Origin of the sequence: Rossellomorea arthrocnemi (assembly GCF_904424705.1) — a bacterium.
Taxonomy (GTDB): Bacteria; Bacillota; Bacilli; order Bacillales; family Bacillaceae_B; genus Rossellomorea; species Rossellomorea arthrocnemi.
In genome coordinates this window covers 1-57,671 of sequence record NZ_CAJGBF010000020.1, presented here as the reverse complement: position 1 = coordinate 57,671, position 57,671 = coordinate 1, and the positions used below count along the sequence as shown (strand labels likewise).

48 protein-coding genes (1 of these 48 running past the window's edge) are annotated in these 57,671 nt (G+C 41.8%); 40 read left to right on the top strand and 8 right to left on the bottom strand.

Annotated features, from left to right (window positions below; all coding sequences use genetic code 11):
- Positions 1–621: the 5' portion of a LysR family transcriptional regulator gene (locus BAA9072_RS19680; protein WP_230980952.1), read on the bottom strand. 273 nt of this gene lie to the left of the window's left edge; the window shows 621 of its 894 coding nt (coding positions 1–621); its start codon is at positions 619–621; its stop codon lies beyond the left edge, outside the window.
- Positions 622–778: 157 nt separating this feature from the next.
- Between BAA9072_RS19680 and BAA9072_RS19675 the strand changes: the two genes are divergently transcribed.
- From BAA9072_RS19675 to BAA9072_RS19625, 11 genes are all read left to right on the top strand, one after another.
- Entirely contained in the window at positions 779–1,933 is a 1,155-nt protein-coding gene (locus BAA9072_RS19675) for a 2-methylaconitate cis-trans isomerase PrpF family protein (protein WP_201716386.1), read from the top strand.
- A gap of 45 nt (positions 1,934–1,978) precedes the next feature.
- A complete protein-coding gene (locus tag BAA9072_RS19670) occupies positions 1,979–2,965 on the top strand; it encodes a Bug family tripartite tricarboxylate transporter substrate binding protein (RefSeq protein WP_201716385.1) in 987 nt (328 codons plus the stop codon).
- Between the two features lie 46 nt (positions 2,966–3,011).
- Positions 3,012–3,479 (top strand): tripartite tricarboxylate transporter TctB family protein, encoded by a 468-nt coding sequence (locus BAA9072_RS19665; RefSeq protein WP_201716384.1) that lies wholly within the window; start codon positions 3,012–3,014, stop codon positions 3,477–3,479.
- Positions 3,480–3,494: 15 nt separating this feature from the next.
- Positions 3,495–4,973 carry a tripartite tricarboxylate transporter permease gene (locus BAA9072_RS19660; protein WP_201716383.1) on the top strand — a complete coding sequence of 493 codons (1,479 nt, stop codon included), beginning with the start codon at positions 3,495–3,497 and terminating at the stop codon, positions 4,971–4,973.
- A 354-nt stretch (positions 4,974–5,327) separates the two neighbouring features.
- Positions 5,328–5,801, top strand: coding sequence for an Lrp/AsnC family transcriptional regulator (locus BAA9072_RS19655; protein WP_201716382.1), 474 nt, complete (start codon positions 5,328–5,330; stop codon positions 5,799–5,801).
- A 58-nt stretch (positions 5,802–5,859) separates the two neighbouring features.
- Positions 5,860–6,540 carry a hypothetical protein gene (locus tag BAA9072_RS19650; RefSeq protein WP_201716381.1) on the top strand — a complete coding sequence of 227 codons (681 nt, stop codon included), beginning with the start codon at positions 5,860–5,862 and terminating at the stop codon, positions 6,538–6,540.
- A gap of 113 nt (positions 6,541–6,653) precedes the next feature.
- Positions 6,654–8,072, top strand: a complete 1,419-nt coding sequence (locus tag BAA9072_RS19645; RefSeq protein ID WP_201716380.1) for a sodium:solute symporter family protein — start codon at positions 6,654–6,656, stop codon at positions 8,070–8,072.
- A 61-nt stretch (positions 8,073–8,133) separates the two neighbouring features.
- Entirely contained in the window at positions 8,134–8,952 is an 819-nt protein-coding gene (locus tag BAA9072_RS19640) for an SDR family NAD(P)-dependent oxidoreductase (protein WP_201716379.1), read from the top strand.
- 2 nt (positions 8,953–8,954) lie between these two features.
- Positions 8,955–10,100 carry a M20 family metallopeptidase gene (locus tag BAA9072_RS19635; protein ID WP_230980951.1) on the top strand — a complete coding sequence of 382 codons (1,146 nt, stop codon included), beginning with the start codon at positions 8,955–8,957 and terminating at the stop codon, positions 10,098–10,100.
- A 12-nt stretch (positions 10,101–10,112) separates the two neighbouring features.
- A complete protein-coding gene (locus BAA9072_RS19630) occupies positions 10,113–11,858 on the top strand; it encodes a M28 family peptidase (RefSeq protein ID WP_201716378.1) in 1,746 nt (581 codons plus the stop codon).
- A 66-nt stretch (positions 11,859–11,924) separates the two neighbouring features.
- A complete protein-coding gene (locus BAA9072_RS19625; protein WP_201716377.1) occupies positions 11,925–12,956 on the top strand; it encodes a ketopantoate reductase family protein in 1,032 nt (343 codons plus the stop codon).
- A gap of 287 nt (positions 12,957–13,243) precedes the next feature.
- Here the strand turns inward: BAA9072_RS19625 and BAA9072_RS19620 are convergent, their stop codons facing one another.
- The 5 genes from BAA9072_RS19620 to BAA9072_RS19600 form a co-directional block, all read right to left on the bottom strand.
- Entirely contained in the window at positions 13,244–14,809 is a 1,566-nt protein-coding gene (locus BAA9072_RS19620; protein WP_269139974.1) for an elicitor-associated permease-like protein, read from the bottom strand.
- 5 nt (positions 14,810–14,814) lie between these two features.
- Positions 14,815–15,543: an ABC transporter ATP-binding protein gene (locus BAA9072_RS19615; RefSeq protein WP_201716375.1), complete on the bottom strand. Its 729-nt coding sequence runs from the start codon at positions 15,541–15,543 to the stop codon at positions 14,815–14,817.
- Positions 15,544–15,696: 153 nt separating this feature from the next.
- Entirely contained in the window at positions 15,697–15,927 is a 231-nt protein-coding gene (locus BAA9072_RS19610) for an AMEP412 family response elicitor (RefSeq protein ID WP_201716374.1), read from the bottom strand.
- Positions 15,928–16,079: 152 nt separating this feature from the next.
- Positions 16,080–17,810, bottom strand: a complete 1,731-nt coding sequence (locus BAA9072_RS19605; protein WP_201716373.1) for a sensor histidine kinase — start codon at positions 17,808–17,810, stop codon at positions 16,080–16,082.
- Positions 17,807–18,517, bottom strand: a complete 711-nt coding sequence (locus BAA9072_RS19600; RefSeq protein ID WP_201716372.1) for a response regulator transcription factor — start codon at positions 18,515–18,517, stop codon at positions 17,807–17,809. The genes BAA9072_RS19605 and BAA9072_RS19600 overlap by 4 nt, the downstream gene beginning before the upstream one ends.
- A 93-nt stretch (positions 18,518–18,610) precedes the next feature.
- Between BAA9072_RS19600 and BAA9072_RS19595 the strand changes: the two genes are divergently transcribed.
- Positions 18,611–19,294 carry an ABC transporter permease subunit gene (locus BAA9072_RS19595; protein WP_201716371.1) on the top strand — a complete coding sequence of 228 codons (684 nt, stop codon included), beginning with the start codon at positions 18,611–18,613 and terminating at the stop codon, positions 19,292–19,294.
- Entirely contained in the window at positions 19,294–20,223 is a 930-nt protein-coding gene (locus BAA9072_RS19590; RefSeq protein WP_201716370.1) for an ABC transporter ATP-binding protein, read from the top strand. Before BAA9072_RS19595 ends, BAA9072_RS19590 begins: the two co-directional genes overlap by 1 nt.
- Positions 20,224–20,554: 331 nt before the next feature.
- Here BAA9072_RS19590 and BAA9072_RS19585 read toward each other — a convergent pair whose 3' ends face one another.
- A complete protein-coding gene (locus BAA9072_RS19585) occupies positions 20,555–20,767 on the bottom strand; it encodes a response regulator transcription factor (protein ID WP_230980950.1) in 213 nt (70 codons plus the stop codon).
- A 217-nt stretch (positions 20,768–20,984) separates the two neighbouring features.
- On the opposite strand from BAA9072_RS19585, the gene BAA9072_RS19580 reads away from it, so the two are divergent.
- From BAA9072_RS19580 to manA, 5 genes are all read left to right on the top strand, one after another.
- A complete protein-coding gene (locus BAA9072_RS19580; protein ID WP_201716369.1) occupies positions 20,985–22,301 on the top strand; it encodes a sensor histidine kinase in 1,317 nt (438 codons plus the stop codon).
- Complete coding sequence (locus tag BAA9072_RS19575; RefSeq protein ID WP_201716368.1) at positions 22,282–22,890, top strand: accessory gene regulator ArgB-like protein; 609 nt, start codon at positions 22,282–22,284, stop codon at positions 22,888–22,890. The genes BAA9072_RS19580 and BAA9072_RS19575 overlap by 20 nt, the downstream gene beginning before the upstream one ends.
- Positions 22,891–22,911: 21 nt before the next feature.
- A complete protein-coding gene (locus BAA9072_RS19570) occupies positions 22,912–23,034 on the top strand; it encodes a cyclic lactone autoinducer peptide (protein ID WP_201716367.1) in 123 nt (40 codons plus the stop codon).
- Positions 23,035–23,058: 24 nt separating this feature from the next.
- Positions 23,059–23,757 carry a LytR/AlgR family response regulator transcription factor gene (locus BAA9072_RS19565; protein ID WP_269139972.1) on the top strand — a complete coding sequence of 233 codons (699 nt, stop codon included), beginning with the start codon at positions 23,059–23,061 and terminating at the stop codon, positions 23,755–23,757.
- A 389-nt stretch (positions 23,758–24,146) separates the two neighbouring features.
- A complete protein-coding gene (manA, locus tag BAA9072_RS19560) occupies positions 24,147–25,094 on the top strand; it encodes a mannose-6-phosphate isomerase, class I (RefSeq protein WP_201716365.1) in 948 nt (315 codons plus the stop codon).
- Between the two features lie 137 nt (positions 25,095–25,231).
- Here the strand turns inward: manA and BAA9072_RS19555 are convergent, their stop codons facing one another.
- Complete coding sequence (locus BAA9072_RS19555; RefSeq protein ID WP_201716364.1) at positions 25,232–25,975, bottom strand: MurR/RpiR family transcriptional regulator; 744 nt, start codon at positions 25,973–25,975, stop codon at positions 25,232–25,234.
- Positions 25,976–26,184: 209 nt separating this feature from the next.
- On the opposite strand from BAA9072_RS19555, the gene BAA9072_RS19550 reads away from it, so the two are divergent.
- From BAA9072_RS19550 to BAA9072_RS19445, 22 genes are all read left to right on the top strand, one after another.
- Positions 26,185–28,137 (top strand): fructose-specific PTS transporter subunit EIIC, encoded by a 1,953-nt coding sequence (locus BAA9072_RS19550; protein ID WP_230980949.1) that lies wholly within the window; start codon positions 26,185–26,187, stop codon positions 28,135–28,137.
- Positions 28,138–28,203: 66 nt separating this feature from the next.
- A complete protein-coding gene (locus BAA9072_RS19545; protein WP_201716363.1) occupies positions 28,204–30,843 on the top strand; it encodes a glycoside hydrolase family 38 N-terminal domain-containing protein in 2,640 nt (879 codons plus the stop codon).
- Between the two features lie 12 nt (positions 30,844–30,855).
- Positions 30,856–32,547, top strand: a complete 1,692-nt coding sequence (locus BAA9072_RS19540; RefSeq protein WP_201716362.1) for a sugar phosphorylase — start codon at positions 30,856–30,858, stop codon at positions 32,545–32,547.
- Between the two features lie 64 nt (positions 32,548–32,611).
- The gene (locus BAA9072_RS19535; RefSeq protein ID WP_201716361.1) at positions 32,612–33,739 is read left to right on the top strand and encodes a glycerate kinase family protein; all 1,128 of its coding nucleotides are present in this window, start codon (positions 32,612–32,614) and stop codon (positions 33,737–33,739) included.
- Between the two features lie 438 nt (positions 33,740–34,177).
- Complete coding sequence (locus BAA9072_RS19530; protein WP_201716360.1) at positions 34,178–36,124, top strand: BglG family transcription antiterminator; 1,947 nt, start codon at positions 34,178–34,180, stop codon at positions 36,122–36,124.
- Positions 36,125–36,253: 129 nt separating this feature from the next.
- On the top strand, positions 36,254–38,176 hold the full coding sequence (locus BAA9072_RS19525; RefSeq protein WP_201716359.1) for a fructose-specific PTS transporter subunit EIIC: 1,923 nt from the start codon (positions 36,254–36,256) through the stop codon (positions 38,174–38,176).
- Positions 38,177–38,615: 439 nt separating this feature from the next.
- The gene (locus BAA9072_RS19520) at positions 38,616–39,488 is read left to right on the top strand and encodes an ROK family protein (protein ID WP_201716358.1); all 873 of its coding nucleotides are present in this window, start codon (positions 38,616–38,618) and stop codon (positions 39,486–39,488) included.
- Between the two features lie 313 nt (positions 39,489–39,801).
- Positions 39,802–40,848, top strand: a complete 1,047-nt coding sequence (locus tag BAA9072_RS19515; RefSeq protein ID WP_201716357.1) for a LacI family DNA-binding transcriptional regulator — start codon at positions 39,802–39,804, stop codon at positions 40,846–40,848.
- Between the two features lie 86 nt (positions 40,849–40,934).
- Entirely contained in the window at positions 40,935–42,251 is a 1,317-nt protein-coding gene (locus BAA9072_RS19510; protein WP_201716356.1) for an extracellular solute-binding protein, read from the top strand.
- A 74-nt stretch (positions 42,252–42,325) separates the two neighbouring features.
- The gene (locus tag BAA9072_RS19505; protein WP_201716355.1) at positions 42,326–43,252 is read left to right on the top strand and encodes a carbohydrate ABC transporter permease; all 927 of its coding nucleotides are present in this window, start codon (positions 42,326–42,328) and stop codon (positions 43,250–43,252) included.
- Positions 43,249–44,106, top strand: coding sequence for a carbohydrate ABC transporter permease (locus BAA9072_RS19500; protein ID WP_201716354.1), 858 nt, complete (start codon positions 43,249–43,251; stop codon positions 44,104–44,106). Before BAA9072_RS19505 ends, BAA9072_RS19500 begins: the two co-directional genes overlap by 4 nt.
- 2 nt (positions 44,107–44,108) lie before the next feature.
- Positions 44,109–45,356, top strand: coding sequence for a CehA/McbA family metallohydrolase (locus BAA9072_RS19495; protein ID WP_230980954.1), 1,248 nt, complete (start codon positions 44,109–44,111; stop codon positions 45,354–45,356).
- Positions 45,357–45,462: 106 nt separating this feature from the next.
- Positions 45,463–46,368, top strand: a complete 906-nt coding sequence (locus tag BAA9072_RS19490; protein ID WP_201716391.1) for an aldo/keto reductase — start codon at positions 45,463–45,465, stop codon at positions 46,366–46,368.
- Between the two features lie 33 nt (positions 46,369–46,401).
- Positions 46,402–47,169: a sugar phosphate isomerase/epimerase family protein gene (locus BAA9072_RS19485; RefSeq protein ID WP_201716352.1), complete on the top strand. Its 768-nt coding sequence runs from the start codon at positions 46,402–46,404 to the stop codon at positions 47,167–47,169.
- A 23-nt stretch (positions 47,170–47,192) separates the two neighbouring features.
- Positions 47,193–49,295, top strand: a complete 2,103-nt coding sequence (locus tag BAA9072_RS19480) for a DUF5054 domain-containing protein (protein WP_201716351.1) — start codon at positions 47,193–47,195, stop codon at positions 49,293–49,295.
- A gap of 48 nt (positions 49,296–49,343) precedes the next feature.
- On the top strand, positions 49,344–50,387 hold the full coding sequence (iolG, locus tag BAA9072_RS19475) for an inositol 2-dehydrogenase (protein WP_201716350.1): 1,044 nt from the start codon (positions 49,344–49,346) through the stop codon (positions 50,385–50,387).
- Between the two features lie 59 nt (positions 50,388–50,446).
- Entirely contained in the window at positions 50,447–52,312 is a 1,866-nt protein-coding gene (gene iolD / locus BAA9072_RS19470) for a 3D-(3,5/4)-trihydroxycyclohexane-1,2-dione acylhydrolase (decyclizing) (RefSeq protein WP_201716349.1), read from the top strand.
- A 37-nt stretch (positions 52,313–52,349) separates the two neighbouring features.
- The gene (gene iolE, locus BAA9072_RS19465; protein ID WP_330999316.1) at positions 52,350–53,258 is read left to right on the top strand and encodes a myo-inosose-2 dehydratase; all 909 of its coding nucleotides are present in this window, start codon (positions 52,350–52,352) and stop codon (positions 53,256–53,258) included.
- A gap of 29 nt (positions 53,259–53,287) precedes the next feature.
- The gene (iolB, locus tag BAA9072_RS19460) at positions 53,288–54,097 is read left to right on the top strand and encodes a 5-deoxy-glucuronate isomerase (protein ID WP_201716348.1); all 810 of its coding nucleotides are present in this window, start codon (positions 53,288–53,290) and stop codon (positions 54,095–54,097) included.
- A 52-nt stretch (positions 54,098–54,149) separates the two neighbouring features.
- A complete protein-coding gene (iolC, locus tag BAA9072_RS19455) occupies positions 54,150–55,175 on the top strand; it encodes a 5-dehydro-2-deoxygluconokinase (protein WP_201716347.1) in 1,026 nt (341 codons plus the stop codon).
- The gene (locus BAA9072_RS19450) at positions 55,175–56,632 is read left to right on the top strand and encodes a CoA-acylating methylmalonate-semialdehyde dehydrogenase (RefSeq protein ID WP_201716346.1); all 1,458 of its coding nucleotides are present in this window, start codon (positions 55,175–55,177) and stop codon (positions 56,630–56,632) included. The genes iolC and BAA9072_RS19450 overlap by 1 nt, the downstream gene beginning before the upstream one ends.
- Before the next feature lie 278 nt (positions 56,633–56,910).
- Complete coding sequence (locus tag BAA9072_RS19445; protein ID WP_201716345.1) at positions 56,911–57,486, top strand: TetR/AcrR family transcriptional regulator; 576 nt, start codon at positions 56,911–56,913, stop codon at positions 57,484–57,486.
- The last annotated feature ends 185 nt before the right edge of the window (positions 57,487–57,671 follow it).

Genomic DNA, 57,671 nt, shown 5'->3' with positions numbered 1-57,671 from the left:
GGGAGAGACATAATTTTCCGTCCACCAGTTGTCGATCAATGTTTTTAATGAAGTGTCCGTATTGTAATAAATCCTTGGAAGGTTCGCTAAATTGTGTAGATCAATTGGATTTTTTGACACGATGAGTAAGTTTTCCTCCATGAGTAATTGTTTTTCTTGGGAAAGATTATAGTTTCCCCGGAGGATGCCTAACTGTGATTGTTCCTTGAAGATAGAGTTGATGACCTCTTCGCTCCATCCGGTATTGACGTGAAATTCCACTAAGGGATAGAGCTTGGTGAATTCACCAAGGATAGGTGGTAGTTTGTATCTGGAAAAGATGCTAGAAGCACTGATTCTTAATATTCCCTGAATCTTATTTTCAAAGTTTAATACTTGTTCCTTTACTTTTTGGAACTCTTTTTGCATGTTCATGGCGTAGTGGACTAAGTATTCGCCTTGGGGTGTGAAGGCGACGCCTCTATGACCACGGTAGACAATTTTTACGCCAAACTCTTCTTCTAGTTTTTTTAGTCGATAGGTTACCGCAGGTTGGGAGCTTCTTAATGCTTCACCCGCTTTGGTAATATTTTTATGTTCGAATAATGAAGTTAATAAATCCCAATCAAAGTTATCCATCATAACCTCCCGAAGATAGTGATATGAATAGTTTCAGATGTGGTATAAAATTTTTTTATCTTATATTATAAAAAATAAATATTTTATTTATTTCAATACCTTGAATATACTCTTCTTATACCATGGTATCAATTAATTTTTTAAGAAGGTGCATGACAGAGTGAACATTCATGGTCAACTATATAAACTGCCAAGCGTTTTGATGAGGGGTGGTACGAGTAAAGGATTAATTTTCAAAGATAATGATCTGCCTAAGGATACAAGAAATAGGGATTATGTCATAACGAAAATTTATGGAAGTTCCAGAAATGGACAGGTAGACGGTATCGGAGGGGGAACTCCCCTGACAAGTAAGGTTGCCATAGTGGGAATAACGGATATACATGGGTGCGATATTTATTACACCTTCGGTCAAGTTAGTACAAATAGTCAGAATATTGATTATAATGTGACTTGCGGGAATATGGCTTCGGCTGTTGGGTTGTTTGCTGTTGAAGAAGGACTGGTGAAGATCAATGAGGGTATGACGACGGTGAAGATTTATAATACGAATACGAAACGGGTGATGGAAGTGGAAGTACCCGTCAAGGATGGACATATCATCTATGAGGGAGATTTTGCTATATCAGGGGTTTCGGGAACGGGTTCATGCATTATGGTCAATTTCCTGGATTTCGGAGGATCCTTTACGGGGGCCTTGCTTCCGACAGGTAATGTAGTAGACATCATTCAAGTAGATGATGGGAGTATCGTGGAAGTGACGATTATCGATGTGGGAAATATACTCGTTTTCCTTCATGCTTCTGATATTGGTTTAGTAGGGGTAGAGCTTTCAGGTGAAATAAATGATCCATCTTTACAAAGTAGAATTGAAGAGATCCGCGTGAAATGTGGCAGACTGATTGGATTGTTCCATGAAGGGGAGGTCGTCACACCGGAAACTCATGCTCTTCCGAAGGTAACCATCGTTTCTCCTCCCGCCGATTATACTGATGAAAATGGAGAAATAGTCGAGGGAGAAAACATAGACATCGTTGCCCGTTATATTGCCATGGGGACCTTGCATCGTGCCTTTGCTGTCAGCGGAGCGATTGGATTAGGGACTGCTTGTAAGATACCCGGATCGATTCCTCATTCACTCTTTACAGATGATAAAGATGAAATCAGTATCGGCCATCCGACCGGAACGATTTTGGTTCATGTCAACGTAAAGAAAGAGAAGGCTGGTTATAAGCTTGTAAGAGGCGGGATTGGGAGAACGGCAAGAAGAATTATGGAAGGAAATACTTTGATACCCATTCATCTGATGGGTTGATAAGTATTCAGAAAAATAAAAGCGTTTACAAAGGGGAGAATCACATTGAAAAGAAAACTTGTACTTATCGTCATTTTATTCGTGTGTATCGTAACAGCAGGCTGTAGTTCAAATAAAACTGCTGCCGGCAGTTCGGATTACCCAAAACGGCCCGTCGAGTTAGTGGTGCCTTTCGGTGAAGGAAGTGCCAGTGATACCTTTGCCAGAAAATATGCCGAAATCATGTCTAAAGATATGAAGAAACCACTTCAGCCTGTTAATAAAGACGGCAGCGGTGGATTGGTCGGAATGGTTTATGCACACGGTCAGGCTAATGATGGATATACGGTATTGGAAGTGACTCCTTCCCATGTGATTGCAGATGTACTAGGAAAAGGCGAGGATATGAAGTTCTTGGAGGATTTTGAACCGCTTGCCCGCATCCAGTCTGATATATACGTCCTGTCAGTTCCTGCGAATAGTGATATCGAGAGCTTTGATGAACTGGTGAAAACAGGGAAAAAGAAGGAGATTACCTTTGCAGGAGTCAGTCCTGGAGGATTGGATGATTTAACATTGAATGCCTTGGCAGATGCCACGGGTGTTAAAGTAAAGTTCATTCCTTACGGTTCAGGATCTGAAGTGAAGGCTGCGGTACTTGGTGGCGAAGTGGATGTTTATTTAGATAAATTGATTAATACAGTAGGGTATATCAAGGATGGAAAGGTCAAACCACTGGTTGTATTGAATGACGAACGTGTTACAAAGATTGACGAGCTGAAAGATACTCCTACAACAGTGGAGAAGGGTTATGATGTCACAATCGGTTCATGGAGAGGGTTCGTGGTAAAGAAAGGAACGCCTCAGGAAGTGAAAGACGTTCTGTTAGATCAAATGGAAAAAGCGTATGAAACAGAAGAATATAAGAAATTCAACGCTGAATCGTTAACCGATATTCGTGAAGGTTTCTTAGGTCCTGAAGAATTTAAAGCGGCCATGGAAGAAGATTACGACAAGTTTGATCAAGTAGCGAAACAATCGGGACTTAAATAATAGCTATGTGGCGGCTTTATTAGCCGCCCGTTTTGGAGGGGAGTATATGGGAGAAATACTGTTTCATGTTGTTCTTATACTGGTTATGGGGCTGTTTTTCAAAGAATCGTTCGCCATTTCAACAGGCAGGTCGGCTGATCCAATAGGGCCGGCAGGTTTTCCCCAGGTCATTATCGTGATCATTTTATTATTATTGCTCGTATCACTGTTCAATGCGATTAAGAAATCCAGTAAAGAAAAGGCCGTATCATTAAATATTAATCTGGCATATGCAGGGCTGTTAGTAGGAATCATCGTGTTTATAGTATTGAACGATCTCATCAGTTTCACACTTGCCACGATTATTTTTTGCTTCTTTTTATTCTTCTTATTGGGACAAAAAAACTATGTGAGAATGGCGATTACGTCCATTGTGGTAGCCATTACATTTACTCTGGTATTTGGAAATCTACTAACGGTCCCTTTGCCTAGAGGAATCGGGGTTATTAAAGAGTTAAGTTATTTCTTATATTGATAAGGAGGGAGAATAATGGATATACAACTATTAGTAGATGGCCTTTTGACAACTTTAACACCGATGAATTTACTTCTAGTCTTTGTCGGTATGTTGGTTGGTGTGTTTTTTGGCTCGCTGCCCGGCATCAGTTCTTCAATGGGAATCGTTCTAATGCTGCCTTTTACATATTACATGGGGATTCTTCCTTCTATTATTTTATTGGTGGCGCTCTATGCAGGCTCATCCTACGGTGGGTCAATCACAGCTATTTTGTTTAATACACCAGGAACGCCTGAGTCGGTGGCCACAACCTTTGACGGCTACCCTATGACGAAGAATGGGAAAGCAGGAAGAGCACTTAGTCTGGCGATCAGTGCCTCCGCATTTGGAGGAGTCTTTTCTGTTCTGATTATGCTGTTTTTAGCACCACCTTTATCCGATGTTGCCTTAAACATTCAGAGTGCAGAGTATTTTGCTTTAACTGTGCTTGGGCTGACGGTCATCTCCTCGATTGGAACGAAGTCACCGATCAAAGCCATCGCTTCAGGGCTGATAGGGATCTTGATTGCTATGATCGGGATGGACCCCATAGTAGGGGCCAACCGCTTTACTTTTGGTAATATTGAATTGATGAATGGCCTTGAAATGATCCCGATCATGATTGGTGCGTTCGCCCTTGCAGAAGTCTTAAATCAAGTAACGGACAAACATAAAGATTTAAATATGAGCAATAAGGTTTCATTGGAAACCATCAAGCTTGTAGAGCTTATAAAACATAAGTGGGTATTACTGAAATCGGCCGTGATAGGAACCGTAATCGGTATACTTCCAGGAACGGGAGGTTCCATTGCCTCCATTGTGAGTTATGGAGAAGCCATGCGGACCAGTAAAAACAAAGAAAATTATGGACAAGGGGAAGAAGAAGGAGTAGTCGCACCAGAAGCTGCCAATAATGCAGCTGCCGGTGGAGCCATGATTCCGACACTTGTCTTGGGGATTCCTGGTAGTCCAACCACGGCGATTATCCTGGCGGCTCTTGCCCTTCAAGGATTACAGCCCGGTCCTCAGTTAATGACAGAACAACCACTGATGCTGTATTGCATATTCTTTTCCATGTTAATCGCGAGTGTAACGGTATTTATTGGGGGGCGCTTGGGTGTTAAAGCCTTTGCGGCCATACTGAAGCTTCCTTATTCAATGTTGGGGACCCTCATTGTTTTACTATCAATGGTAGGTTCCTATGCCGTGGGGAATTCGATGTTCAACGTGTGGGTCATGCTGATCTTCGGTATACTCGGTTATTTCATGAAACAATATCACTTCTCTCCGGCATCGCTTGTACTGGGACTGGTTCTTGGGCCGATGATGGAAGAAAACTTCAGAAGGAATTTGTTGGTCACAGAGGGAGATTACCTATCCTTTATTACCAAACCGATTTCCGGAGTCATTTTATTAATTGCCGTATTGGCCATGTTTTATCCGATCATTGCAAAGGCTTTAAAGAAAAAATGAAGGATGGGTACAATCGGAAATATTGCGCGCAAAAAGACACAACTGGGTGGCTATCCTAGTTGTGTCTTTTTTTGATTGCCAGAAAGAAGGGGGTCACCTATCCGGCATTGGAGAATTCTTTTTAGCAAATTGATTTAGTGATTTCGTTCTTCTCAACCTGCTTTTTTTCCAAGTTGAAAGGTAAATTATTTCCGGTGATCGGGAAGTGCCTCGGGGTAGTATGGGAGCCGTCCTTCTTCTACATTCTGTCAGTTGGTAAAATAATAAAAAATTCAAAAAATTCACGATTAAGTAATTGAATTTTCAATATACATATACTATAATTAAAAATAATTCAAAAAAGGAGGGGTTATATTGAAAAATACATTAAAGGAAAGTCAAGAGTTGGACAATCTTGATTTGCAGTTGATGAAGTTATTACAAAAAGATGGGAGACTTTCTTATACCGAGCTTTCCGATATGCTGGATACAACAGTCGGGACAGTTCGTAATCGCGTTCAGCGGATGATGGATCAAGATATCCTTAAGATTGTAGGGGTAGTGAATCCTTTTATAACGGGGATGCCTTCAGTAGCTATGTTTGGAGTGAAAGTCACAATTAACAGGCTGCAGGAAGTTATTGATCAATTGGTCGAAATTCCTGAAGTGCGTTTCGTCGCAGCTTCCACGGGACGTTATGATTTATTTGTCGAAGTGATTACTTCTACCAATACAGAATTATATCGCATTATTAAAGAAGAGTTCAGTAAGATTGAAGGAATTGAGTCCACTGAATCATCGATGTTTTTGGAGATTCATAAGCAATCCTATGACTGGGGGGTAGGCTGATTTTTTTCAATTAAAAAGACTGAATAATCACTATAATCAGAAAAACGAGGTGGTTTACATGAAAAAGATCATATTTTTAGTTCTTATTTTCTTCCTTTATTCAAATGTATCTGCCCTTGCAGCAGAACCAACCATGCTGAAAGAGGCAACGGTTAAGGTGAAAGCTGGAAACGACAAAAACTATGCAATATCAGAAAAAGTTTCATTATCTCATGCTGGCAGCATCAAAGAGAAAATATCCCACACCTTTTCCAACTTAGAGAGCAGCCAGATTGATCAATTGACCGTCACCTCCAATGGACAAGAGCTTGAATATCATTGGGAAAAGGGTGAAGCTCTAAACAAGTTACTTGTAACCCCTCCGGAAAACGTCTCAGATGATTTCACCTATGAACTCCAATACAGTTTAACACTTCAAGAGGACTCATACATTACACCTCTGTTTGTACCCGAGTATCCCACTCAAGGAAACAGTAATATTGTTCAAATTTCCTTCAATGCTCCTGAAGGGGAAACCGTTCATAAAAATTCTTTCCCTGTAATCATTGATGAGGTAAACAATGAAGTAGAAAGCCATATTATGAACATTCCATCACATGTGAAGTATGTTTACGGTGAGGACGCAGGGCCGTTTAACGTTTTTAATGTTACATCATGGGTCGTGGTCTTAGCACTAATAACCATTATTTTTACTTGGTTCAGAGCTGAAGTAAATAAGAAGAAGGGAGCTGCTGCATAATGGGAACACCTTTTTGGGGGCTTGTCATATACGCTGCTGTCTTTATTACAGGTTACTTTGTTTGGGCGTTGAAAATGAACTCGAAGGAAGAAGAATGATAAGGGGGGAATATCATGTTTGAGATCAGTCCGGTTTTCTATTACGTCATTATCGCATATTTTGTTTTTGTGCTTGGAATCGGTATGTGGGCTGGAAAAGGAAATAAAACGAGCGAGGATCATCTTGTCGCAGGGCGATCCATCGGAGCGGTTGTCGGTGGCGCGGCATTGGCAGCTACCCAAATGAGTGCCGGAACCTTCGTTGGGACAATGGGTGTCCATTACTTGACCGGTGCAAGCTACATTTGGTTTTGGCCGGGACTCTGGCTTGGCTGGCTGGTTTCCGCTATCTGGGTTGCACCTAAGTTTCAGCGTTTTAAAGGGGTAACGGTCCCTGATTATGTTGAAAAACGGTACAACACGAAAGTTGGTAAAGTAATCGCAGCGATTTTAATTATAGTCGCATATACCGTCTATCTGATTGGTCAGTATGTCGCCGGCGGTATCGTGATGCAAACGATTTTTGGCATTCCGATGGTCTGGGGTGCGTTTATAACGATTGCGATCACTATGGTCTATACGATGAAAGGTGGAATGAAAGCAACTGCTTACAGCGATTTCGTACAGGCACTGATAATGGCAGGGTGTTTCTTTGCAGCGATTCCACTTTTATTCAGTCAAGCCGGTGGTTATGAGTTTGTGGGTAACTTCTTGACTGAATTAGATCCTGCCATCACGGGCTGGCACTTTGGTTTTAAAGATTTGTTAGGGTTTGGACTTGCTTTTGGATTTGCAATGGCGATTTCTCCTTATGAATTAGCGAGAATGTATACCCTGAAGAGTCAAAAGACCGTACGCTTGGCAATTGGATTCTCTTTCATCTTTCAAGTGATCGTTGGAATCTCCGTTTGTCTTGGCGGTATGGCCATGCGTTCTCTTTTTCCGATGTTAAACACCGGGGACAGTGCTTCTTCAATCATGGCAATAAATGTCCTGCCGCCATTGGTGGGAGCGCTGTTAATGGTCGCCATTCTTGCTTCAATCATGAGTACGGTTTCTGGCATTATGCTTGTTTCCGCGTCAGGAATCTCACATGACATTTATGGTGTCATAAATCCGCATGCTACCGATAAGCAAAAAATGAGGCTGAATAGGATTGCAGTAGTAGTTCTTTCTTTATTCCCGCTGGCCTTCGCGGTCAAACCATTTGACATGGTGCAATTTATTGTCATGGTTCAGGCTTCTCTAGTAGCAAGTTTCTTCTTCGCTCTGGTCATCTTTGGACTGAATTGGAAAGGAGCAACGAAGGCAGGGGCACTTTTCTCCATGATTGGCGGGGTGTTGACAGTCCTCCTGTGGTTTATGTTAGACAAACCATTTGGGTTAAATGAGGTGATACCTGGTGTGGTGGTATCTACTATTCTATTAATTGCTGTTAGTAAAGTAACCAAACCGGTACCTAAAGAAAGCTTGGACCCTTTTTTTGAAAAATAGTGAAAGTAAGGGTGCCAGTAATTAACTATTGGCACCTATCTTAACGAAATGAGGTGGAAAGATGGAGAAACCATTATTTAAGAATGAAACAGCCATCATTACGGGTGCTGGTTCGGGGATTGGCAGGGGGATTGCGCAACGCTTTGCAAAAGAAGGTGCAAATCTATGCTTAGTGGATATCCAGGAAGAAAAACTGCAACAGTTGAAACGTGAACTAGAGAGCATGACCCAACCGGAGCAACGAGTTGTTGTACGATCAGGAAATCTCTGTGAGGGTTCATTTCGGGAGAGTCTTGTCGAGGAAGCTGTAGAGATCTTCGGTGATATTCATGTGATTGTTCATTCTGCAGGGATTTATCCATCCACTCCTTTCTTAGAGATTACCGAACAGGAATGGGACAGCGTACTGGATTTGAATTTGAAGGCTGTCTTTTTCCTCAATCAATTGGTGGCGAAGATGATGATTGTCCAAGGCGTTAAGGGGAGGATCGTCAATATCAGCTCTACGGCAAGTGAAGTGGCAAGACCGGGAGTGGCGCATTACTGTTCGTCAAAAGCAGGTTTGAAAATGTTGACGCAGGTTCTTGCATTGGAGTTGGCTCCACATGGGATAAGGGTCAATGCCCTCGGACCCGGGTTGGTTGAAACGGATACGTTATTGAACACTTTAAAGACTGAAAAAGCCAAAAGAGAGCATGAAGAAAAAATCTCCTTCAGCCCTTTAAACAGAGCAGCACTAGTGGAAGAAATTGCAGATGGAGTGGTTTACTTTGCCAGCAGTCATTCCTCCTATGTGACCGGACAGACCTTGCTTGTAGACGGTGGATATGCTGCAGGAAGAATATTTACTAGCTTACAAACTATAAACAGGAGGTTCTGATATTGAATGAAATTGTCCAATTTATAAGAGGTAAAGAGGAAGAGATGGTCGAAATGTTGAAAGCCATTGTTGAGCATGAAACACCTTCTGATCATAAAGAGTTAACGGATACATTAGGATCTTGGATTGCCGAACAGTTTACTAGATTAACTAGTGGAAAAACAGAAATCATTCCAAATGACCGATATGGAAATCATATCAGAGCGGAGTGGGGAGAAGGTGAGGAGCAACTATTGTTTCTGGCACACTTCGACACAGTCTGGCCGGAAGGGACAATTAAGGAAAAACCATTCAGGATTGAGGACGGTAAAGCTTACGGACCGGGAGTTTTCGATATGAAGGGAGGTATCGTTCAAGGCCTGTTTGCGGTCCATGCTCTACAAACTCTTGGAAAGAAACTCAACAAAAAAGTCGTGTTCTTATTTAACAGTGATGAAGAACTGGGAAGCCCTACTTCTCAAACACTCATTGAAGAAGAAGCTGCAAAGAGTACTCAAGTGTTTGTGTTGGAGCCTGCCATGTCCACGGAAGGTGCATTGAAAACATCCAGAAAGGGAGTCGGGATCTTTCAAATGGAAGTGAAAGGCAGACCCGCTCATGCAGGAATTGATCCGGAAAAGGGAGTAAGCGCAATAGGCGAAATCGCTAATCAGATTAGCTATTTACACAGCCTGACAGATTTGTCGATTGGTACGACAGTGAATGTAGGAACGGTAAGTGGAGGAACAACATCTAATGTCATCGCCGCAACAGCCGTTGCGGAAATAGACCTGCGAGTAAAGGTGAAGGATGAGTTTGATCGTGTCATTCCCTTGATAGAGAATCTTGAGCCTCGCGATGGAAGAACTCACCTGTCCGTAAAGGGTGGAATCAACCGGCCACCCTTGGAAAGGACTAAAGAGGTGCAATCGATGTTCCAAAAGGCAAAGGCTTTGGCAAAACAATATTTGGATATTGACCTAAAGGAAAAAGAAACAGGAGGCGGAAGTGACGGGAACTTTTCAGCCCGGCTTGCCCCAACACTGGATGGACTTGGAGCAGTTGGAGATGGAGCCCACGCCAATCATGAGCATCTAATTGTAAGAGAGATGACGGTTCGGAGTGCTTTAGTGGCCCTGCTTCTAATGGAATTCGGAAATGAATGTTGAGAGGGGATTTCTATGAATAAAGTAGAGTTAGACAACAGCCTGCTGGAAAAAGTGAGCCAGGAAAAATTAATGGAGTATACCAGAAAGATTTCATCAGAAGTAAGGTTATCGGGCTCCAGAGAAGAATGGAGAGCTTTTTTATACGCTAAAAGTTTGCTGGACGAATTTGGATTGCCGACAAATTTATATAAGCGGAAGGCCTTGGTCAGTTGGCCATTATCAGCTGATGTGAAAGTAGATGGTGTTTCATATTCTTGCATTACACATTCAATGGCCGTATCCACTGAGAAAGACGGTCTAAGGGGAGAACTCGTATATATTGGGGAAGGAACGGATGCAGAGTACAAGTCAGCTGACGTATTAGGAAAGATCATTTTGATTGATGGGCTTGCCATTCCTGGCGCTGTAAAAAAAGCTCAGGAAAAAGGAGTAAAAGGGGTTGTTTTCATCAATGCAGAATACACCCATGAAATGATTGTTTCGACAGTCTGGGGAAATCCCACTCCCGCAAAACAAAACCAGTATCCCGATATACCAGTTATATCTATTAATTATGCTGATGGTGAAAAAGTTAAACAGCAAATAAAAGGTCAACAGAGTATTCCAGTCTGGTTTCGAACTGAAGTCGAAACAGAATGGAAAGACATTCCGACTCTCGAGGCCGAAATAAAAGGAGCAGATCCATCAGGACAATTTGTGTTATTCAGTGGCCATATCGATTCATGGCATTATGGTTCGATGGACAATGGGACAGCGAATGCCACCATGCTGGAGGTGGCAAGGATTCTTTCCGAAGAGAAGGTACCTTTGAAGCGATCTCTTCGTATGGCATTTTGGTCCGGGCACTCTCACGGCCGCTATGCGGGATCTGCTTTATACTGTGATGAGAATTGGGAAGAATTATATGATTCTTGTGTATTGCATGTGAACATCGATTCTGTTGGAGGAAAAGATTCAGTCGTGTTAACAGAAGGGAATTGTATGGCTGAAACGAAGGGATTGGCCGGCGGGGTGATAAAAGATCAGGTTTTGGAAGAATTTGAGGGTTCCCGTTTCGGGAGGGCAGGCGATCAATCTTTCTGGGGACCGGGGGTTCCTTCTTTATTGATGGGCCTATCCGAGCAACTGCCCGCAACCACACCGGCAGCCCGTGCCTTTTCCCGTTTGTTTGGTGATGGTAAAGGAGGAGGGTTCGGCTGGTGGTGGCATACCACAGAAGATACGGTAGACAAAATCGACCCGGAATTTTTAGAAAGGGACTGCCGAATCTATCTCTCCATAATCGAGAAAGCTTGCACAAGTAACCTTCTTTCAATCGATCAACGTAAGGCAGTAGAAGAGTTGAGAGGGCACTTACTTCGCTATCAGGAAGAAGCGCCGGATGTAAAGAAGCTAGGAACATCGCTGATGAGAGTCAATCAGCTCGAGGCGAAAGTAAAGGCCGTATATGAACAGATCGAATCAGAGAAGCTGTCAGAAGAGGAGACAGCAGAAGCCAATCGTTGGATTCACTCCTTGTCCAAAGGATTGGTCCGTCTCAATTATGTAAGGGGAAATGAATTTGATCATGACCAGGCAATGGGTCAGCCTCCTATCCCTATGCTATCCGATATTTTAGCATTGAAAGATATACCTGAAAATACATCTGACTATTTTGAGATGCTGACAGGAATAAACAGACGCTTAAATCAGGTGAATTTTATTCTCAAGGAGCTATTGGATAAAGCGGGGCAGACAAGTTTATTGAAGGAGCGTTAAAGTCATTTGTTTCGGGAAAGGTATGCTTCCGAAGCATAAAATGAAAGCAGGGAGGATGAGGAAGGCATGAAGATTACAATCATCGGCGCAGGAGCAATTGGTGGGGTTGTCGGAGCCTACTTGGCGCGGGCAGGAGCTGATATACAGTTCGTCGACATCAATAAAGAACATGTAAATAACATGAATAACAAGGGGTTGACCATCTCTGAAAAGAAAGAAACATTTACTGTACCGGTCAACGCTTTCACCATGGATGAAATCCTTGCTGGTCGACCAACACTCGATGTCGTTTTCTTGTGCGTCAAAGCGTTACATACAAGGGAGGCAGTAAAACAGTTTAAACATCTCCTTCATGAAGATTCGTTCGTGGTTTCATTTCAAAACGGTCTCTGTGAATATGAGATCGCAGAAGAAATCGGGGCAGACCGGACAGTGGGTTGCTTCATCAACTTATTTGCCGACTATTTGGAGCCGGGGCTTATAGAATATGGAGGGGTAGGCAGTCTTTATATAGGGGAGATAGATGGATCCGTGACTTCCCGGGTAAAGAAATTGGTTTCACTCCTTTCTGCCTGGGGAGAGGCGAAAGAAACTGACAATATCTTAGGATACCTATGGAGTAAACTTTCATACGGAGCGGTGTTAACAGCCACGGCCACTACTAATGAAACGATTGCTGATGTATTGGATAACCCTGAATACCATGAACTGATTGTCAACACTACCAGGGAAGTTGTAGGAGTGGCTGAAAGGCAGGGAGTCATCACGGAAAGTTTTGATGACTGGGAGCCTCAGGTTGTTGCCTATTCTGATTACCAGGATGTAAGAGACCAGCTTCAGGTCCTGACCACTCGATTACGTGGATACTCCAAAACCAGAACTGGAATTTGGAGGGACCTGGCCGTCCGAAAAAGAAAAACGGAAGTACCTCACCAGCTCCTTCCGGTTATCGCAGCAGGCCAGAAGGTTGATCGTGAACTCCCTATCACCACCAGAATCGTCCAAATAATAGAAGAAATCGAGCAGGGAAAAAGGCAAATGCAGGTTGATAACCTGAATGAACTCGCAAGGCTGGCAGAAGCCACTGGTGTATCATGATAAGTAAGAGAGGCATCTTTTCTAACATAGAAGAAGCAAGAGAGGAGTTTTGCTCTCTTGCTTCTTCTATGGGACGGGGTAGCTGGAAGGTTAAACATCGGGATAGTAAATTTATCATTGATTCATATAGTAAGAGGGGACAGGAATCGTCCCCCTGTCACCTTAACCTTTAAAGAATTCGATAACAGGATCCAATAATCCCGTAAACCTCATAATCAGAAATATTACACAAAAAATGGTGAAGCCGAAACTTACTCGTTGAAAAATGGTTTTGGATTCTTTTTTTTCTAGGTTTGCCATGAACTGTTCACCTCTTGATTGATTGTAGTTTTATTACTTTTAAAAGCCATTCCAATAATGATTATGATAGTTAGAATTAGAATGATGGCTGCCTGAAAGGATAACGAATGGTTTTCTATAATTCTTCTTAAATATTCATAAAGTATGCTGAATACGATTAGCAGGGGAATGTTCCATACAAATAAATAATAAAAAAGGGGCTTCACTATTTCGCCATTATATTTATAGCCACTATATTTCTTCGTATTCCTCGTCATGATTCTCGACAAAAGTACCTTGGAAGATATGTAAGTTAGGATGAATAATTGCACAATACCGTAGATTATAATCGGTAATTCTACCTTCTCCAATATCATGACAATGAGCAAGTAAGATCCTGCTAGTAAGAAAGAGCTGGTTTGGATTAATCGGCTTCTCATTTTATATAAATGATGGTAATCAAAGGGGATACTGAATAAAAGATCCTGATGGTCTTTATCATCTGATAATAAGATATTGAGTGTTACGGTCGTGATGAAAAGGGCAAAAATATTGATTAATACGGTCAAGGATATCCCCGAAGATGCAAATTGATTTTTAAATTCAATGACACTCGTAAAAAGTAACGGGGAGACATACACAGAAAACAACTTGGGTGTTCTTAATACAAACAATAAGTCTTTCTTGATAAAGTGATCCTGGATGTATGTATGAATGAATAGAGATGTTTTGTGCGAATAAAATGATTGATCCAGGTCCCTTAAGGAAATGGTCAACAGCCCTTTTTGATAGCAATGGTCTGTCAGGAAATAGACTAGTGGTATCGTAAATGATGCGTATAGTATGATAAGCAGTGTAAATATCGCTACTGACTTTGGCTCAACAGAGTTTTCCAGAAGATACTCAGGATATTGAAGCAGCAGATAAAAAACCTTATTCACCCACTCATCCTGATGAAGTAAATAATTCTTGTAATTGCTAACGTATACGATGACTGCAATGACCCCTACAGAAGCCAATGTCATGATAGAAAAGGCAACTGTCTTTAATCCTTTCCCTCTCGAAATAAGGAAGGCAAGTGCATATAAGACATGTGCCAGGGCACTGAAGAAAATCGATCCAGCTATGATTTGGGGAATCGTTATCAGTACAATTTGAATGGATATATTTCCGGCAAAGTAATTTGCCAGGATAAAAGGAAATAGGAAAGCTGCATTGATAAGAAGGACTTCAATCACCACTATAAAAAAACGCGCCAAGATGATTTGTGAGTTCTTAATAGGTGCAACAAGTAAAATCTCACGTTCAGGAGAGAAAAAGTACTCCTTATAGAACGCTTTAGTAGCGGACGAGATGGAGATTAGACACAGAAAAGCAAACAAACCTACTATGTATGTATTCATGTTGTCCTGAACACTCTCAGGCAACGCATTTATAATGAAGTAAAGCACTGCAGTTGCTGACAAGCAAAGAATGATGATGCCGATCCATTCTGTTAGGACATCTTTTTTTGATTTGTTTGATTTATGGCGTGTGAGTTTATACTTGAACGATAAGTACTTGATGAAGTTCATTTCAATCAATCCCGTCCTTCTACCACAGAGATAAGGTAATCTTCTACACTCGTTAAACTTCCGCGAAGCTGATTGACAGATATATTCTTCTTTAAGATGGATCCATTGTTAATGATGGTTACCGTATCGGCTATTTCTTCAATGATATTTAAAGAATGGGAGGATAAGAATACGGTTCCTCCATTTTGAGTGTACTCTTTTAAAAAGGATTTAAATTGTTTTATGCTCAGCGGGTCTAGCCCAAGAGTAGGTTCGTCGTATATCAATAATGAAGGATTGTGCATAACGGATGAGATGATGGATATTTTCTGTTTGTTCCCTCTTGAAAGATTCTTGATTAATGTATGTCTATATTTCTCGACATCAAAATGTTCTAACAATCTGTCAATCGTTCTTTCTATTTGATGTGTATCTGTCTCACCATATAAAAAGGATATGAAATGTAAATGTTCCGTCACCGAAAGTTTCTCAAAAACGGCTGGATAATCCGGGCAGTAGCCTATGTATTTTTTGTGATGGGGGTTCTGATAATCAATTTGTTCATCTTGGAAACATACGGTTCCTTCATCAGGTGTCAGGATTCCCATCATGATTTTGATGGTTGTTGATTTGCCTGCTCCGTTCTTCCCCAAATATCCGCTGATTGTTCCTTTGTTTATCGAAAGGGAGTCTATTGATAAGACGCACTCTCTATCATAGTACTTCTTCACATCTTCCATAAGTAAGATTCTCAATGTCGTCATTCCCCTTTATATGCAAAACTGTAAGATATTAGTTGTCCGAGTTAATCATAGCATTGTATATTCTCTTTCAACAAGGAAGAGAATACCAGACGAAAGAATCATTTTCGCTGGTATTCCCTTATCTATGTTTATTGGGGAATGCTATTACCCAAGAATAATACGAATGATATCGTAAACGGAATAACCTTTAAGGAACCAGTCAACGATTTTTCCTGGATTCGCTTTGATATAATTTAAGATTTTAGTAGCTTGGGCATATGTTTTTCCTGCAGCTGCAGTTGCCAAATTGTAAGCCCATTTTAAGAATGACGCTACTTTACTCCAAGGGACTTTACTTACTAGTGCTTTAAGTGCATTATAGATTGCTGAAAACATTGTGAAATTCCTCCATTAAATAAAAAGTTTTCCAAAGGCCTTTGGTTAACTTTATAATAGTTCCAGTTATTGTTATATTCAATAGATTTTGACAATCGTTGCGTATTTCCGCAAACCCTGTTTCGTTGGAATTTCACTAAGAATTCTACACCCTATAAGGCTTTTGGATGGATTTGATCATCTTTCCCATTTGGCTCGTTAGGAAAAATCAATCGGATGGTTGTTCCGTTGTTCAGCTTACTGATTACTTCGACTTTCCCACCATGTGCTGACACCAGCTGATGGGCAATGGCCATCCCTAAACCTGAACCGTTATCGCTGTCTTTCGTATTTCCGCCCCGATAGTATCGATTGAATAGATTTTGTATGCTTTCCGAATCGATCCCTACCCCGTTGTCTTCGACACTTATGGTAATGGAGTCCTCTGATTTTTGTACCCTTATTTTAATGATTGTTCCGATGGGGTTGTGCTTTATGGAATTAACGACTAAATTATTCATGATTCTCGTAAACCATTTTGGGTCCAAATCCAGGTGCACAGCCTGATGGACTGTCTCAAGAAGAATCGGTTTATCAGAGGATTGATACTGGGTCAACCATTTTTGCAAGAATGAAATGACATCTATTCTTTCTTTGTGTAATGGGAGAGCATCATTTTTTAGTCGATATGTCAGGTTAAGGTCTTCAATCAATTCACTCATATAGTGGGATTTTTCTTGTATGATTTCCCCGAATTCATTCATCTCGCTTTGGCTCCAGGTATAAGAATCAGAAGCGAGGAGGGTGGAGTATCCATAGATTGAGCTGATGGGCGTCTTCAAATCATGGGAAAGACCAGTAATCCATTCTTCTCTTGTTTTGTCCATTTTTTGCTGAATCTGTTCATTTTTCTTCAAGGTGGATGTCAGCTTCTCCAAAGAATAAACGACATCCTTAAAGAAAGCGTATCGTTTATGTAGTACTCCAGTTTTATTTTGTAAAGGATTGACTCCTTTTTTATTTAGAGGACTGACATATTTTCCATCAGACATATCGTTGATCCACTTCATCATATATAACAATGGGACCCCGAATTTCTTCCCATACCATAGCCCCAGTACTGTGATAAATATGATAAGAACGGTGGAAACGATCAAGAAGCCTTTGATAAACGAACGGTTGATCATCCCATCCGTGATTTCATCCGGGCTATAGTATGTATTCTTCGTTCCAATGACATATAAACGAGTGCTGTTGTCAGGGCGGTAGAACGAAAGGTCATACTTAGAGTTCCAGGCTTCTTCCTTGATATCCATTAGTTCGTTAACAGAATAGTGTAATGTTTCTGGTGCGAAATAACTCTTGATCAATTCTCCCTCAGAATTATATGTCTGCATCCAGGCATTATGTTGAACTAAGTAATCTTGAACTTCTTTGCTGATTTCCGGGAAATTGTCTATTTTTGTTAGCCCTTTTTTTATTTCATTGCTTCTTACCTTTTCACCATAAATGACGACATGGTCATTTAGCATTTTCCAATATTTCATCCTGTATGTTTTATTTTCTAAAGAAGGTATATCCAAAAAGGTATAGGAATCAGGCAATTCTGGTGGAGTATTATATTGGCCGATTACGCTGCCATCACGATTAACGACTTGTAACCATCCTGCATGCTTTTTGACAGAATTTTTCACTTCTTGATTTATTCTTACGTCTTGCCCCTTTATCTCTATGGCGTGTTCCATGTACTCCTTGGAAGTTCTTGAGAAGTCTGATTTCATCTCAGATTGGGAAATGATGAAGGACAATGTGATAAGAGCAATGATGATTAGTCCAATCATGACAACCAACAAGAAAATGAAGTGAGATAAAAAATGCATCGTTAATTTTTTTCGTAGATTCATAGTGTTCTGCTCTTACCGCTTACCAGCTTATATCCCAATCCCCTGACAGTTTGTAAAAAAACGGGCTTGCTGGGGTTTTTCTCGATTTTTTCGCGGATTTTTCTAATATGGACCATGACGGTGTTATCGTCCATTAGTACATGTTCTTTCCATACTTGATGATAGAGTTGCTCTTTTGAAAAAATCCTGTCAGAATTTTTACAGAAAAAAAGCAGGAGGTTATATACTTGAGCGGAACAAGGGACCGGGCAATCCTCAACCAGTAACTCTGCAGATTTCGTATTCAATTTAAAATGACCAAAATCCAGTATTTCTTCTTCTTTCTCACCCTCGGAATCAAGGTATCGTTTCATTTGGACCTTTACTCTTGCGGCAACTTCAAGAGGGTTAAACGGTTTGGTGATATAGTCATCTCCTCCATGGGTGAAACCTGTTAATTTATCCAGGTCAGAATTACGTGCCGAAATAAAGAAAATCGGCGCGTTGGATTTCTTCCTGATTGTTGAACAAATCTCATATCCATACATATCAGGGAGCATCACATCTAAAAGGATCAGATCATATCGATTGCCTTCGATTAATTGGATGGCCTCCTTGCCGGTTGTACAGGTTTCCACTGACTGGAATCCTTCTTTCTGTAATACCAGCTTTATCATATTTAGAATTTCTACTTCATCGTCCACAATTAGTATTTTTCCTTTATCCATGTTCTCTGCTCCTTTTTAAGGTAATGTTAAGGATGAGTTAAACTTATCTTAATTTACCAATAGTATACTATTTTTAGAAAGGAGTGGTAATGAATGTGGGCAATATGCATGAATGAATTTAAAGGACATTTTAAAAGTGTTAAATCGATTATCGTTATCGCCATTATTTTTGGAATAAGCTATTTATTGGCAGATTTCATGACATCGGTTGCAGATCAATTAGATTTAGGCGAGAGTAAGGATGGATTTGCGATCGGTACCCTGATGATCGTATTTGGATTAGGCTTTTTATTTATAGCTGGCCTGTCTCATGATTTAATGAACCGGGAAATCAGCAGCCGGACGATGAGATTTTTAGTGACAAAGACAACACGTACGAAAATATTATTAGGAAAATATCTGGGGGTCTGGTTTTTCTGGTTCTTTTGCATAACCGTTTCTTATCTGTTGGTAACGTTTGTTTCGAAGGAATTTCTATGGCTTGGTGTAGTGGATTGTATGTTGTTTCTCTCGGTCGCCCTGGCATTGAATCTTATCTTTTCCATTGTGATGCCCAAGCCTGCTGTCTCGATGTTTTTCGGCATTGTATTCGCTCTTGTGTTTCCTGCGCTCAGCTTTTGGGCAATCTATGCCGATAACATTTATACGAATTGGTTTAAGTATTTAACCCCCTATTATTATTCTACGCTTGGGAGTTACTATATCTTAATCAATCTCATATATGCTGTATTACTATTCATCGTTGCTAGAGAGATATTCAAGAGGAGAGATTTATAATGAATGTGATAGAGGCAAGCGGACTCACGAAACAATTTGGTTCAAAAAAAGTAGTCAGTGATGTAAGTTTACATGTGGAAAAAGGAGAGATCTACGGTTTCTTGGGACGGAATGGGGCAGGGAAATCTACCTTTATCAATATGATCACCGGGGTGATAAAACCCACGTCAGGAACATTCAAGCTTATGGGTGAAACAAATCTTGAAAACGTATATAGCCGTATCGGTGTTTTACCTGATTACTCCACCTTCTATGACTCTTTAACTGCCCTTGGCCATATAAAATACTTTGCCAGCATAACCGGTAAAAAAATATCAACGTCACAGGGGAAAGAGGTTCTGGATCGAGTAGGGATATTAGAGCATGCAAACGTAAAGGCAGGGAAATTTTCTTTTGGTATGAAGAAGAAATTAGGAATCGCCCAGGCAATCGTTCATGATCCCGATTTGATCTTTTTGGATGAACCTACTTCAGGTGTAGATGCAGAATCAGGGATAAGCATTCAGAAGCTGATTCTGGAACTGAAAAGAGAAGGGAAAACCATTTTCATGACTTCACATAACTTAAATGAAGTAGAAAAGATTTGTACCCGCATGGCTATCATGAAGGATGGAAAGATCATAAATGAAGGGACCTTAGAAGATTTGAGGGCACATTATTCTTCTACCATCCACGTGGAAATCAAGCATTCCTCACTCGAAAATGGAAACCATCATCTCATCAATCAATATCTTGAAACAGTGGGTAAAGAAATTGAAACAAGAGGGAATGTTACATCCCTGGTAATCGAATCAGAAAAGAAAATTCCACAAATAGTCCGGGCTTTCACTAATCAAAGTATAGATTTATACAGGATTAATGTAGATGAACCCTCTTTAGAAGATATTTTCTTGCAGAATGAATCCGGTGCCCGGGTTTCCAGCTTCTGATCTAAAATGAACGAGGCTAAAGTCATAACTAAATCGACCCATCCTGAAGAAGAACAATTCATATGAAATAGTCTTTAGAATTATTTGTTACACCGCTTTTCCGATTTCGTGGGAAACTTCGCATTCCTCGTCGCTTACGCTTTTACGGGATGACTCCAATCAACGGATGGACCCGGCTATATATACTAAGTATGCTTTACTAAAAATAATAAAAATCCGAACGATTTCGATTTTCATAAAAGAATTTCGAATGATCGTTCGGATTTTTATTTGACTAAAACACTATAGTCTCAGCTCGTTTATTTTGGGGGAAAGGGCAGGTATCACTTCCCTATGTAATGATTTTGTTTTTAAATGCTTTTACAATGATGCCTACCCTGGTTTGTACATCCAGCTTCTTTGAAATTTTATTTATGTGGTACTCTACCATTCGCTGCGAATAATTTAATTCTGATGCAATTTCTTTATTTGGCATTTCGTTGGCAATCATCTGAATAATCGTTGTTTCAATCGTATTTAATAGTGTGCACTTCTGGCTTTTCAACTCTCATCCCTCCGTTTTTCTTTCTAGTTAAAATCGTATCAGAAGTTGGAGGGTGAAAATGTATCCTTAACTAGTTGGTACAAATCACAACGTATCAGGTGCGATTTTCTTCTCATTTTGTCCTATTTTGTAAAAAAGAGAAAATATTTACAAAATAAAGTATTACTATAAATTTGAAATTATGGTAAATTTAATGTTGGTAAAGGAGGGGTGTATTTTGGACTTGTTCAACCCTTTATTAGGCGGGACGATTGAAACCCTCTTAATCATATTAGTGGGTTATGCCTTGATGGGTATTACTATAGGGAAGAGATTGTATTCTATTCTTTTTGTAAGCTTTTACGGGAGCGTCATTCTAACTATGCTGAAAGGCAGCGTACCAGCATACATCTATTTACTCATTTTAATTATTTCAATTGGTATCCTGCTCACATTCATTGTTCGAGTAAGTGTTACACTCTCTTTGTTAGCGATAGTGGCAGGTGCGATTCTTTTACTTCTTTCGGAATTTGTGAGTTATTTCCTTTTGTATCCTTTTCAAATCTTATTTCATTTCAGTATAGAAGCCATGCCGGCATTGGCAGTTGCCGTCCCTCATATGTTCATTATGCTCGTAATCTATTTCCTTATTAGGAAATTCAACTTACATATCTATGCAAGTGCTGACAACCTTGTGATGAAAGGGAGCAATACCAAGTTTTACTCGATTCTATTTTTTCTGTTTGCCATGTTGTTTCTCTACTACGCCATTATTTTTAATCAACAGCTTAGCCCGGCTTTTACCTTACTATCAGCATTATTTTTAGTCATCATCACGATCTTGACTTTTTATGTCATACGGTTCTTGTTGAATAGTAATCTGGAGTCATTATCGATTCATTTAAATCATCAATATGAAAAAGACCTCAGCCAGTACATTAGCCATGTTAAGCTTCAAAGGCATGACTTTGTCCACCATTTATTAGCAGCAAAGAAAATGCTTGATCATGGTCACTACGAACAGTGTAGGGATTATTTAGATGAAGTATTATATGAGACTTCAAGTGTAAGTGATGTATTGCCACTTACTTCTGATGCTGTAGCCGGCATGCTGCTTTCCTATAAGGAGCTTGCCTTTAAGAAAGGTATTCACCTCCATTACATCATTCGTGATAACTTGAGAGATATTCCTTGCAGAGTATTTGAACTAAACAAAATTCTGGGCAACCTCATCATGAATTCCATTGAAGCGGTAGAAATTGAAGAAGAGCCAAAGAGGCAAATTACCGTATCAATTGGAAAAGACAACAATGAGTATTTCTTTGAAGTTAGTAATTTCACACGGGTCGATGTAGTTGAAAAAAATATAGGCGATATTTTCAGAACAGGCTTCACTACTAAAAGAGGAAAGGGTAACCAGGGGCAAGGCCTTGCTATTGTTCAGTCTCTCGTAGAGAAGTATAAAGGGTACTTATATCCCGAGTTATTAGATAACTCGATTACTTTTGTAGTGAAAATCCCTTGTGGAGGAAAGCATGCGAATTCTTACACCTAATAAAATTTCAATAAAAGTTGCCAACACAATCATTGTTCACCATCCCGAGTTGAATAAGAAAAAAGATGAAATAAGGTATGGGCTGGAGTGGATCATTTCCGGGTTATTCCAGGTGGTTCTGACAATCATAGCAGCCATTCCCCTTGGGGTCGCTTTAGAAGCGATCGTCATACTGATAAGCGGGGCAGTACTAAGAATGTTTTCAGGAGGTGCCCATGCGAGGGGCTATTTTAGATGTTTGTTCCTTAGCCTTATTCAAATCATTGGTATTTCTTTGGTAGTAAAATATACAACTGTATTAGATGAATATACCTATTTTTGTCTGTTTCTGTTATTCATCTCTATCATTATTATATTTATCAAGGCGCCTGTACTGCATAAGAAAAAAGACATGTTCACTGATAAGGAAAAGCGAAAATTAAAGTACTTGTCTCTATTCACATTCGGAACATTATATGCTTTCAGCTATCTGCCATATCTTTCTGAATTTCAGTACTGTATCTGGCTTTCCTTAATCCTTCAAAGTTTCACATTAACATTCGTATGGGAAAAAATTCTTTCCTATGGGGAGAATTTTATATATAAATGATTCATAAAGGAGGATATTAAGATGAAATTCATTACCTATCTTATTGCAACTGCAGCATTATTTTTTAATTCTGCCACATCACTGAGCAGTTGTTTCTGGTTTGCGTATGAACCTGAATTACCGGAAAAACAGTCAAAGGAGTAGATTGTTATTCACCTTAATATTGCTGTGATTGATGATGAAGTACCAATATTAGATCAAGTGAAGAACATTACAAATAAACTTCCTGACATCAATTTGGTTCTTGCTACAACAGAAGTGACGGATCTATTCTCATTGATAGATACAAAAGGGGCTATCAATGTAGTGTTACTGGATATCAATATGCCGGTAGCCAATGGATTTGATATTGCCCAATACATTAAGGATAAATCTCCATCAATTAAAATCATTTTTATGAGTGCAAATCCTGATTTCGCATTACAGGGCTACAAATATTATCCCGAAGATTTTTTAATAAAACCTATCAATCTGGTGCGTTTTAAACAAACACTGGAAAGAATACAGACGGCTGGCACTAGAAGAAAAAAGATTGGTGTGAAAGAACAGGGCAGATTGCGATTGGTGGATACAGCCTTAATACTGTATATAGAGAGAAAAGGAAAAAAGACCCTCATCCACCTAGAAGATCATACCGTTATTGTTTGCAGTGAAAGCCTAAACCGTCTTGAAGACATGCTCAAGGAGGAGCTGTTTTATCGTACTCATCAATCTTATTTAGTACCTATTGATAAAATAGAGTCCATCGAACAAGACTCCTTCATGAAATCGTATAATGTCAAACTTGAAAACTCTGAAACCATCATTAACTTAAGCAGACATAAATACAGCCAACTCAAGACCATTATGGCATCGTATTTCCAATGACAATGGCATGCACTGAGGAAGCACCGGGAATGTCTCTCGTGCTTCTTTTTTGTGAATAGAAGAAACGAATACAAAGAAGAGGCGCAGACCACCTTACCTGCGCCTTTTAACTTATCAAAAATGAAGAAAGCAAAGGATCACTGGTACACAACCAATAGATAATCATCACTGCCTGGACCTGGGATAGACCTTAACTGAGGAGTCGATGGTGAAAGTGAAGTTTATTCAAGATGGACCGGCCCTGCTTTACTTCTTTATAAAAAGAAAAAGATTGTCAGTCATTGAAAGAAGGTTAACACATTCATTCACACTTGATAGAACCGGCATAATGTAGGACAATTAGTGAAATCGTACGAGTACATATAAAAAGCAAACATTAGGAGGCAACTATGAATCAACCACTATTTCTACAACCCGTATTCCAGGAAAGAATCTGGGGAGGTACGGCATTGAAAGACCAATTCAATTACGACATTCCATCAGAGATAACGGGGGAATGCTGGGCCATATCCGGCCACCCGAATGGACAAAGCACGGTGGTCAACGGTGAGTTTGCCGGAAAGACGATCGGCGAGCTTTGGAACGAGCATCGTGAGGTATTTGGGAACCATTCATCACCGGTATTCCCATTACTGACGAAAATATTGGACGCCAACGCAGATCTTTCTGTGCAGGTGCACCCGGATGATACCTATGCTAAGGAACATGAAAATGGTGAACTCGGCAAGACCGAATGCTGGTACATCATCAATTGTGATGAAGATGCCGAAATGATTTTTGGTCATACAGCACAAACGAAGGAAGAGTTTGTGTCGATGATTGAAAAAGGTGAGTGGAATGACCTGTTGCGTCGCGTTCCGGTTAAGCCAGGTGACTTCTTCTATGTTCCAAGCGGTACCATCCACGCCCTTTGTAAAGGAACACTGGTGTTAGAGACGCAGCAAAGTTCGGATACGACGTACCGTGTGTATGATTATGACCGCAAAGATGCGGAAGGGAATACCCGTGAGCTTCATATCGAGAAATCGATTGAAGTGACAACCATTCCACATAAGGCAGAGGCAGTTGAACCTGTTGTGGAAACACGTGAAGGAATCGAATCGACGAAATTTGTGGAAGCGGAATATTTTACCGTTTACAAATGGAAAGTAGACGGCCATGCCGCATTTGTACAGCACCAGCCATTCCAACTGGCAAGTGTACTGGAAGGAAGCGGAGTACTGAAAGTCCACGGAGAAGAGTATTCTCTTTCAAAAGGAGACCATTTCATTCTGCCTTCTGATGTTGAGACATTTGAAATTGAGGGACAGGTTGAGTTGATTGTTTCTCATGTATAAAGCTTAAGAAAAAGCACGAAGCATCCATTGGGCATGGAGCTTCGTGCTTTACTTTAGGTCATTTTAAACAAACGTTTGTTTAACCGTTACAAACGCCACTGGAATAGGCAGAACCCGACCAAACACTCGTTTAAGGATCATTTCATCACTTTCTTCAAATAAAACTCAAAAATCAAATCAATCAAAATCACCATCGTAGACCTAGGCGTCAAATCATACCCTGCAAACTGCACTTTTTGCACATCGGCGCTAATTGCATTCCGGGTAATTTTCGCTAACGTACTATCTGCTGAATTGGTGATCGAGAGTGAGTCCGCATTCTTATAACGGATCTTCTCAGCTGCCCCTACAATCGTCTTCGTCTCGCCACTGGATGAAATGAAGACGATGAGGTCGTCCTGCTGCACCATATTCGGGAGCAGGTCGATGATATGTGATTCGTACACGTATGACGTTGGCTTGTTCACCTGCATAAATAATTTGCTGAAATACTCCCCGGCCATCTTCGTTAATCCCACTGCGACAATCATGACGCGATTCGCCTGCAATAGCTGTTCACTGATCTTCTCCAATTCTTCTACCCGCAAAGATTCCAATGTCCGATTCGTATCCTGACGGTAACGTTCCAGCATATTCTCAGCCGGACCCACGTTTTCATCGATGCTCTTTAGGTTAAACTTAAATTCAGAGAAGCCACCGAGGCCAAGCTTATGACACATGCGGATGATGGTGGTCGTGCTGACGCTGTTACTTTCAGCCATCGCAGTCAAAGATTGATTCTTCGCCGTTTCCAAATGTTCCTCTACATAATAAAGGACGTGTTTTTCAGCGTATGTAAGTTCCCCGATATAGGGTGAAAACCGATCCAATACTTTCCCCATACAATACTCCTTTGTAAACCGTTTCATAGTATAGCATTCATTATAGCATGTATTGTTATGCTCATTTACCTACTCTTAGACATGACAGGGTTTTCATTCTGTACAATTGTACGCTCTATGTACAAAAGTCCCGGTTCTATCTGTGATATAACTACATTGTAAGGGATTTCATACACATACTGACATTATTTATAGAGAGGTGAACCTCATTGGAATTAAGACAAATGACAGATGAACAGTTGGTCATATTTGATATTGAATCAAACACGAAACAAGAAGTTCTTGAAACAATGGTTGATGCGTTGTATCAACAAGACGTTTTAACATCTAAAGAAGCGTTTTTACAGTCAGTTCTTGAGAGGGAAGAGATTTCTCCTACGGGGCTTGAGGCTGGACTTGCCATTCCCCATGGGAAGAGTAAAGCTGTAAAGAAAGCGAAGTTTGCTGTCGCCAGGCTGAAAAACGGCCTTGATACGTGGGAAAGCATTGACCCGATGAACAAAGTGAAGCTCGTGTTCTTGCTTGCCATTCCGGATTCGGAAGCTGGATCAACCCATTTAAGTGTCCTTTCTGAACTGAGTACAAGACTGATGGACAAGGGCTATATTGACAACTTGATGAACGCTTCTTCCCCTTCAGAGTTTTTAACTTTATTGGATCAAAAAGAAGAGGTTATCGAGACCCCGCAAGAATATACAAAAACAGTACTGGCCATCACGGCTTGTGCAGCGGGTATTGCCCACACGTATATGTCTGCTGAAGCATTGGAGAAGGCAGGACGTGAGATGGGTGTCCGCGTTCTAACGGAGAAGCAGGGTGCGAATGGGATTGAAGATGAGCACCGCGGAGCTATTTTGAAAGAAGCGGATGCCGTGGTGTTTGCAACGGACATTGCTCCAAAGAATAAAGAGCGTTTTGCCGGTAAGCCTTACGTGCAGACACGTGTTGCAGAACCGTTAAAGCATGCTAAAGATATCATCAACCGTGCATTGACGAAGCCTGATGGAACCGTAACGGGAGACAGCAGTGAAGACGAGGTTTCAACGGATGGAAGTAAGCAGGGTCTGATGTCTGAGATCACTCAAGCCGTCATGACAGGTATTTCATATATGATTCCTGTCCTTGTGGCAGCGGGTCTCATGATGGGAATTGCGAAACTTGCCGCCATGCCCCTCGGACTCGTTGATACCATCAATGATATTAAATATGCTACGGATTCAAATGAACTGTTAGTCATTCTTCATCACCTGGATAAGTTCGGCGGGATGATCTTTAAATTCATGTATCCAATCTTCGGTGCATTCGTCGCTTACGCCATTGCCGATCGTGTCGGACTCGTGTCCGGTTTTATCGGAGGGGTATTCGCCGCCGGTCTTCACTATACGTTCTGGGGAATCGAAGGCGGGATTCCATCAGGTTTCCTCGGAGCATTGATCCTTGGACTGACAGCTGGTTATGTCTCTAAATTCTTAAATGAAAAAATCAAGCTGAATAAAAATTTGATTGCGATGAAGCCGATGCTCATCATTCCCGCGATCTCCGTATTAACGATTTTCTTCCTCAATTTTTATATTGTTGATCCTGTTTTCGGAGGACTAAATGCCCTTCTAAGTGATTGGATTACAGCCGCTCAAGGTGCAGGGAATGTCGTACTGGCAAGTATCATAGCCGCAGCTACAGCCTTTGACTTGGGTGGACCGATCAATAAAGCAGCCGGTGCCATTGCCATCGGACTTGCAGCGGATCAAATCTATCCGTTGACTGCCCGCGTATTGGCGATCGTTATCCCGCCGATCGGGTTGGGACTTGCAACGGTTATCGATAAGTATGTCGTTGGTCGTCGTGTGTTCGATGCGAACCTGCGTGTAGCAGGGAATACGTCATTATTACTTGGATTTATTGCGATCAGTGAAGGAGCGATTCCATTTATGCTTCGCAACCCGCTGATCACGATACCGATCAACATCATCGGAGCGATTTTAGGATCTGTAACGGCTGTTGTACTTGGAGCCGTTCAGTGGTATCCACTTCCGGCTGTCTGGGGATGGCCGCTTGTTGAAAATATTTGGGCATACCTCATTGGACTTGCAGTCGGGGTATTGTTCATCGCTTTTGCGAACATTTTCATCCGCTTTGCGATTTTGAAAAAGCACGAAAAATAATCACAAAAAGGGGGCCGGATCATTATAGATCCGGAACCCTTTACCTATTATTTGGAGGGAACATCCATGAAAAAGCGTGTTTATGTCGTACCTCATTCCCACTGGGACCGTGAATGGTATTTTACAATAGAAGATTCGAATGTGTTACTTGCAGAAAACCTGGATCATCTCTTAGATGTCCTGGAAACAAATGAAGACTATACGGGCTATGTATTTGACGCCCAGGCAAGCATCGTGGAGGAGTATTTGAAGGTCCGCCCTGAAAACAGGGACCGATTGAAACAGCAGGTGGAAGAGAAGAAGTTGTTTATCGGGCCATGGTATACGCAGACGGATTCCCTGCTTGTCAATAAAGAATCCATCATCCGCAATCTTCTGTATGGAACGAAGATTTCAAAGAGCTTCGGGCACAGCATGAATTGCGGGTACCTGCCGGATATTTTCGGGCAGAATCAGTATCTACCTTCCATCTTTAAAGGATTCGGGATTGATAACAGTGTCCTTCAGCGTGGGATTTATACGGATCAGTTAAAGGGTGATTTGAACTTCACGTGGAAATCCCCGGACGGTGAGACGGTGAATGCCAATAATATTTACTTCGGGTATGGCCCGGGGAAATTCCTTGAAGCTTCAGAGGAATATAAGGAAGAACGGCTGTTTCCGATTCTGGAGAAGCTTGCTGATATGAACGAGAATAGTGATCATCTCTTACTTCCGGCAGGTGGGGATCAAGTGCTCGTGCGGGAGCATTTCCCTGAGACCATCAAGAAGCTGAATAAGAGCTCTGAGGACTATGAGTTTGTCCTTTCCGACTATGAAACCTTCATGAAGGATGCATGGGAGAATGGGGCGGATTTTACGAATGTGATTGAAGGAGAACTGACGGCGACGCAGAAGTCCCGTATTCATAACACAATCCGTTCCCAGCGCTATGATATTAAGAAAGCCAATTATGAAGTTGAACATAAGATTCTGAATGTACTGGAGCCTCTGGCCGTCATCGGTCAATCTCTTGGTCTTCGTTATCCACAGGCGTGGCTGGACGGAATGTGGAAGGAACTCTTCGATGTCCATGCCCACGACAGTATTGGCGGATGTAACTCCGATGATACCAATCGTGATATCGTTCAACGACTGGAGAAGGTGAACCGGATTGCAGACGGACTTCTGAATATCTTGAAGAAACAAATGACAGAAGCCATAAGTAGGAAAATCGAGAATGACTCCATTTTTGTCTTCTTTAATACGAATGCGTCTATTTTTTCCGGGACTGTGGAAGTCGTTCTATTTACAAAATCTGATCAATTCAACGTGAAGGATTTAGATGGGAAGCCTGTTGCAATCGAAGCCGTTGACCAGGAATATATCAGTGGCGGTAAGAAAATTGTCGTGACAGCGGAAGGCGAGAAGCAAGTAGAGGTTCCGGGTTATTATCGTACCGTCGTGATGGCAGATTTGAAAGATGTTGCCGGGTTAGGGTACGAGACATATATGGTTGAAGAACTCAAAGAAGGTTTGAAAAAGATTGAAGACAGCGAAAATCAAACGATCGAAAATGAACATGTAAAAGTAGAGTTTGTGGAAGGAAATCTGACCCTGACGGAGAAAGACAAGGGCAACATGATCTCCCATCTGCTTCGATTTGAAAATATCGGTGATGCAGGAGATTCCTATGATTTCTCTCCATTAGAAGGCGATCAACCCCTATGGATGGAGGAGGGTGAACTGCTTTCTGTCGAAACAGGTGAGCGATCACAGAAACTCATGGTGAAGCATGAAGCGCTAGTACCAGGGAATCTCGAGTGCCGTCAGGCGGAAATCAACAGCGAACCACTGGTGATCATCACGACCCTTGAGCTTCGAAAGAATGAGAGCTTCCTCCGGGTTCAGCATACAATCGAGAATACGGTTGAAGATCATCGTGTGCGCGTTCGATTAAATACGGGAGTGAAAAAGCCTCAAACTTCTTTTGCCGATCAGGGCTTCGGGCTGATTGAGCGGGGTGTGAACAATCCGTATATGAAGGATTGGAAAGAAAATGGTTTTGCAGAAGCGCCAGTACCGATTTATTGTCTTGAAAACTTTGCAGGGGTATCGACTGATTCTCATACGTTTGCTGCTATTACAAGAGGGATCAAGGAGTATGAAGTGCTTGAAGAGTCAGGAGAACTCGCTCTTACCCTATTCAGAAGCGTTGGTTTGTTAGGAAAAGATGATCTCATGTGGCGTCCGGGAAGAGCATCGGGTATCAACAATAAAGTCGTCTATACTCCTGATGCCCAGATGAAGCAGAAGCTGGTGTTTGAATACGCCGTATATGTTGGGGATGCAGAGCCAGTGGAGATGTTCAGGCTGACGGATCAATATGTTGAACGACATGCTTCTTATCAGAAACAAAGCTTGAATACGTTTGAAGAACGGTTGGAGCGTTTCGAGATTCCTTATCCGGTGAGGGAGATGAATGACAAGGTTTCATTATTGGAAATGGACAACCCTTCCGTTGTTATGAGCAGCTGCAAACGTGCTTATGATGACATGTCGATTGTTGTTCGCTTGTTCAATCCGACGGAAACCGTTCAAACCGTGACAGTCCACCATAGATTCAGTCATGCATCGATCACAAATCTGGCAGAGGAATGTCAAAAGGATGCTGGTACAGTGGTTGAACTCAATCCGAAGGGCCACCTCACATTAAAACTATCTTAAGAAGGTGAAAAGATGACAAAGCAAGAATTAATACAACATGTAGAAAAGAGATTGCGAACGATTTACGGGGAAGATTTCAAAGAGGAATTCCTGACTTCTTTTACGGAGCTTGTGGATAAATGGAGTTCTCATTCGTGGGAAAGTGCCGCCCCTGTGTCAGAAGAAAACGTGTATCTCATCACGTATGGTGACAGCATTTACGAAGAGGGCAAGCCCACACTTGCCTCTCTTCACACCTTCTTGAATGAAAAGGTGAGAGGGGCCGTGACGGACGTTCACTTGCTGCCGATGTTCCCCTATACATCCGATGATGGTTTCTCCGTCGTGGACTACCGTCAAGTGGACCCAAAGCTCGGTGATTGGACAGATATTGAAGGTTTGTCTCAGGACTATCGCTTAATGTTTGATTTTGTTGCCAATCATATTTCAAAATCGAGTGAGTGGTTTCGAGGGTATCTGAATGGCGAAGAAAGATATCAGGAATACTTTGTTCCAAAAGATCCTTCTTTTGACACAAGTGCTGTGGTTCGTCCCCGCACCTCGCCTTTGTATCATGAATACGCAGGAAAGAACGGTGTGAAAACAGCTTGGACGACGTTCAGTGAAGATCAGGTTGACTTGAATTTCCACCACTACCCGGTTTTAGAGGAAACGACGGATATTTTACTTGAGTATGCAAGCAAAGGTGGGACAAGCATTCGCTTAGATGCAATCGGATTCATTTGGAAGGAATCAGGCACGACGTCCATCCATCTGCCACAGGCACATGAAATTATCAGGCTGTGGCGGGAAGTCATGGACTTCTTTAAACCGAATACGCAAATCATTACAGAAACAAATGTCCCACACAAAGAAAACATCAGCTACTTCGGTGATGGATCCGATGAGGCCAATATGGTTTATCAATTCTCCCTGCCTCCACTTGTGCTGTTTTCACTGACGACACACAATGGTGAAAAGCTGACGGAATGGGCGAAAACGATCGATACCGTTTCGGATACTGCGACTTATTTCAATTTCCTTGCGAGTCATGACGGAATCGGGATGCGTCCGACGGAAGGGATCCTGACGGAGGACGAGAAACAACTGCTTGTGAATAAAGTGAAAGAAAACGGCGGTCGTGTTTCGTATAAAGCCAATAGTGACGGCAGCCAGTCTGTATATGAATTGAACATTAACTATTCAGCAGCCCTGGTCAATCAAGGGGAGGATACGACAGAAGAACTTGAAGTGAAGAAGATGCTGGCTGCACATTCCATCTTGTTATCGTTTGTGGGCGTTCCGGCCATTTACTATCATTCTTTACTGGGCTCTCATAATGATGAAGCCGGAGTTGAAGCATCCGGCATCAACCGCAGGATCAATCGTGAGAAGCTGGAGCTTGGGAGCATCCTTAAGGAATTAGAATCGGATTCCCGTCGTAAAGGGATTTTCGAAGGCTTACAGGACATGATTTCAATCCGCCAGAAGGAATCTGCTTTCTCTCCGTACGCAGGACAGGAAGTGCTGGAACTGGGGGCCAATCTATTCGGATTGAAGCGTTTTAATCAGGAAACAGGAGAGAGCATCACATTTGTCGTCAATCTGGAGGCGACTCCGACAGTTGTAACACTTCCTCATTCAGGCTTCGATTTACAGAGTGGGAAAGAGGTAAGTGGAGAAGTTGAAGTACACCCGTATGAATTTATGTGGGTAAAACAATAGATTAATACAGGTGCCAGTCGCTTTCGCAGGCTACTGGCACCTTTTTATAGGAGGCGTGTAGGAGATGAATGTTTTAATAGCATCTGATTCTTATAAGGATTCATTATCTGCTTTCGAAGTAGGGGAAGCGGCTCGTAAGGGGATCCTTTCTGCTTTACCGTCGGCTAATGTGGAGAACTCACCTATGGCGGATGGTGGAGAGGGGACGCTGGATGCCTTGCTCACGTGTCTTGATGGAGAAGAGAAGGAAGTTAAGGTACATGATCCATTAATGAACATTGTCATTGCCCGTTATGTTGTTTTGAACGGGGACACGGCGTTTATCGAAAGTGCAAGAAGCAGTGGCCTTCCCCTTGTACCATTTGAGAAACGGGACCCGATGAAAGCGAACACGTATGGCCTGGGTGAGCAGATCAAGGATGCCATTCTGAGCGGATATCGCAATATTGTCATTTCCCTTGGGGGCAGCGCGACGAATGACGGAGGAGTTGGGATGCTGCAGGCATTGGGATGGAGGTTTTATGATGAGGATGGAGAAGAGCTTGGAGCGGAAGGAAATCCTTTGCTTAAGACAGCTTCATTTTCTGATCACGAGCGATTACCCGGACTGGAGGAATGCTCGTTCACGATTGCGAGTGACGTTACGAATCCTTTTCACGGAGAGAAAGGTGCCGCCCATATATTCGGAAAGCAGAAGGGGGCCACGTCTGAGGGGATACTTGAACTTGATGCCGGTTTGGTGAGGCTCGCTTCCCTATTGGATAAAGCATATGGGATTGACGTCCAACATGTGGCTGGATCCGGAGCTGCCGGAGGACTCGGGGGAAGTATCGTGGCTGCTTTAAAAGGGGTTCTTCAATCAGGCGTTGAGACGATTATGGAGCTTACGGGTTTAGAAGAGAAAGTGATGCAGGCGGACATTGTTTTTACCGGTGAAGGGAGTCTGGACCAGCAGTCCCTGATGGGGAAAGTACCCGTGGGGGTTGCGGGACTGGCGAAGAAGCACGGTAAGAAAGTGATCGGGATCGCGGGTCGAATCGATACGGATTTGGCAGAGGTGAATCAGTATCTGGATGCTGTGTTCTCGATTCAGACGGAGTGCCGGTCGCTGAAGGAAGCGTTGAGGGGCGAGGTAACGAGGGAGCAGATCCAGGTGACGGTGGAGCAGATTGTGCGATTGTTGAAAGATTGAGTAGGACGGGGTGGTTGCCTCGTCTTTTTTTCGTCTTTTGAGTCGTAACGCTGTTTTTTTAGGGGTTAGTAGCCCACTAGACCGTTCATCTGGGAATCTATATATCTATATTTCATAGGAATCATGCGAGATTCAGCTTTAATCGAGCCGGATATCAAAAAATCGTGCCTCTTTTCGGAAGATTACACCGTAAATCCAATTAATCATGCGAGATTTAAGAAAATCATGCCACCGTGTCGAAAAATCGTTATTTCAATATGGTTTTAGTAGGGAAGAGATTCGAGGGAAGGTATTGGATCGACGTTCAGAATGTGACCGTTTGGAAGGAGTGTAGGCTATTAACAGATCGAGCGAGAATTCCAGTACCGAGTTTACTTTTCCATAAGCAAAAAGTATCATAAGGTAGATCATGGTCTCAAACATAAAGAAGGTGAAAATATGAACGAGAGACAAAACGAAATCTTACGCTTGCTTATAGGTGAATCCAATCAATACATACTCATCAGGGATATAACTGAGCAACTGCAATGCTCTGAAAAAACCGTTCGGAACGATTTGAAAACGATTCACTATTTTCTGGAAGAGGTATCATCTGCCAAGCTGTTACGAAAACCAGGGTTAGGTGTCTGTTTGGAAGTAGATGATGAGGGTGGCAAAAAGCTATTCAGCAAGCTTCACTCCACTGACCTGTCTGTTTGGAAAGAAAGTGATGAGGAAAGGGTCATTCAAATCGCCTATCATCTTCTGATGGATGCTTCTTCTATCACATTCCAGGACTTAATGAATCGATATTATGTAAGTAAAGCGGTCATAAGAAAAGATGTAAACCAAATAGAAACATGGCTAAAGCGTTTTGATATAAAGGTGGTGACCAGGCAAAAAGTCGGTTTCACCCTGGATGGCACTGAAAAAGATAAACGCGCAGCATTATCACGCTTATATGAAATGGTTAAACACCCTACACTTACTCAGGATTTCATGAAGAATCAGTTTTCTCCTTCAGAATTCAATGTCGTGAATAATGAATTAAGCCACGTCCAGCGTACCTATTCTATCCAACTGACAGATGAAAGCTTTGAACGAGTCATTCTTCATACACTTCTTATGATGAAAAGGTCAAAACAGGGACAAACGATTTCCATTTCAGAGGAAGAGCTTTCGTATCTTCAGAACAAAACAGAATATCAATGGGCTGCTGAATTTCTGAAGAAGCTCGAACCGTACTTTTCGCTTCATTTTCCAGATGAAGAAATAGCGTATATGTCGCTCCATTTCCTCGGCGGGAAATATAGGTCTCAGAATGTGACTGTCACCGAAAGCTTGATAGATAATCAACCACTTCTATTAAAAGTGTTGAACATGCTGGTAGATAGGGTTTCAACGTCTATCAACATTGATTTTAGGGAAGATCAGGAATTATGGGAAGGCTTGAACGTTCATTTGCATTCTACACTCAATCGTTTGAAACATGGACTCCCCGTATCAAATGTGATGCTGCAGGAAATCAAGAGAATGTATCCATATATGTTTGATCAAGTAATGCTTACATTAGTGGAGATCAATGAAACCCTATCTATTGGCATTCCTGAGGAAGAAGCAGCTTATTTAGCCTTGCACTTCCAATCATCATTAGAGAGGCTTAAAAATCAAACCTTCACCTCGAAAAAAGTGGTGCTCGTTTGTCATATGGGAATCGGTATGTCTCAATTATTGAGAACTAAAATTGAACGTAAGTTCCATTCTGTACGCGTTTTGGGGAGTATTGCTAAAGCTGAATTACAGGATTTCTTCCATAATGAAGAAGTAGATTTGGTCATCAGCACCATATCTTTACCGAACATCCAAGTCCCTCATATTGTCGTTTCTCCTTTATTGGAGAAAAGTGATGAGGAACGTTTGGAGCAGTGGTTAAAACAGGATAAAAACACCTTAACATATCCACATGAAGAATCGATTTTATTAAGATATACCAATCCATTTCTGGTGTTTATTCAACAAGAAGAAACAAACAAGTATGAAATCATAAAGAAGCTCGCTTCCTCCCTATGCTCAAAAGGCTTTGTAGAAAAAGAATATATCGAAAGCACGATGATAAGAGAGAGGATGTCAGCTACCACCATTGGGGCGGGGATTGCGATTCCCCACGGACACCCAAATCTGATCAAGCAATCGGCTATCGCTATTGCGACTTTAAAAGAGCCTATCGAATGGGGAGTAGAAAAGGTATCATTGGTCTTTCTGTTAGCAGTGAAAAATGATGAGCAGAAAGAAGTGAAACAGCTATTTAGTGAAATCTCATCTTTGAGTGAAGACCCCAAGAAGATTCAATCCCTGATTATGCACCAGGATATCATGAACGTTCTATCTGTTTTCAAGAATGAATGAGGCAAAGCGAAGAGAGCTTTGCTTCTTATTTTTGATATTTTTACCGGAGCTCCGGTAAAAGAACAGCCTTTTTGTTCCGACATATCAAGGTATAGTTAATGTAAGCGATTACGAAAAGGGGAATGAGAGATGAAAATACTAGCGATTACATCTTGTCCTAATGGTATTGCCCATACTTATATGGCTGCTGAAAATCTGGAAAAAGCAGCGAAACAGTTGAGGGTCCAATTGAAAGTAGAGACCCAGGGCTCCATCGGGGTAGAAAATGAGTTCACAGATAAGGATATACAAGAAGCAGACGGGATTATCATCGCTGCTGATAAAACGGTAAACAAAGACCGCTTTAACGGAAAGAAAGTATTGGTAGCAGGCGTACAGGACGGTATTCGTAAGCCTGAGCAATTGTTGAAAAAAGTGATGAGTGGAGATGTAGCTGTCTATCACTCTACTTCAGGAGAAAAGAAACAGGAGGAAAAGAAAGAAAATCCCATTTATCGTCATTTAATGAATGGTGTATCGTATATGATTCCGTTCATTGTCATTGGCGGTTTATTGATCGCCGTTGCCTTGACGATGGGTGGCGTGAAGACGCCGGGTGGTCTTGTCATACCGGAGGATTCATTCTGGAAGAGCATCGAAGCAATCGGCGGAGCATCATTCACCTTCATGGTCCCGATCCTGGCAGGCTTCATCGCCTATAGTATTGCAGACAGACCCGGTCTTGCCCCGGGTATCGTCGGCGGGTATATTGCTGCGAACGGAAGTTTCTATGGAAGTGAAGCCGGTGCGGGATTCATCGGTGGTATCATCGCCGGTTTCCTTGCAGGGTATGTAGCCCTTTATATTAAAAAGATCAAAGTTCCAAAAGCCATCCAACCGATCATGCCGATCATCATTATTCCGGTGCTCGCCTCCCTTATAGTGGGACTGGCATTTGTATTCTTGATTGGGGCACCTGTAGCGCAAACCTTTGAAATATTAACTGGCTGGCTCGCAGGTATGCAGGGGACTAGCTCTATTTTACTCGCCCTCATACTTGGTGCTATGATCTCTTTTGACATGGGTGGACCGGTGAATAAAGTTGCCTTTCTTTTCGGTTCTGCCATGATCGCAGAAGGAAACTATGAAATTATGGGGCCGATCGCTGCTGCCATCTGTATCCCGCCGATCGGGATGGGGCTTGCTACATTTATTGGTAAAAAGAAATTCCAAGCCTCTGAAAGAGAAACAGGTAAAGCCTCATTCACTATGGGTTTATTCGGGATTACAGAAGGAGCGATCCCATTTGCAGCGCAAGATCCGCTCCGAGTCATTCCAAGTATCATGGTTGGTTCCATGACGGGTTCCGTCATCGCCATGCTTGGCCATGTAGGGGACAGAGTGGCACACGGAGGTCCGATTGTTGCCGTTCTTGGTGCTGTGGATAACGTATTGATGTTCTTTGTTGCTGTTATTGCTGGTGCGGTTGTCACTGCGTTAGTGGTCAACCTTTTAAAGAAGGATGTTGTAACGGATGAAGAGGCAGTAGCAGAGGGGGAAATGACGAACTCAGCAGAAGTTGCTGAAGATCACCCTCAAATGGAGTCTATTGAAATCAACAAGCTAACGGATATAACCAATTTAGAGCTGATTGATGTAGATTTGAAAGGATCTACTCGTGACGAAGTGATAGATGAGATGATTCAAAAGTTGGAAGGGGCAGGTACCATCACTTCCTCAAATGAATTTAAACAAGCCATCCTTGCACGTGAAGAAGAGAGTACAACGGGGATCGGAATGAATATTGCCATCCCTCATGGAAAATCCACTGCCGTTACAAAACCAAGAGTGGTGTTTGGAATCAAGAAAGATGGAGTGGATTGGAAGAGTCTGGATGGATCGGATGCCAAATTGATTTTCATGATTGCCGTGCCGAAAGAGAGTGAAGGAAACGAACATCTGAAAATTTTACAGTTGCTTTCCCGACAGCTAATGGACGAAGATTATCGGAATCGATTGTTAAATACTGAAAGCAAAGAGAAAGCATATAAATTATTAGAAATGATCGAATAGGTGAGAAATCTTATTGAGGGATTTCATCCCGGTCGATAGAGCAGCGAATTGAATAGAATGGAAGAAGATGCTGAGACAAAAGTGTTTTAGTCAAATAAAAATCCGAACGATCATTCGAAGGTTCATTTATGAAAATCGAAATTGTTCGGATTTTTAATGGTTCGTCTTTAGATTGGGCCAATTTAGTTATGTCCCGGCCTCTTCTTTTTTCTTGTTTTAGAGAATGCAGGAATTATTAGGTGTCTAAAGAAAGATAGCTTATAAGATTGTAAGCTCTATGAAAACTATTCATCAAAGGTTGTTTCAAGTAGCGAAACCAGACGAGTCGGAAAGACAACCTTTCTATCTTTGGAAACTTCGATTATAGTAATTGTAAGGGTTTTCGGAAGTCTGTAGGACTAGAATGTAATAAGAGTGATATGGAAAGGAGCAACAAAGGATGATAGGAGCAATTGAAGCAGGAGGAACCAAGTTTGTTTGTGGGATAGGTGATAAGGATGGAAATATATTCGAACGTGTAACCATTCCAACAACTACTCCTGATGAAACGTTGGAGCAGGTCCATTCCTTTTTTCATAATAAGAAGATTAGTGCATTAGGTGTAGGTTCATTCGGACCGGTTGATCTTGATCGTTCAAGCCCTACCTACGGCTACATAACCAGTACACCGAAAAGGCACTGGAATCATGTGAATCTGATTGGTGACCTTAAGAAGCACTACTCTATTCCGATTGGTTTTGACACGGATGTAAATGCTGCTGCTTTGGGGGAAAGTCTTTGGGGAGCTGCGAAAGGACACGATAGTTGTCTTTATATCACTGTTGGTACGGGGATTGGTGTAGGGGCATTGGTGGAAGGTAAACTTGTCCATGGGTTAACTCATCCTGAAATGGGGCATATTCTTGTCCGGCGACACGGCGATGACTCCTATCAAGGAAACTGTTCGTACCATGGTGATTGTCTTGAAGGACTGGCAGCTGGCCCTGCCATTGAGAAACGGTGGGGAAAGAAAGCATATGAATTAAGTAATGAGAAAAAGGTATGGGAGATGGAAGCCTACTACCTTGCCCAAGCGATCACTCAATATATTCTTATTTTATCTCCAAAAAGGGTCATTGTTGGAGGAGGGGTAATGAAGCAGGAACAGCTGTTTCCGCTCATACATACTCATGTACAATCGAACTTGGGGAATTATATACAACATGAACAAATAATGGAGAGAATAGAAGAGTATATTGTTCCCCCTAATCTGGGTGACAATGCCGGTTTGGCAGGGGCAATCGGATTGGTTTCATCTTATGACAACGAATAAAGTATGAGTTTGTACGATCGATCATTTAGAAATAAAGTGGTTGATCTTTTTTTTGCGGAAATTTTCCCAAGTTTTTTTGTTGAAATATGTTTTATAATGTAGGCAAGAAAAGAAGGAATTCTTTTGAAAAAACTATTTTCTGAATATTGACATATTTAAATTAATTAACTATAATGAACCCATATTAATGAAACCGGTTCGATGAGTTTTATTGAGAATCCCTCATATTAACTCATTTTTAAACATAATGAGTGATTGTTAGGAGTATTTTTTTTACAAATAATGAAACCGGTTCGATAAAAGGGAGAATTGTATGACAACCATCGGTGATGTAGCAAGAGAAGCAGGTGTTTCTAAAAGCACCGTTTCTAACGTGTTTAGTAAAAAGCGTCCGATTAGTGCTGAAGTGACCAATCGGGTGATGGAGGTTGCGAATCGTTTGAATTATGTTCCGAATCATATGGCTCGCAGCTTAGCCACGAAAAAAACTATGATTATTGGTCTTAAAATGCCTACTTACGCAGAGTATGAGCTTAGTAGCTTTGAAACCAAAATTATCAATAGTGTCGTGAAGAAATGTTCAGAAAATGGCTATCGGGTTCTGTTAGATCGAATAGCGGAAAAGGACGAAATGAACTTCGTCTCCAATGATCCTGTTGATGGTGTCATCCTCTTGAATCCACTGGATGAAGACCAGAGAATCCTGAAGTATAAAGGTTCTAAAACACCTTTTGTCATTATTGGAAGACCCAATGATCGAAATGGGGATTCGAAATATGTGGATAATAACAACACAGAAATGGTGAAGGAGGTAGGGGAGTATTTAATTGGACTTGGTCACAAGGAGATCCTATTCTTAAATGCCTCTTTACATATGACCGTTGCTGAGGATCGTAAATCTGGCTTAAAACAGGCCTATGATAATTATGCTTTACCGTTTATGGAAGAGGATGTCATCTATTATGATCCTTCACGATGTAAAGATGGATCTCAATATGGATATACGAGTTTACTAGAAAACTATAGAAAGAAAAAATACACGGCCATCATTGCCGATACCGATCGAGTGGCACTGGGTGTCATTAGAGCAGCAAGAGAGATGGGAATTGATATTCCGAATGATGTGTCCTTGGTTGCGTTAAGTAATAATGAGACACTCGCACACGAGATTACCCCTAAATTAACCAGCATGGAATTACAACCAGAAAAATTGGGGGAAGAAGCAGCAAATATATTAATAAGTACGCTCAGCCATGAGTTAGCACCTAAGAATAAGATGATTCCAGCCAAGCTTGTGAAAAGAGATTCATGCATGGGAGTCAGTGAAAAATTTCAACAGACACTTGAAAGGGGGAGATAGGAGAAAGGGCCGGAAAAGGGGTATATTCCAAAAGATTCAAAAAAATGTAAGCGTTTAAATTGGTTGATAGGACAAGGGGGAGAACAATGAAAAAAGTATTGTTATGTGTAGTTGTCACTTTATTAGTGCTAGCTGGATGTCAATCGAAAACTGGAAGTTCTTCAGAAGAAAAAATGACTGTTAATCCGCCTGATCGTGACCTTGTTGCAGAAGGTCTGCCGGCTTTCAATGAAAAGGTAGCAGACTTACCAAAGACGGACTTAGAAATTTGGTTGGCAGCTGACTATGCGAACACAGATCCAATCAAAGACGCTATTAATGAATTTAAAGAAGTTTACCCTAATATCTCGATTAAAACCGTTGGGATTGAATGGGGAGATATGAGTAATAAAGTAAAGCTGGCGGTATCTAGTGGTGCTGTTCCGGATATGGCACACGCTCATGCTTTTGCGATGGGAGCTCAAGGGCTGGCTGAGCCGCTTGATGATTTATGGGAAGAATGGGGAGCAGAGGATCAAATTGTTCCAGGTGGGATCCAGGATACAGAATGGAAAGGTGTTAAGTACGGAGTGCCCATCGATGTAAATACAACCATCTACCTTTATAATAAGAAAGTTTTTGAAGAAAACGGGATTACAGCACCACCCAAAACGTTAGATGAATTAGTTGATGTATCGAAGAAGTTAACGAAAAAAGATGGTTCCCGATATGGAATTGTCACGAGTGCCAGTGGTTGGAGTTTCTTTGGAAATGTTATAGCGGAAGGATCAAATAACTTGAAGTTCAATGGGGATGAAGTGACTGCGAACTTGAACGATCCTACGGTTGTGGAGACGATGAAGAAATATACTGGCCTGGCTACCGTGGATAAATCATCTCCTGTTCCACCACCTCAACAGCGTCAAACAGACCATCCTGTCGCTATGTTCGGAACAGGAAGAGCTGTCTCCTTTATTTCAGGTCCGTGGGATATAGCCAGAATCAAAAATGAATTCCCGGATGCCTACAAAGATTTGGCAACGGCTCCTTTACCAGGTGCTGATAAAGGATCTGTTCTTGGTGGAGGAAGCTTGTTTGTGCCGAAGGGATCTAAGAATAAGGTAGCTTCGTTTGAATTAATGAAATGGTTCATTTCAGATAAATATGGAATTCGTTTAGCAAAAGAGGAAGGTCGTCATCCGGTGAAAACAGATTTGTATGAGGATGAGTTTTATAATGATCCATTACTGAAGCCATATATTGAAACATTGCAATATGCCCAACCATATAAACTTGAAGCGTTCCCGGAAGCAAACGATGCTTGGGGCAAAGCATTGCGTGCTGTATTCGACGGTGCGGATGCACAGAAGGAATTAGATAAAGCCCAGAAAATCGCTGAAAGAGAGATCGAAGATTCGAATTAAATTGGTTAGCAAAGGGTGAGTAGGAAAAGGTATGTGCTGGAAACATACCTTTTCCTTATAAGGGAGTGAAAAGGATGAAAACAGAGACTGTTCATGAATACAAATCGGTCATGAAACCAAAAAGAGATATGCATAAGCTTAAGGACCATATCGGCTCTTATCTATTTGTTTTACCTGCCTTGACGTTTTTAACTTTGTTTTCGATTGTACCCATCATCTATTTGATTTGGTTAAGTTTTCACGAGTATAGATTGCCGAATCCCGCCATATTTAATGGGGTGGAAAATTATATTCGTATGTTTCAGGATGCGTTATTTATCAAAAGTATTGGAAACACATTGATATATACCGCCGGTTCAATGGCAATTGGATTAAGCGGTGCCATAGCAGTAGCCGTTTTATTGAACCGAAAGCTAAAAGGGATCCGATTTTTTAAAGTGTTTTATTTCTTGCCTACGATTACATCTGAAGTTATTACAGCCATGATCTTCTTGTGGGTATTCGATCATAACCTTGGAATATTAAATTACATATTAAAAGTTGCAGGAGTAGAGTCTCCCCCTGCATGGCTGTTACAACCTACAACAGCCATGATTATTCTGATCCTCATTGGTGCATGGAGAGGGACAGCCTATAATATCCCTATATTCCTTGCAGCCCTTCAAGCGGTTCCTCAATCGTTATATGAAGCAGCCCGCATGGATGGGGCAAATTCTTGGAAGCAATTTGTTCACATTACACTGCCATCCATCATGCATATCTTAGTCTACTGTATGGTCATGTCTGTTATTGGATCCTTTCAGGTTGTAGCGGTTGTAGACATCCTGACAAATGGTGGGCCTATGGATAGTACGATGGTGGTCATTAAACATATTTGGCAGCAATCCTTTGAGTTTAACTATGTCGGATATGGTGCAGCCTTATCGTTCGTATTATTCCCATTCTTATTGGGCGTTACATGGCTTCAATTAAGACTATCATCCGGAAAGGATAATAAATGATGAAAAAGTCGAATATGATCCGAAATGTCTTATTGTACGTTTTGCTCACGATTGTCTTACTGATCTTTTTAGGTCCATATATATGGATGTTTATGACATCTGTTAAAACACAGGGGGAAGTGATGTCCTGGCCCCCTAAGATTATTCCTACCGAGTTTTATTGGGAAAATTTCTTGAGAATTTGGCAGGAAACCAATTTACCAAGGGCCTTTTTTAACAGTTTTGTTGTGGCTGTGATTGCCACTCTAATAAATGTATTTCTTTCATCTTTGGCTGCATTTGCCTTTGCCCGCCTTCGTTTTCCGGGTAGGGACAGATTGTTTATGCTAGTACTGGCAACGATGATGATCCCCACAGGACTGATGGTGGTTCCATTGTTCTTCATGATGAAAAATGTTCCGTTTGCGGGTCCTGATGGATTGTTGGATTCATATGCCGGGCTTATTCTCCCTTTCGCGGTGACAGGGTTTGCCATTTTCCTTATGAGACAGAATTTCCTGGCGATTCCCCGGGAATTGGATGAGCAGGCTACCATTGATGGTTGTTCTAAATTTCAAATTTATTGGAAAATCATTCTTCCGTTGAATAAACCTGCGATTGCATTGGTCACGATTTTCAGCTTCCTAAGTCACTGGAACGAATATCTATGGCCGTTAACGATCGCCAGGTCCCAGGAAATGTATACAATCCAAATTGCTTTAAAGGCATTTCAAGGCCAATACAATATCGATTGGCCGTTAATTATGGCTGGAGCAACGACGGCAGCACTTCCAATGATCATCTTGTACTTTATACTTCAGCCGTTATTTGAACAAGGGTTAGGTGGCTTGGGATCAGGAGGGAAAGAGACTTGAGTATGAATGAAACAATGAAGCTGAATAAAACTATCGATCATTCCAGTCAAGGTGAATATATTACTTTGCCCTTTACGATTGCCGATGATGTTGAGGAAGTCAAGATTGAGTTGGACTTTACCGATAGAGAAACCAATGTCATCGATTTGGGAGTTGAAGATCCAAATGGGTTTAGAGGATGGAGCGGCGGGGCACGAAAGGAAATTTTCTTGCGTGAAGATCGTGCGACTCCAGGCTATAACCTAGGGGAATTACCTGAAGGCAGGTGGGGTGTCATCTTAAATGCCTATCGGGTTCCCAACAAATGTACAGTCTCAGTCAACGTGACTTGTATCCGCAGTAAGAGGAGATGGTATAAAGGAGATTTGCATCTCCATACCAATCATAGTGATGGGGCCTATACGGTTTCTGAAGTAGTCGAAAATATCAGGTCTGCAGGTTTAGACTATCTTGCTTTAACGGATCATAATACATTTAGTCAGAATATTCAGTACCCGGTGGTGGAAGATATCGCGATTATCCCCGGGGTTGAACTGACGACGAATAAAGGTCATGCCAACTTTTATGGTGTGCATCAGCCTTTCCGGGATTTCCGTTGCCGTTCAAAGGAGGATGTACAGGAGAAAATGGATGAAGGAATAGAGAACGGTTCCCTTTACTCCATTAATCATCCCCATTGTCAGTATTGCCCTTGGGAGTGGGGATTGGAACAGTTTGATATAAGTATGGTAGAAATCTGGAATGGTCCTTGGAGTGAAGCGAATCAAAAAACATTAGATTGGTGGGATTCCCAGCTGAAACAAGGTAAAAGGGTGGTGGCGATAGGGGGAAGTGATACGCACCGGGAACATGAGAGGATAAAATATGGTGTCCCTACGACTTGGTTAAATGCCTGGCGTCATAGCCCTGGTAAGTTAGTGGAGGCCATGAAGTCAGGAAAGGCGTGTGTAACGAGGACGCCTGAATCTCCTTGGATTGATATCAAAATGATGGACATTTGTATGGGGGAAAGTTACCCAAGGACAAATAATCTCAACGACGTTCCATTGGAGGTGGAATTTAAAGACAAAGTTGGAGGGATCATTAGAGTGATAACTGATCAAGGGACTGTTATCAACGAGATGATTAATTCCAAGAAAGTCTACTATTCTAACGATATTACAAGTTCCAGTAAGTATATTAGAGTCGAGCTATGGGACGTAAACTCGGAAGAACCGATTGTGATTAGTAATCCGATTTACTTTGACTAGTTTCGAAAGTAACCAGATTAGAAGGGGGAACTACCTCGTGAACTATCACATATTAAAGGCTGTTATTGATCAAAAGTATGCGGAGAAAAGCTGTTCGCGATTAATAATGGGGACAGCTCACTTATATGAATATGGGAGCAAGGAGCAAGCTTTTTCCATATTGGATGAGTATGTAGCCTTAGGCGGCAATATGTTCGACACTGCTCATCAATATATTGAAAGTGAGTCTATATTAGGAGAATGGCTGGAGAAGAGCGGGAAGCGAAATAAGCTCTTTATCATGACAAAAGGTGCCCATCCGGATGATGGGGAACCTGGTCCGCGTTTACATCCTAAAGCAATAAATAAAGATCTCATGGAAAGTCTCGAACGTCTTCGGACAGATTACATCGATTTTTATGCGCTGCATCGAGATGATGAAACGGTTGAGGTGGGCGAGATTATTGAAGCTTTAAATGAACATCTTAACGCTGGACTCATTCATGCGATTGGTGCCTCGAATTGGACCCATCTGCGCATACAGGAAGCGAATGAGTATGCTGCTGAACATGGATTGATCGGGTTTACCTTCAACAGCCCGAATCTGAGCCTGGCAAAGTGCAATGAGCCAAGATGGTCTGGGTGTGTGTCAGTGAATGATGACATGCTTGATTGGCATACCGGAACGCAGATGCCGCTTTTTTCATGGTCTTCTCAAGCAGGGGGATTCTTTAGCGGTCGATTCTCCCCGGACGTTCAAGATAACGAAGAAATGGTGCGAGTCTACTATCATGAAGAGAACTGGGAACGCTACAAGCGTGCACAGAACCTGGCAGAGTTAAAGGGGTGTACTCCTATTCAAATCGCTCTGGCCTATGTACTCAATCAACCGTTCTTAGCGGGTGCGATCATCGGTCCTCAAACAAAGGAAGAACTGACATCTTCTATAGAAGGTTCTAAGATAACCCTTACTTCTAAGGAAATGAACTGGTTAAATCTCAGGGGAAAAGAAGATGTGCTGGAAAACATCTGATGTAAGAAGCATGGACGGAAGGAGAGGGAACCCATGAAGCATAAGTTTGCAGCTCAATTGTACACCTTAAGAAACGAAATAAGCTTAGACTTTCCAGGCGTGTTATGGAAATTAAAAGATATGGGATGGGAAGCTGTACAAATCGATGGTTTATTTGGTTATTCAGCTCAAGAAATTGCCCGTGTCATGAAGCAGGCAGGACTTGAGACAGCGGGCATGCATGTGCCGCTAGATCGATTAAAGAATGAATTTGACCAGGTGCTCGAGGAAGCCAGGATCTTTGAAACAAGTGATATCATCTGCCCATATTTAGATGAAAAGATGAGAAATGCTGAAGGGTATATTCAGGCGAAGAAAGAACTGATTCAAATTTCCCGGAAGGCTTCGCCTCTAGGCTTTCATATTGGCTATCATAATCACGATTTCGAATTCATGACGTCGGTGGATGGTGTAACTGCCCTGGATTATATTCTTGCTCCTGAAGATGGGGTCCGCATTTTTCCGGAAATTGATACCTATTGGGTGAAGAAAGCGGGCTTAGACCCCCTTACCTATATCCAGCGATGTACATCACGCATGCCAATTGTGCACCTTAAGGATATGAGTGCCGATAAATGTGAAAAATTTGTTGAAATCGGTGAAGGCTGTATCGATTTTCTTCCAATCCTTAACTGGGGTGAACAAAACGGTGTTCAGTGGTATGCGGTAGAACAGGATGAGTGTTCAGGAAATCCACTGGACAGTCTTGAATTAAGCCTGAAGAATTTAATGAATATGACATCCAACCACTTGACCAATTAAGAAATGACTAGAGGTGAACCGACATGAAGGATATCGAAGTGGTGCATGTAATTTTCAAGACCCATTTAGATCTTGGATTTACGGACCTTGAAGAGAATGTAACCAATCAATACATGAGTTCCTATATACCAAAGGCCATACAGTTAAGCGAAGAGCTTGCAAAAGAGGGGGGAGACGCCCAGTTTGTCTGGACGACGGGTTCCTGGCTCATTCATGAATATTTAAAAAGAGCCGATGAACAGCAGGCTAAGAGAATGGAAGAAGCTATTCAGAAAGGATATGTCTCCTGGCATGGTTTACCCTTTACAACCCATACAGAATTGATGGATCGGCACCTACTTGAACATGCATTGTCCATTTCAAAGAATCTGGATGAGAGGTTTGGGAAACATACCATTTCTTCGAAAATGACCGACGTTCCTGGACATACGAATGCGATGGTTTCTTCTTTAGCTGAAAACGGAATTGAATATTTGCATTTAGGGGTGAATCCGGCATCAAAAGTGCCGAACGTCCCAAATCTATTTCGTTGGCGAGGAAGCGATGGAACAGAAGTGATAGTCAATTATGCTGATAACTATGGCGATGTCCTCAAGATTGACGGGATAAATGAAGTCATGGTATTCGCTCATACCGGTGATAATTGCGGGCCACCTTCCATAGAAGAGATCAAACATGAGTTTCACCAACTGGCCAAGAAATTTCCAAATGCCAAGATTAAAGCATCGACTATGGATGAATTTGCAGTGAAACTTAGAGCCATTAAACACAGATTGCCAATTGTCCTTGAGGAGATCGGGGACACGTGGATCCATGGCACCGGCACAGATCCAAAGAAAATATCACACTACCGTGAACTGATGAGACTGCGAAACAAATGGCTCGATCAAGGAAGAATGCTAGACAACAGTAAGGAATATAAGGGATTTTCAGATGCATTATTGTTAATTCCTGAACATACATGGGGGCTAGATGAAAAGAAGTACCTAAATGATTACAAGAATTACTCGAAACAGGATTTCCAAAGGGCACGAAAACAAAACCGCATCTCAAAGGATGCAGTGCCTGACAAATATAGCTACATAGGATCATTTGCGATGCATGAATTTGATGGTATGTCAGAGCAATTATTTTCAACCACTTGGGAGGAGAGAAGCTATCGCTTTTTTGAGGGTTCATGGAGTGAACAACGGGCCTATTTACAAAAAGCGGTTGCCTGTCTTTCGGAGGATAAACAGAAAGAAGTCGAAGAGGTATTTCATTCTCTAACTCCCGAACGATTAAAAGGGATGGAAGGGGATCCACTTGATCTAGACTCTCTCCATAGGCTTGGTGCATTTGAGGCCGCCTTTTCCGGGGATGGTTCGATATCTAAATTAGTGGACTCTTCAGGGAAGAAATGGGCGGACCAGCATCACCCATTAGGGGTCATTACGTATGAAACGTTTGGAGTTGAAAACTACCATACATGGTTTCACCAATATGTCGTCAATATTGGGCAAACGTATCGTTGGTCTGAAGCGGATCAAGGTAAACCTGGTATCGAACTGGTCAACCCAATCCCAAAACAAGAAAAGTATAAACCTAAAGTGGAATCGATTCGGAAAGTGACTCAAAGAGAAGCAGATCACGTGCATGTAAGGTTGAGTATGCCGAATATTGCGGTTAAATATTTTGGAGCCCCAAGAGTGATAGAACTTTTATATCTATTTCATAAAACAGACTCAACTATCGATATTGAACTGAATTGGTTTGATAAGGATGCGAACCGATTACCAGAGGCCATTTGGTTTTCGTTTATCCCGATGGTTGATAATCATAACTTATGGAAAATGGACAAAATCGGAGAGTGGGTTTCACCTTTGGATGTCGTGAAAAATGGAAACCGTAATCTTCATGCCGTACAAACAGGGGTAGCCTATCATGGGGCGGACGGTGAGGCTGTGATTGAAAGCAAGGATGCCCCATTAGTGTCACCGGGCAAGCCAAGATTGCTTGAGCTTGATAATACATTTTCTTCTCTTGAAGGAGGATTTCACTTCAATTTATACAATAACGTTTGGGGAACAAATTTTCCAATGTGGTACGAAGAAGATGCCAAGTTTAGATTCTCAATCAAACTGTAGTTTTACCAGTCTATTAATCTAACCACTTTTTAAAGGGGGAAAGCCCGTATGAGTAACACAAAACTAACGGTTGGAGTCATCGGTGCCGGAAGAATCGGGAAATTACATGCAGAAAACCTGGTTCATCATCCTAACGTAAACCTTAAAATCGTTTCTGATATTCAGTCGGAACCACTCTTTGATTGGGCGGCCTCTATTGGAGTCCCGAAAATAACGAGTGATTATAAGGAAGTGCTGGAGGATGCTGAGATCGATGCGGTGTTTATTTGTTCACCTACGAATACACATACGAGCATCATTAGGGAGGCAGCCAAAGCGAAAAAACATATTTTCTGTGAGAAACCGATCAGCTTTGATATAGAGGATTCAGAGAAAGCGCTAAAGGTTGTCCAGGAGGAAGGTGTTTCCCTTCAAGTCGGGTTCAATCGCAGGTTTGACCATAACTTTAAAAAGGCTTTCGAGCTTGTTCAAGAGGGCTCTATTGGTACACCTTATATTGTGAAAATTACCTCACGTGACCCAAGTCCGCCCTCTGAACAATACATCAAATCTTCTGGCGGGATGTTCATGGATATGAGCATTCATGATTTTGATATGGCCAGATATGTGTGCGGAAGTGAGGTAACAGAAGTGTTCGTACATGGAGTAAGCCTGATCGACCCGGTCTTTTCTGAGAATGGCGACATCGATACAGCGATCATCTCCTTGAAGTTTGCCAATGGAGCAATCGGAGTCATCGATAACAGCCGGAAGGCCGTGTATGGGTATGATCAACGATTAGAAGTGTTTGGTTCAAAAGGGTCTGTCACTGTAAACAATGATCACCCGACGACAGTGGAGGTAAGCACTGAAACAGGTGTTTATCGGGATAAACCGAAATATTTCTTCCTCGAACGCTATAAAGACTCCTATATAGATGAAATCAACTCCTTCATACAATCGATCTGTCATGAAAGACCTGTTATCTGCGATGGAAATGATGGGCTGCAAGCGGAACGGATTGCTCGGGCAGCCAGAGAATCATTTGTAACTGGGCATGCTGTGAAGCTGGAGTCATTAAACAAGTCAGCCAGACCATTTTCTTTAGGTTAGGAACTTATGTAGAGACTGTAAGAATATGTGCTTATGAAACCTTCAGGAGGTGTATTGTCATGAAAACGATTCGATTAACCATGGCGCAGGCGTTAATTAAATTCCTGGATCAACAGTATATCGAGATGGATCATTCCGAAAATAAATTCTTTAAAGGTGTCTTTGGTATCTTTGGCCATGGCAATGTGACGGGGATAGGTGAAGCGTTAGAACAAGAAAGTCACGAGTTGACCTTTATTCAGGGGAAGAATGAGCAAGGGATGGTTCATGCTGCTACAGCTTTTGCCAAGCAGAAAAATAGGTTGGAAACCTTTGCTTGCACAACCTCTATCGGTCCTGGTGCATTGAATATGGTCACAGCAGCCGGAACTGCGACTGCCAACCGCATCCCCGTTCTATTACTACCGGGCGATACCTTCTCCTGCCGGCAGCCGGATCCCGTCCTACAGCAGATTGAAAACCCGATGGACTACACGGTATCAGCGAATGATGCCTTCAAGGCTGTAAGTAAATATTGGGATCGCATTACGCGGCCGGAACAACTGATGACCGCAGCTATACATGCCATGCGTGTCCTGACCGATCCGGCAGAAACGGGAGCTGTCACCCTTTGCCTTCCACAGGATGTTCAAAGTGAAGCCTATGATTATCCCATTGAGTTCTTTAATAAGAGAGTCCACTTTATAGAACGTAAGCCCTCGCCATCTTCAGCAATCCAGCGGGCAGCCAATTTGATAAGGTCGAAAAAGAATCCGATCATCATCTCCGGAGGCGGTGTTCATTACTCATTTGCAACCCAAGAGTTGATCAGGTTCGCAGAGCATTTCCACATCCCTGTTGCAGAAACACAAGCCGGGAAAAGCTCCCTTCCTTGGAATCACCCTTTAAATGTCGGGGCGATTGGTGTAACAGGTTCCTCTTCAGCTAACCGATTAGCCAAAGAGGCTGATTTGGTCATTGCCATCGGTACTAGATTAGGGGACTTTGCAACCGCCTCGAAGCAAGCCTTTCAGCAACCTGGTGTCGAACTACTCAGCATTAATGTCAATCCTATGGATGCCATGAAGATGAATGGTATGTCCATTGTGGCTGATGCAAAGGAAGCGTTGACATCGTTAAAAAATGAATTATCAAAGTTGTCCTATCAATCCCATCATGATATGGAACGAATTTCTTCCCTGAACTTGGAGTGGAAACATGAGGTGGATCGTTTATTTGCAGAAGAGCATCCTGACGGTTTGTCCCAGTCAAGATTGATCGGTGAGTTAAATGAACTGGTTGGTCAAGAATCGGTGATTGTTGGTGCTGCAGGCAGCCTCCCGGGAGATCTCCATCGTGTATGGAGAAGCCATTCTCCAAAGGATTATCACCTGGAGTATGGTTTTTCCTGTATGGGTTACGAAGTTTCCGGGGCATTCGGGGTAAAGCTTGCCGAACCAACGAAAGAAGTTTATGCCATGTGCGGAGATGGGAGTTTCTTGATGCTACATTCAGAACTCCTGACTAGCATTCAGGAAGGGAAAAAAATAAACGTATTATTATTTAATAACCATGGATATCAATGTATCCATAATTTGCAGCGTGGACACGGAAGCGACGGTTATGGAAATGAATTCAGATATCGTTCGGTTGATTCGGGTCATTTAACGGGACAGTATATGCCGATTGACTTCTCAGCCTATGCGGGAGCACTTGGAGTGAAAACTTATTCTGTCTCGACAATTGAAGAACTCCAAGTTGCGGTAAGCAAGGCGAAAAATGAAACCACTTCGACCCTTATTCATATGAACGTCGTCCCAGGTACCAATACAGATGGGTATGATTCATGGTGGAGAGTGGATGTAGCAGAGATTTCAAAAAGTGAAAAAGTAACAAAGGCTCATAAAGAAATGAAAGTGAATACTGAGCTTGCCAAAAAATACTGATGGGGTGCCCATTTAACGAAATAAGGGGGATGGATATATGATGGAACCTATTAAACTGGGCGTTTCTGCGATCAATTGGGCCAATGAAGATGTGCTTTCATTGGGTGATCATTATTCAGGTGATACCATCCTCTCTGAGATGGCGTCATTGGGGTATACAGGTACAGAAATGAGCAGGAAATTCCCTCAGGGAGTACCTCAATTAAAATCGTTCCTTTCAGATAAAAAGATGGAACTGGCATCTCAATGGAAGGGTGTATTGTTTTCGGATTATACAAGGCATTCAGAGGAGCTTAAGTCATTTACGGACCATGTTTTCTTCTTAAAGGAAATGGGGTGCCAAACGGTTGTCACTTGTGACATAGGTGGTTCCACCATTGGGGATCCCAGACGAGAGCCTGGTGAGAATAAGGTTCTGACATGGTCTGATCAAGAGTGGGAGTCCATGATGACAGGCCTTGAAAAAGCAGGACAGATATGTCTGGAACACGGTCTTTATCTCGTTTATCACCATCATATGGGAACAAACGTAGAGACACGGGATCAAATTGATCGGCTTATGGATGGAACGGATCCTGAACTGGTTCATTTGTTATTTGATAGTGGGCATGCCTACTATGCTGGAGCAGATCCATTGTCGTTACTTATAGACTATAAAGAGCGAATTAAACATGTTCATTTAAAGGATATCCGCAAAGAAGTGTTGGATAAGGTAAGAAAAGACGGGATGGACTTTAAAACCTCCATTCTGAAAAATGTGTTTACAGTACCAGGGGATGGAATCATTTCGTTTAAGCCGATTCTTGAGGAGCTTCATGCAATGGATTATCACGGCTGGATGATTGTTGAAGCCGAGCAAAATCCTGATGAGAAAAACCCTTATACGCATGCTAAAACTGCCAAGCAGTATCTTGATGGTATGTGGAATGAAATAATGGCCAGATGATCGAACTATTTTTATAGGGAGTGGAATGTATGTCTAAGTTAATCGTTCCAAGCAACAAACCCAATGAAAGGGGGCAGGTTTTGGCGATTACCCCTGAAAGTGCCGGTTGGGAATATGTCGGATTTGAAGTGTATACCCTAAAAGAAGGGGAAGAAAAGAACGTTTCTACTGAAGAGAACGAAATCTGCGTCGTTTTATTATCAGGGAGAGCAGATGTGAAAACAGCAGAATTCTTCTGGGAAAACATTGGTGAAAGAATGAGTATCTTTGAGAAAATTCCTCCTTATTCTGTGTATGTCCCTCCTGGAGACCGATTAACGATTTCAGCCAACACACCACTTGAATTTGCCCTTTGCAAAGCACCTGGGAGAGGGAATTGTAATGCAAGGCTAATTGAACCAACCGATGTAGGGGTAGAAATACGCGGCTCAGGAAATATGGAGCGATTCATCCATAATATATTGCCTGAACAAAAAGAAGCGGATCGCCTGCTCGTTGTGGAAGTCTTTACACCTGGAGGGAATTGGTCAAGTTATCCCCCTCACAAACATGATGAAAACAATTTACCGGATGAATCCTATCTGGAAGAAACATATTATCACAGAGTGAAACCGGAAAATGGTTTTATGGTTCAGAGGGTTTATACAGATGATCGTGAACTGGACGAAACCATGACCGTCAAGAATGGCGATGCTGTACTTGTGCCAAAAGGGTATCATCCTGTGAGTGCTCCTCCAGGATATGAGGGATATTACTTAAATGTCATGGCAGGTCCGGTCCGAACATGGAAGTTTAAAAATGACCCCGATCACGAATGGCTCATGAAGACGAAGCGCTAATTCAATTGTAGACAAAGCTATCGAACAGATCAGAGAGGAAGGTAAACCTAAAATGGCCCAATTAACCTTTGATTCTACTAAACCATTCGATTTTATCGGAGTTGGTAGATTATGTATCGATTTAAATGCGAATGAAATCCACCGCCCAATGGAAGAAACCCTTACCTTTACGAAATACGTAGGGGGATCGCCGGCCAATATATCAATCGGTATGGCGAGATTAGGGATGAAGACCGGTTTTATCGGCAGAGTTGCCGATGACCAAATGGGAAGATTCATTGAGCAATACCTTGATAAAAATGGCATAGACACTTCAAGTGTCATAACAGATACGAATCATAGTGTGACAGGTCTTGCCTTCACTGAAATTAAAAGCCCTTCCGATTGCAGTATATTGATGTACCGTGACAATGTAGCAGACTTGTATTTAGAACCACAGGACATTAAAGAAGAATATATAAAGAATTCCAAAGCCTTATTGATTTCGGGAACCGCTTTATCCAAAAGTCCTTCAAGAGAGGCAGTTTTCACCACTCTGCATTATGCAAGAAAGCACGGGACCGTGGTCTTTTTCGATATTGATTACCGTCCATATTCATGGACGTCTGAAGATGAGACGGCAATCTATTATAAGCTTGCTGCGGAAAAGAGCGATGTCATAATTGGCACGCGGGAAGAATTCAATTTGATGGAACGTATTGATAAAAGAGATGAACCTAATGACTGGTCGACAGCGAAAGACTGGTTCAAGCATGAGGCGAAGATTGTTGTTATTAAGCATGGAGATAAAGGATCGATTTCTTATACAAAGAATGGCCAGTCCTTTGATAGTCCTGTTTTCCCTGCAAATGTAATTAAAACGTTCGGAGCTGGGGACTCATATGCCGCCGGTTTTATATATGGGTTGATGAAAGGCTGGAAGCTTCCTGAAGCCATGGAGTTTGGAAGCGCTGCTGCAGCCATTGTTATTTCAAGTCATAGTTGCTCGGATGCGATGCCGACAGCAGACCAGATTAAAGAATTTATCCATGATTGTAATAATGGGAGCCAATCAATTCAGAAAGAAGGTGTACAATAATGAGTATAGAAACGAAAGTAGAAACAATTAAAAACTTCATTGGCGGCAAATGGCTCGAGTCGTCCTCGCCGTCATCCATCCCTCTGCCTAACCCTGCAACAGAAGAAGTGATGGCATTTGTTCCCCTATCAACGAAAGATGAGGTTGATTTAGCGGTCCAAACCGCATCCATCGCATTCGAAACATGGAGTGAAACACCTGTCCCGAAAAGAGCACGAATCTTATTCAAGTATCAGCAGCTGTTAATCGACCATTGGAGTGAGCTAGCCACTCTTATTACAAAAGAAAACGGTAAGAATTATAAAGAAGCTTACGGTGAAGTACAAAGAGGAATTGAATGTGTTGAATTTGCTGCTGGTGCGCCAACTCTAATGATGGGAAAGCAGCTTCCGGACATTGCGACCAACATGGAATCCGGGATGTATCGATATCCTGTCGGGGTTGTAGGTGGGATCACCCCCTTCAATTTCCCAATGATGGTTCCATGCTGGATGTTTCCTTTGGCGATTGCATGTGGGAACACGTTTGTCCTAAAGCCATCCGAGCGAACTCCTTTATTAGCTAATCGATTAGCGGAGTTACTTCATCAAGCGGGATTACCGGATGGGGTTCTGAATATCGTTCACGGTGCCCATGATGTAGTCAATGGGTTGTTGGACCACCCTCGGGTACCTGCCATTTCATTTGTTGGATCACAGCCTGTTGCCGAGTATGTATACAAAAGCGCATCGGCGAATGGAAAACGAGTCCAAGCGTTAGCCGGGGCTAAAAATCACAGTATTGTCATGCCGGACGCGAAAGTAGAAGAAGCATCGAGACAAATTATCAATGCAGCTTTCGGTTCAGCAGGGGAAAGGTGTATGGCATGCTCTGTCGTTGTAGCGGTTGAGAGTATAGCGGATGCATTGATTGAGAAATTGGTAGAGAAAGCCAATGAAATCCAAATGGGAGATGGTTTAAATGAATCAGTCTTTTTAGGCCCTGTCATTCGTAAGGAACATTTAGAACGGACGGTACGATACATTGAATCGGGAGAAAGGGAAGGGGCATTATTACTAAAAGATGGCCGCAATGAAGCGCGCGAGAAAGGATATTTTGTGGGACCAACCATTTTTGATCAGGTGACTCCGGCTATGAAAATTTGGAAGGAAGAAATTTTCGCACCTGTCCTTTCTATTGTGAGAGTAAAAGATTTAAAAGAGGCAATAGAGGTGGCGAATCAGTCCGAATTCGGAAATGGAGCATGCTTGTTCACTCAGGATGGCAGCAATGTTCGATATTTCAGAGAAAAAATACAAGCCGGGATGCTCGGAATTAATATAGGTGTCCCTGCACCCATGGCATTTTTTCCTTTCTCTGGATGGAAAAATTCCTTTTATGGAGATCTCCACGCAAATGGATCGGATGGAGTGGAGTTTTATACGAAACGGAAAATGGTTACTGCTAGTTGGACGTAAAAAAGAGAATGCCATATTCGTAAGGAAAAGAAGCGAGGGGAACTTGCTTCTTTTTTTACATTAATAATGAGAAAAGGGGGTCATCATTAGCATTATTAGTAATCTTCATCGTCAACTAAAGGAAACAACACAATAGAACCGCCATCTTCTTTCTTGTAAAAATGGAAAGAAATACATTTTTAGTTTTCTGAAAAGTTATTGTATTCAATAAATGGCTGTGGTAATATTTCATCTATAATATTACCTAACTAATATTAGTTAGGAGAGTGGGAGGCGCTATGTCGACGAAGGAAAGAATCAAGGAATCTGCAACAAAGTTATTTGCAGAACATGGGTTTTCAGGTATGACAATCAAGGAAATAGCAAATGAAGTGGGGATCAAGCCTCCTTCTGTTTACGCCTTTTTTAAGGGAAAGGATGATGTTTTCTTAGCCATCTATAGAGATGCACTGGATGGACATTTATTAACGGTTAAATCTCAATTTAACAAGGAATCCTCCGCCAAAGGCCAACTCTTTTCTATTTTGAAATCGGCTGTTGATTTTCAATTTCGAGAGGATTTAAAGTCAAAACTTCTTATTCGCTTGATGATATCCCCTCCGGATTTTTTGAAGGAAGATATTACAAGTCGTTTTGACGAAATGGAGAAAAATGAATACAAAATTCTTTATGAAATATTTAAACATGGGACTGAGAAAGGGGAAATCAAAGCACTCGATTGTCATGAGTTAGCGTTATCTTATCAGTGCTTAATGGATGGGGTGTTTTGGCAAATGCAACGCCATGATCGTAATGAGATTTATAAAAGGCTGGATGTGATCTTTAATCAGTTCTGGAATGGAATTTCGGAATGAAAGTACTTATACCCGTCACCTGAAAATACAAGGGAGGAACAACAATGTCCAAAGTTTCTGATAGTGAGAAGTTGATAAACGATTATGAACGTGAGCCAGTTCCTCAAGAGATGAGAAAAGGATGGTTCAGGTTATCGATTGTTTGGATGGGAGCAGTCATTGCACTCTCTGCCATTATTTTGGGT

Excerpts from the sequence above, each read along its gene's own strand:
- BAA9072_RS19665 (WP_201716384.1), top strand. The coding sequence starts at position 3,012 with ATGGGAGAAATACTGTTTCATGTTGTTCTTATACTGGTTATGGGGCTG.
- BAA9072_RS19660 (WP_201716383.1), top strand. The coding sequence starts at position 3,495 with ATGGATATACAACTATTAGTAGATGGCCTTTTGACAACTTTAACACCG.
- BAA9072_RS19650 (WP_201716381.1), top strand. The coding sequence starts at position 5,860 with ATGAAAAAGATCATATTTTTAGTTCTTATTTTCTTCCTTTATTCAAAT.
- BAA9072_RS19645 (WP_201716380.1), top strand. The coding sequence starts at position 6,654 with ATGTTTGAGATCAGTCCGGTTTTCTATTACGTCATTATCGCATATTTT.
- BAA9072_RS19640 (WP_201716379.1), top strand. The coding sequence starts at position 8,134 with ATGGAGAAACCATTATTTAAGAATGAAACAGCCATCATTACGGGTGCT.
- BAA9072_RS19630 (WP_201716378.1), top strand. The coding sequence starts at position 10,113 with ATGAATAAAGTAGAGTTAGACAACAGCCTGCTGGAAAAAGTGAGCCAG.
- BAA9072_RS19625 (WP_201716377.1), top strand. The coding sequence starts at position 11,925 with ATGAAGATTACAATCATCGGCGCAGGAGCAATTGGTGGGGTTGTCGGA.
- BAA9072_RS19620 (WP_269139974.1), bottom strand. The coding sequence starts at position 14,809 with ATGAACTTCATCAAGTACTTATCGTTCAAGTATAAACTCACACGCCAT.
- BAA9072_RS19610 (WP_201716374.1), bottom strand. The coding sequence starts at position 15,927 with ATGTTTTCAGCAATCTATAATGCACTTAAAGCACTAGTAAGTAAAGTC.
- BAA9072_RS19605 (WP_201716373.1), bottom strand. The coding sequence starts at position 17,810 with ATGAATCTACGAAAAAAATTAACGATGCATTTTTTATCTCACTTCATT.
- BAA9072_RS19600 (WP_201716372.1), bottom strand. The coding sequence starts at position 18,517 with ATGGATAAAGGAAAAATACTAATTGTGGACGATGAAGTAGAAATTCTA.
- BAA9072_RS19595 (WP_201716371.1), top strand. The coding sequence starts at position 18,611 with ATGTGGGCAATATGCATGAATGAATTTAAAGGACATTTTAAAAGTGTT.
- BAA9072_RS19590 (WP_201716370.1), top strand. The coding sequence starts at position 19,294 with ATGAATGTGATAGAGGCAAGCGGACTCACGAAACAATTTGGTTCAAAA.
- BAA9072_RS19575 (WP_201716368.1), top strand. The coding sequence starts at position 22,282 with ATGCGAATTCTTACACCTAATAAAATTTCAATAAAAGTTGCCAACACA.
- BAA9072_RS19570 (WP_201716367.1), top strand. The coding sequence starts at position 22,912 with ATGAAATTCATTACCTATCTTATTGCAACTGCAGCATTATTTTTTAAT.
- manA (WP_201716365.1), top strand. The coding sequence starts at position 24,147 with ATGAATCAACCACTATTTCTACAACCCGTATTCCAGGAAAGAATCTGG.
- BAA9072_RS19555 (WP_201716364.1), bottom strand. The coding sequence starts at position 25,975 with ATGGGGAAAGTATTGGATCGGTTTTCACCCTATATCGGGGAACTTACA.
- BAA9072_RS19545 (WP_201716363.1), top strand. The coding sequence starts at position 28,204 with ATGAAAAAGCGTGTTTATGTCGTACCTCATTCCCACTGGGACCGTGAA.
- BAA9072_RS19540 (WP_201716362.1), top strand. The coding sequence starts at position 30,856 with ATGACAAAGCAAGAATTAATACAACATGTAGAAAAGAGATTGCGAACG.
- BAA9072_RS19535 (WP_201716361.1), top strand. The coding sequence starts at position 32,612 with ATGAATGTTTTAATAGCATCTGATTCTTATAAGGATTCATTATCTGCT.
- BAA9072_RS19530 (WP_201716360.1), top strand. The coding sequence starts at position 34,178 with ATGAACGAGAGACAAAACGAAATCTTACGCTTGCTTATAGGTGAATCC.
- BAA9072_RS19525 (WP_201716359.1), top strand. The coding sequence starts at position 36,254 with ATGAAAATACTAGCGATTACATCTTGTCCTAATGGTATTGCCCATACT.
- BAA9072_RS19520 (WP_201716358.1), top strand. The coding sequence starts at position 38,616 with ATGATAGGAGCAATTGAAGCAGGAGGAACCAAGTTTGTTTGTGGGATA.
- BAA9072_RS19515 (WP_201716357.1), top strand. The coding sequence starts at position 39,802 with ATGACAACCATCGGTGATGTAGCAAGAGAAGCAGGTGTTTCTAAAAGC.
- BAA9072_RS19510 (WP_201716356.1), top strand. The coding sequence starts at position 40,935 with ATGAAAAAAGTATTGTTATGTGTAGTTGTCACTTTATTAGTGCTAGCT.
- BAA9072_RS19505 (WP_201716355.1), top strand. The coding sequence starts at position 42,326 with ATGAAAACAGAGACTGTTCATGAATACAAATCGGTCATGAAACCAAAA.
- BAA9072_RS19500 (WP_201716354.1), top strand. The coding sequence starts at position 43,249 with ATGATGAAAAAGTCGAATATGATCCGAAATGTCTTATTGTACGTTTTG.
- BAA9072_RS19495 (WP_230980954.1), top strand. The coding sequence starts at position 44,109 with ATGAATGAAACAATGAAGCTGAATAAAACTATCGATCATTCCAGTCAA.
- BAA9072_RS19490 (WP_201716391.1), top strand. The coding sequence starts at position 45,463 with ATGGGGACAGCTCACTTATATGAATATGGGAGCAAGGAGCAAGCTTTT.
- BAA9072_RS19485 (WP_201716352.1), top strand. The coding sequence starts at position 46,402 with ATGAAGCATAAGTTTGCAGCTCAATTGTACACCTTAAGAAACGAAATA.
- BAA9072_RS19480 (WP_201716351.1), top strand. The coding sequence starts at position 47,193 with ATGAAGGATATCGAAGTGGTGCATGTAATTTTCAAGACCCATTTAGAT.
- iolG (WP_201716350.1), top strand. The coding sequence starts at position 49,344 with ATGAGTAACACAAAACTAACGGTTGGAGTCATCGGTGCCGGAAGAATC.
- iolD (WP_201716349.1), top strand. The coding sequence starts at position 50,447 with ATGAAAACGATTCGATTAACCATGGCGCAGGCGTTAATTAAATTCCTG.
- iolE (WP_330999316.1), top strand. The coding sequence starts at position 52,350 with ATGATGGAACCTATTAAACTGGGCGTTTCTGCGATCAATTGGGCCAAT.
- iolB (WP_201716348.1), top strand. The coding sequence starts at position 53,288 with ATGTCTAAGTTAATCGTTCCAAGCAACAAACCCAATGAAAGGGGGCAG.
- iolC (WP_201716347.1), top strand. The coding sequence starts at position 54,150 with ATGGCCCAATTAACCTTTGATTCTACTAAACCATTCGATTTTATCGGA.
- BAA9072_RS19450 (WP_201716346.1), top strand. The coding sequence starts at position 55,175 with ATGAGTATAGAAACGAAAGTAGAAACAATTAAAAACTTCATTGGCGGC.
- BAA9072_RS19445 (WP_201716345.1), top strand. The coding sequence starts at position 56,911 with ATGTCGACGAAGGAAAGAATCAAGGAATCTGCAACAAAGTTATTTGCA.